Origin of the sequence: Nonomuraea soli, from assembly GCF_013761175.1 — a bacterium.
Lineage (GTDB): Bacteria > Actinomycetota > Actinomycetes > Streptosporangiales > Streptosporangiaceae > Nonomuraea > Nonomuraea soli.
The window spans coordinates 909,216-965,866 of record NZ_JACDUR010000006.1 but is presented as its reverse complement, the minus strand read 5'-3'; the positions used below and the strand labels follow the sequence as shown (position 1 = coordinate 965,866).

The following is a 56,651-nucleotide window of genomic DNA, read 5'->3' as shown; positions in this document are numbered from 1 at the left end:
ACCGCTCGTAGGTGCTGTCGACGAGGATCACCTCGTCGTCCTTGCGCGGCGTCCCGTGGAAGAAGACGGTGCGGCCGAGCCCGCCGAGCTCGACGGCATGGGTCATCGGCAGCGTGCCCAGCAGGTCGACCTGGTCGGGCCTGAGCTGCTCGCCCGCGAACTGCGAGATCGGGTAGTCGCACCGCCTGCCGCCGGCGACCTCGACCACCTCACGGTCGGCGTTGCCGTGGACCCACACCACCCGCTCGCCCAGGCTCACCAGCAGGTCGAGGGTCTCGACCGGCATCGGTCCCGCCGCGATGTCGCCGGTGAGCACGACCCTGTCGGCCGACCGCACGTCCGGCTCACCGAGGACGGCCTCGAGGGCGGGCAGGACACCGTGGATGTCGGAGAGGACGGCTATGCGCATGACATCCACTGTGGTGGGTGTTGCCGTGTATGTCGACGACGCTTCACCCCGCGTGAACACACCGAAGGCCATCGCGGGCCGACACGCCGGAGGCCCGGGGAACAAGCCCCGGGCTCCGGACTGCCTGTCGGCTAAGCCCCCCGCAGGCGGGCCCCGACCCGGTCCGCCGCCACGGCGACGGCGGCGTCGCGGGCCGCGGTGGTCTCCTCGACCGTGAGGGTGCGGTCGGGGGCGCGGAAGCGCAGCGTGTACGCCAGCGACTTGTTGCCCGCCCCCACCTGCTCCCCGCTGTAGACGTCGAACAGCCGGATCGACTCCAGCAGCTCGCCCGCACCGTCGCGCAGCGCGGCCTCCACGTCGGCGACCGGCGTGAAGTCGGGCACGATGAGCGCGACGTCCTGGGTGGCGACCGGGTAGGCCGACACCTTGGGCGCCTGCGCCGGACCGGCCAGGTGCGGCTCGAAGCGGGTGAGCTCCAGCTCCACCGCGCACGTGCGGGCGGGCAGGCCGTAGGCCTCGACCACGCGCGGGTGCAGCTCGCCGGCGTGGCCGACGAGAGTGTCGCCCACGTAGAGCGCGGCGCAGCGGCCGGGGTGCCAGGGCTCGTGCTGGTCGGCGACGACGCCGAGCGTCACGCCGGCCTCGCGGGCGACCGTGCGGGCCACCTCGACGGCGTCGGCCCAGGTCGCCTGGCGGCCCTTGCCCCACCAGCCGGAACGTTCGAACTCTCCGGTGAGGACCGCGGCGATGCGGTGCGGCTGCGGCGGCAGCGCCGAGGCGACGCTCGCCAGCTCCTCGTCGGAGGGGCGGCGGTCGACGCGCAGCACGGGGGCCTGCGCCGGGGCGTCGGCGACGGGCCGGTAGACCAGGCCGGTCTCGAACAGCGCCACGTCGTTGAAGCCCCGGCCCACGTTGCGCACCAGGGTCTTGAGCAGCCCCGGCAGGAGGGTGGTCCGCATCAGCGGCTCGTCCTCCGACAGCGGGTTGGCCAGGCGGGTGGCCACACGGCGGCCGTCGCCGGCGGGCAGCAGGAGGTTGTCGAGATCGCGCTCGCCCATGAACGGGTAGGAGAGCACCTCGACGTAGCCGGAGGCGGCCAGGGAGCGGCCGATCCGGCGGCGCAGCCGCTGGAGCTCGGTGAGCCCGGCACCCGCGGGAGCCTTGGGCAGGATCGAGGGCAGGTTGGCATACCCCTCGAGCCGGATGACCTCTTCGGCCAGGTCGTTGGGGTCGGTCAGGTCGGGACGCCACGATGGCGGCGTAACCGTGATCATGTCGTCGCCGGACACCGACAGGTCGATGTCGCCGCCGGAGACCACCCCGGTCGGGTCGACCCCGCCGCGCCGGGCGGCGGGCCTGTCGCCCTCCTCGACGACGCAGCCGACCTGCTGCAGGCGGGTGATGACGGTCTCGCGGTCGTACGGCACGCCGGCGACGGCGCCCGGGTGGCCGGTCGGGATGGCGATGCGCTGCGGCTCGACGTCGACCTCGGCGTGGGTGACGCCTGGCCGGATCTGGGCGCCGCCCAGCTCGGCCAGGAGCTGCACGGCCCGCCAGGAGGCCACCAGCGGCAGCTCGCGGTCGACGCCGCGCTCGAAACGTTTGGACGCCTCGGAGACCAGGCCGTGCTTGCGCGAGGTGCGGGCGGTGGCCGAGGCCGAGAAGTGGGCCGCCTCGATGACGATGTCGGCCGACTCGTCGCTGATCTCGGTGTTGAGGCCGCCCATGGTGCCGGCCAGCGAGATGGGCCCCGAGTCGTCGGTGATGAGGATGTCGCCCGGGTCGAGGGTGCGCACGACGTGGTCGAGGGTCTCCAGCGTCTCGCCCGCCCGCGCCCGCCGTACGACGATCTCGCCGGACAGCTTCGTGCGGTCGAAGGCGTGCAGCGGCTGGCCGAGCTCGAGCATCAGGTAGTTGGTGATGTCGACGGCCAGCGAGACCGGGCGCATGCCGGCGCGGATGAGCCGGGTGCGCATCCACTGCGGGCTGGGCGCCGCCGGGTTGAAGCCGGCGACCTCGCGCAGCACGAAGCGGTCGCACACCGTGTCGTCGCCGATCGAGGCGGGGTAGGACGGCTCGCCGGTGGCGGGCACCTCGCGCAGGGCGGGGTCGTTGAACGGCACGCCGAAGGCGGTGGCGGCCTCGCGGGCGACGCCGCGGATCGACAGGGAGTAGCCGAGGTCGGGGGTGATCTCGAGCTCGATGACCTCGTCGCGCAGCCCCAGCAGCTCGACGACGTCGGTGCCGATCGGGGTGTCGGCGGGCAGGACCATGATGCCGTTGTGGTCGTCGCCCAGGCCCAGCTCGCGCTCGGAGCAGATCATGCCCTCCGACAGGCGGCCGTAGGTCTTGCGCGCGCCCACCTCGAAGCCGCCGGGCAGCACGCCGCCGGGCAGCACGACCGCGACGATGTCGCCCTCGGCGAAGTTGGTGGCGCCGCAGACGATCTGGCGCGGCTCCGCCTCGCCCACCTCGACGATGCAGTGGCGGATGGGCTTCTTGAAGCCGGTCAGCTCCTCGATGGACAGCACCTTGCCGACCACGACGTTCTTGACGTCGTCGCCGTGGGAGGTGATGCCCTCGAGCTTCAGCCCTGCCTGGGTGAGCTTGTCGGCCAGCTCGTGCGCGGTGACGGCGGGGAGGTCGACGTACTCCCGCAGCCAGGAAAGAGGGACCTTCATCAGATCTCCGATCCGAACGGGAGGGTGAAGCGGATGTCGCCTTCGACCATGTCACGCATGTCTTCGGCGTTGTGGCGGAACATGAGCGTGCGCTCGATGCCCATGCCGAAGGCGAAGCCGGAGTAGCGCTTGGGGTCGACACCGCAGGCGATGAGCACCCGCGGGTTGACCATGCCGCAGCCGCCCCACTCGATCCAGCCCTCGGACTTGCAGGTGCGGCACGGCGGGTTGCCCGGCAGCGCGGAGGCGCCGCGGCAGACGAAGCACTTCAGGTCCATCTCCGCCGACGGCTCGGTGAAGGGGAAGTAGTTGGGACGGAAGCGCGTGGTGATGCCCTCGCCGAACATGACCTCGGCGAAGCGGTCGAGCGTGCCCTTCAGGTGCGCCATCGTCAGGCCCTCGTCGACCGCCAGGCCCTCGACCTGGTGGAAGACGGGGGTGTGGGTGGCGTCGAGCTCGTCGGTGCGGAACACCTTGCCCGGGGAGATGACGTAGCACGGCACGCCGCGCGCCAGCAGGGCGCGGATCTGCACCGGGGAGGTCTGGGTGCGCAGGACCTTGCCCGAGTCGGTCGACTCCACGAAGAAGGTGTCGTGGTCGGAGCGGGCCGGGTGGTCGGTGGCGATGTTGAGCGCGTCGAAGTTGAACCATTCGCCCTCGAGCTCGGGGCCCTCGGCCACCTCGTAGCCCATCGCGACGAAGCAGTCGGCGATGCGCTCCTGCAGGGTGGTGAGGGGGTGGCGGGCGCCCTGCGGCCGCCGGTCCCAGGGCAGCGTCACGTCGACGGCCTCTTCGACCAGCACGCGGGCGTCGCGCTCGGCCTCCAGCTCGGCCTGGCGCGCCGCGAGCGCCTCGTTGATCGCCTTGCGCGCGCCGCCGATGCGCTTGCCCGCCTCGGCGCGCGCGGCGGGCGGCAGGGCGCCGATCTCGCGGTTGGCCAGAGCGATGGGCGAACGGTCTCCCGCGTGCGCGAGCCGTACCTGCTTCAGTGCGTCGAGGCTGTCGGCCGCCTTGATCGCCGCGAGGGCGTCGGCCTCCATGCGGGACAGCTCGTCGGCATGCAACGGTGTCACCTCGACGGGGTCGTAGTCAGTCAAGACTTAGCTCCGTATCCAGGGCTTGAGCGGACCCGAGTCTAGCCGGGTCACGCCGAAGGGACTGCGCCGCACCGTGGGCGGCTGTGGAAAACCTTCACCGCGCCGCCTTCGGGGACCGCGGGCGGAGCCGCGATCCGCGGGCGGAGGCCCACGCTGGTGCGTGGAGCCTCAGGCCGGCGCGGAGGTGCGAGTCGGAGGAGCCCACCGGGCCGACTGGAAGCTCACGCGAAGTCGGGGGTGCCGGTGGGCACGGTAAATCGAAACTCGGCGCCGCCCCCGGGGGCACGCTGCACGGTGATCGTGCCGCCGTGCGCCTCGACCAGGCCCTTCACGATGAACAGGCCCAGCCCGGTGCCGCCCCTGCGGCGGCTGTTTCCGCGCCAGAACTGCCGGAACACGCGCGGAGCCAGCTCGGGCGCGATGCCCTCGCCCTGGTCTCGCACGCTCACGGCAACTCCCCAGCCGACGGATTCGATGTCTATTGTCACCGTACCGCGTCCGTGGCGCAGCGCGTTTTCGACGAGGTTGGACAGCACCTGGTCGATCTTGTCCTGGTCGAGCCACATCTCGGGCAGGTCGTCGCCGTACGTCAGGACGAAGCGGCCGGCGGGCTCGCCCGCCGCGACGCGCCCGGCGATCACCCGCTGCGTGCGCGCGACCAGGTCGACCACCTGGCGGTGCACCTCCAGCCGCCCCGACTCGATGCGCGAGACGTCGAGCAGCTCGGTGATGAGCCGGGTCACCCGGTCGGCGTCGTTGTTGACCGTCTCGAGCATGACGCGCTTCTGCTCGTCGGTGAACCGCTCCCACTTGGCCAGCAGGGTCGCGGTGAAGCCCTTGACGCTGGTCAGTGGGCTGCGCAGCTCGTGGGCGACGGTGGTGACCAGATCGGCCCTGCTGCGCTCGAGGCGGGCGCGGGTGCCGCCGTCGCGCAGGGTGACGGCCACGCGCTGGACCTCGCCGCCTCTGGACGGCTGGCGGACCAGCCGGGCGGCGACGTAGAGCTCCTGGCCGCCGGGCAGGTGCAGCGGCTTCTCCGGCGCGCGCGAGCGGGTGGGCAGACCGCTGTGGACGTCGAGGGCCTTCCACCACTCGCGGCCGTCGTGGTCACGGAAGGGGAAGGCCTCCTCCATGGTCTGGCCGACGGCGCCGCGCACTCCGGTCAGGCGCTCGGCGGCCCGGTTGACCGCCAGGACGACGCCGTCGGCGTCGGCCACGATGAGTCCGTCCGGCAGGTCGTCGATCGCGATCGTGCACGCGGGATCGACCACCCGCCCGCCGGTATCTTCACCGTGCACGACACCGCCCTCCTCGACCTACAACGCCGACAATAGCGGGTTTCCCGACCCCTCGGGGACCCTCCGGCACGCCGTGATCAGGCCGCACTCAGGCGCGGCCGGACGCCTGCCGCTGGGCGCGCGCGGAGGCGTAGAGGCACACCGCCGCGGCGGTGGCCAGGTTGAGGCTCTCGGCCTGGCCGTAGATCGGCACCCGCACGACCTCGTCGCACAACTCCAGGACCTCCTCGGGCAGCCCCCAGGCCTCGTTGCCGAAGACCCAGGCCGTCGGCCCGCCGAGCTCGACCTCGTCGAGGGTGCGCTTGCCGCTGCCGTCGGCGGCCAGCACGCGCAGCCCGCTGTCCTTCAGGTGCTGGACGGCCTGCGGCACGGGGCTGCCGATGACCACCGGCAGGTGGAACAGGCTCCCGGCGCTCGCGCGCACGCACTTGCCGTTGTAGGGGTCGACGGAGGCGTCGGTGAAGACCACGGAGTCGGCTCCCGCGGCGTCGGCCGTACGCAGGACCGTGCCGGCGTTGCCGGGGTCGCGCACGTGCGCGAGCACGGCGACCAGCCGGGCGTCGGCGGTGACCGCGTCGGTCAGGGGCACGTGCACGAACCTGCAGATCGCCACTACGCCCTGCGGGGTCACGGTCTGCGCGAGCTCGGCCATGACCTCGCCGCTGGCCCGGTGCACCGTCGCGCCCTGCAGCCGCGCCTCCTCGACGAGCTCGGCGTGCCGCACCTCGGCCTCGGCGGTGGCGAACAGCTCCACGGTCACGTCGGGCAGCCGCAGCGCCTCGCGCACGGCCTGCGGCCCCTCGGCGAGGAACCTGCGGTCCTGCTCGCGGAAGGATCGTTTGGTCAGCCGCCTGGCGGCCTTGACGCGCGGTGTGCGCACGTTGGTGAGCTCAGACATACCCGTCCCCCTCAAACGGAGAAGGGACCCACCGTGGAGGTCGGTGGGTCCCTTCTTCAGCAGCTGATTCAGCCGGCGGCCGGCGCGTTGACGTCGGCCGGCAGCGCCTTCTTGGCGGCCTCGACCAGCGTCGCGAAGGTCTGGCTGTCGTTGACCGCGAGGTCGGCGAGGATCTTGCGGTCGACCTCGACGCCCGCCAGGCGCAGACCCTGGATCAGGCGGTTGTAGGTCATGCCGTTGGCGCGGGCCGCAGCGTTGATGCGCTGGATCCACAGGCGGCGGAAGGTGCCCTTGCGGTCCTTGCGGTCACGGTAGGCGTAGGTCATCGAGTGGAGCATCTGCTCCTTGGCCTTGCGGTACAGACGCGACCGCTGGCCACGGTAGCCGCTCGCCCGCTCGAGGACGACCCTGCGCTTCTTCTTGGCGTTGAGCGCCCGCTTCACGCGTGCCATAGTTCATTCTCCCCGGGGTAGGCGCTTACTTAGCGAGCAGCTTCTTGATCTTCTTGTGGTCGTTGTCGGAGACCACGACATCGTTCTTGAGACGGCGCGTCAGCGTGGACGACTTCCACTCGTTGTAGTGCGCGCGGGCGGCGCGACGGCGCTTGATCTTGCCAGTGCCGGTCAGCTTGAACCGCTTCTTCGCACCGCTGTGCGTCTTCATCTTCGGCATAAGCCGTCTCCCTCAAATCGTCGTTCACAGAGCGGGCAGCCTGCCAGGGCGCCCTCTCCGTCCTCGTGGCCGAGACGTGGCTCGGCTCCCGCTCCGCGCCACTGACCGGGCCGGTGGTTGGGGCCGACCCGGTTGCGGCGGTTGAGCCTCTAGCAAAAGGTCTTGCGGCAGCTGGGGTGCTGTAAGGCTATCCCCAACGGAGCGTCACGACTCCTGGTCGTCGAGCTCCGAGCTGTCACGCTGCGCCTTGGCGGCGGCCTTCTCGGCCTTCGCCTCGGCCTTCTTCTTGTGCGGACCGATCAACATGATCATGTTTCGGCCGTCCTGCTTGGGCTGGGACTCCACGTAGCCGAGCTCCGTGACATCCTCCGCCAGCTTCTGCAGGAGCCGGAAGCCCAGCTCGGGACGCGACTGCTCACGTCCGCGGAACATGATCGTGACTCTGACCTTGTCCCCCGCCTTGAGGAACCGCACCACGTGACCCTTCTTGGTCTCGTAGTCGTGCGGGTCGATCTTCGGCCGGAGCTTGATCTCCTTGATGATCGTGTGCGCCTGATTCTTGCGCGCTTCGCGCGCCTTCATCGCGGACTCGTACTTGAACTTGCCGTAGTCCATGAGCTTGCACACGGGCGGTCGAGCCGTGGCCGCGACCTCGACGAGGTCGAGATCCGCCTCCTGGGCGAGCTTCAGGGCGTCGTGGATGGACACGATGCCGACCTGCTCACCGTTGGGGCCGACGAGGCGAACCTCGGGCACACGGATGCGCTCGTTGATGCGGGGCTCAGTGCTGATGGGGCCTCCTAGGTTTGCGATCCCTACGCGCTCGTCTCGTGGAGGCCTTCCGGAAAAACCGAAAAGCCCCGCACGTCGCGCATGCGGGGCCACTGAATCCATTCGCATGGATTCCCCGGAGTGAAGTCCGGCGTGATCCTGGACCCGGCCACCTCACGGCGACTCAGGTGGGAGGGAGACCTCCGCTTGCGCGTCTGGCAGGCGTGCCAGACCGATCGACGAGCTACGTTACCACAACCACGAACGCTTGCCGAATCATCCCGGACCGCGGATCGTCCGGTTGAGGCCTCAGAGCCCGGCGCGCCTGGCGATCTCGGCCTCGCCCGCCGCCCGCATGGCCTCCACCGGCACCTCGGCGTGTCCCGTCATCAGCTCCACCTGGCGCACCGCCTGGTGCAGGAGCATCTCGAACCCGCCGACCACGGTGCCGCCCGCCTGCCGTACGGCCTGCGCGGACAGGGTCGGCCACGGCGAGTAGACGACGTCGAACAGCGCGGCCACCCCCCGCAGGCTCGGGGCGAACACGTCGGCCGCCCGTCCCGGCAGGGTGGAGATCATCAGCTCGACGTCGAGCAGCGCCTCGAGCTTGTCGAACTGCTCCACGCGCAGCGCCACGCCGAGCCGCTCGGCCACGGCCACCGTCTCTCCCGCCCGCGAGCGGTCGCGCACCACCAGCGTCGCCGCCCCCAGGCCGAGGTTGCGCAGCGCGGCCAGGGCGGAGGCGGCGGTGGCCCCGCCGCCCAGCACCAGGGCGCCGGAGGGAGCGGGCACGCCCGCCTCGGCCAGGGCCCGCTCGATGCCGTAGACATCGGTGTTGTCGCCGTGGACGCCGCCGTCGCGGAAGACGACGGTGTTGGCGCCTCCCACCTCGACGGCCAGCTCGGAGACGGTGTCGGCGAGCCGCAGCACGGCCCGCTTGAGCGGCATGGTCAGCGACAGGCCCGCCCAGGGACCGCCGGGCGGCAGCCCCGGCACCGGCTCACCGGCCCTGATGGCCGCCAGCAGCGCCGGCAGCCTGGCCTCGTCGCACTCGGCCGCACCGTAGCGCCAGCCGTCGAGCCCCATCGCGGCGTAGGCCGCACGATGCAGGTAGGGCGAGAGGGAGTGCTCGATCGGCGACCCCAGAACCGCGGCCCGCTTGTCCACCAACACCCTCCCGGCACGCCCGACTCGACGCACCGAGAGTACTACTAGCTGTTGGCGTTGAGTTTGCGCTCGAGCTCCCTGAACTCCTCGATCGTCTCGGCGAACTCCGTGACGTTGCTGTTGGGGTCGGTCGCCGCGAAGTAGAGCCACTTGCCCGGCTCGGGGTTGAGCGCGGCGTGCAGGGCGTCCTCGCCCGGGTTGGAGATCGGCCCGACCGGGAGCCCGTCGACGTAGTAGGTGTTGTACTTCGAGGTCGACTTGGTGTCGGCGTGCGTGGCGCGCGTGCCGTACTTGTTGAGCCCGTACATCGTGGTGCTGTCCATCTGCAGCCGCATCGGCAGCTTCAGCCGGTTGTAGATGACGCGGGCGATCTTCGCCATGTCCTCGTGGCGGCCGGCCTCGGCCTGCACGATGCTGGCGATGATGACGATCTCGTTGGGCTTGTAGCCGAGCTTCTTCGCGCCCGCCTCGAGGTCGACCTTCTCGGCGGCCTCGTTGAAGCGGGTGACCATCTTGCCGAGCACGTCGGTCGGCGTGTCCTTGGGCTGGAACTCGTAGGTGGCGGGGAAGGCGTAGCCCTCCAGGCTCTTGGCGTAGGCGGGCAGGCCCAGCTGCTCGAGGTCCTTGGCGGCCGTCTGGAACTCCTTGGCGGGCCTTCCCGTCTCCTTCGCCAGCTCCTCGATGATCTTGCTGAGCCGCAGGCCCTCCTTGACCAGCACGGTGTCGGTCACCTTGTTGTCGGCGTCGAGCATCGCGACCGCGTCGGCGGCCGACATCTGCTTGCGCATCTTGTAGGTGCCGGGCTGCAGGGAGGCGCTCTTGCCCGCGCTCTCGATGGCGTTGGAGAAGGCGCGCGCGCTCTTGACCACGCCGAGCCGTACGAGCTCGTCGGCGACCTCGGCCGCGCTCTGGCCGTTCTCGATCTCGAGGGTCACCTCGCCGGTGCCCTGGCCGCTGTAGTCGTCGGGGACCATGGCCTCGCGGATGGCCATGTAGCCGTAGTATCCGCCGCCGCCGACGATGCCGGCCAGCACGATGAAGGCGAGCAGGGGCGCCAGGAAACGCCCGCGCCGGGTACGCCGGCGACGGCGGCGGGCGGCCCGCCTGCCGCGGGGCTCGCTGCCGAGCATCGTGTCGAAGTCGAGATCGTTCATAGGTGCGCTCGCCAATCTCCCGGTCTGTCCGGGCCGGCGTCAAGGGGATGCGCCAAACCGGTGGGGGTAACCGGGCTGAACGTGGGGGTTCGCCAGACTCGTGGAGATGACCAGCGATTATCACTCAGAGTAGCCATGTTAGGCGACGCCGGGAGTTCGCAGGCCCCGTCGGGGAATCGGGGCCAGGCGATCAACGATCCCGGTCGGCCCATCAGTCCTTCCCGAGGTTTTCGTTCAGCTCTTCCCGGTATCTCACGAACACGCTCTCTTTGTCAGTGAATTTCGTGATTCTATGCGCCGGATCCGTGGTCACAAACCAGAACCAATCCCCTTCGGCAGGGGACAGAGCGGCATTCAGCGCCTTCTCCCCCGGGTTGGAGATCGGGCCCGGCGGCAGGCCGGGGCGCAGGTAGGTGTTGTACGGCGAGCGCACCCGGGTGTCACGGTCCAGCACCCGCAGCGTGTAACGGCCCTGGGCGTAGAGCACCGTGGTGTCGAGCTGCAGCGGGGTGCCCGCGGCCAGGCGGTTGTAGATGACCCGGGCGATCTTGGGGTAGTCGGCGTCGCGTCCGCCCTCGGCCTGCACGATGCTGGCCACGGTGAGCACCTCCAGCGGTCTGAGTCCCAGAGCCGCTGCCCGCTCGTGAAGCCTCAAATCCGCCGCCGCCGTACGGAACCTGTCGACCATGGCCGTGACCAGGCCTTTGGCCGTCGTGCCCGGCTCCACGTCGTAGGTGGCGGGGAAGAGCACGCCCTCCAGCGTCTTGCCGTACGGCGGGGCCACGCCGCTCTTCTGGAAGTCCTTCAGCGGCAGACCGGTCGCCTTGGCCAGGGTGTCGAGGACCTCGGTCAGGCGCATGCCCTCGCGCACGGTGACACGCTTGACGACCTTGGCGTCCTTCGACAGCAGCAGGTCGAGCGCCGCGACCGCGGCCATGCCCTGGCGCAGCCTGTAGTGGCCGGGGTGCAGGCTCTCGGCCTTGCCCTTCTCCAGGGCCACGTCGGTGAAGGAGCGGGCGCTGGCGACCACACCGGCGTCGGCCAGCCGCTCGCCCACGTCGGACGCCGACGCGCCGGGCGGGATGTGCACGGTCACCGCGCCCTCGCCCCCGCCCTCGAAGTCGGCGGGCGAGACGTACGGCCTGGCGACCAGGAAGCCGGCGCCGCCGAGCAGGGCGACGGAGATGCCGGCGCCGATGAGGACGGCCCTGCCCTTGCCGAGCTTCGGCTTGGGCGGCGCGGGATCGGTGACGAGCAGCGTGTCGAGCGCCACGTCCTCCCCCTCGGCGGACACCGGCCCGCCGCTCGCCGCCGGCCCGGCGACGGGCACACCGCTACCGGCGGCCGCGCCCACCCGCGCGTCGACGCCCGGGTCGACATCGCCAGAGGCCGCATCATCAGAGGCGCCGCCGTCAGAGATGCCGCCATCAGAGGTTCCCTCGCCGGTGACGCCAGCGCCCGAGGCGTCCGCGGGAGAGGCGCCCGCAGGAGGGGCGTCCTCTCCCGAGGGGTCGCCGGGAGTCGGGCGCGCGGCGTTGTGGGCGCGCCCGCTTCCGTCGTCGTGGGAGGGCTCGCCCTCGGGTGTCAGGTCGTCGTCGGCGGGCCGCTCAGACACCGGGGGCACCGCCGTCCGCCCCGGAGGGCGGATCGACGGGTTTGCCTGGTGGTTGACCGGTCGCGCGCTCCCGATCGAGCGCGTCCTGCAGGATGACGACCGCGGCCGCCTGGTCGATGACCGCCCGCTGGTTCTTCGCCTTGCGCCCGCTGGCCCGCAGGCCCGCGGCCGCCGCGACGGTGCTCATGCGCTCGTCGAAGAGCCGGACGGGGACGGGTGCCAGCCGCGCCGCCAGCGCGGTGGCGAACTCGCGCGCGAGCGTGGCGGCCTGCCCCTCGCGCCCCGACAGGGACGTGGGCAGCCCTACGACGACCTCGACGGCCGACAGTTCGTCGGCGAGGGCGGCGAGCCGGTCGAGGTCGCCTCGCCCGCGTTTGACGGTCTCGACCGGGGTGGCCAGCAGTCCGGAAGGATCGCTGCGCGCCACCCCGACGCGGACCGACCCGACGTCGACGCCGAGCCTGGTGCCTTGACGCATCTCCGCAGGCTCAGCCGAGCTGTCCTGCGATGGTCTCGCCCACCTGTCGCAGAGCGTCGTCAATGGACTCGACCCGAGTCCCCCCGCCCTGCGCGACGTCGTCCTTGCCGCCACCGCCACCCCCCAGTGCCTTGGCGGCGACGCCGACCAGCTGCCCAGCCTTGAGCCCGCGTGTGCGTCCCGCCTCGTTGACCGCGGCAACCACGACCGGCCTGTCGCTGGGGGCTCCGGCGATCACGACGACCGCCGCGCGGTCGGCCGGGAACCTGCCGCGCACATCAAGCGCGAGCTTACGCAGGTCGTCGGGGCTGGTGCCATCAGGCGCGCGGTGGGTGACGACGGAGACGCCGCCGAGGTCGCGGGCGGAGGCGGCCAGCTCACCCGCGATGGCGAGCACCTGGGAGGAGCGCAGCTTCTCCAGGTCCTTCTCGGCGTTGCGCAGGCGGGTGACGATGCCCTCGATGCGCTCGGGCAGCTCCTCGCGGCGGGCCTTGAGCTGCTCGGTGAGCTGGGCGACCAGCACCGACTCCTTGGCCAGGAAGCGGAAGGCGTCGATGCCGACGAGGGCTTCGACGCGGCGCACGCCGGCGCCGACCGACTGCTCGCCGAGGATCTTGACGAGGCCGAGCTGGCCGGAGCTGTGCACGTGGGTGCCGCCGCACAGTTCGCGGGAGTAGTCGCCGATCTCGACGACGCGGACCTCGTCGCCGTACTTCTCGCCGAACATGGCCAGCGCGCCCATCGCCCGCGCCTCCGACTGGGAGGTGTAGAAGGCGTTGACCTGCAGGTCGTTGATGAGGATGGCGTTGACCTCGTCTTCGGCGTCGCGCAGCACCGACGGCGAGACGGCGCCCGCGGAGGTGAAGTCGAAGCGGAAGCGGCCGGGAGAGTTCTCCGAGCCGGCCTGCGCGGCGCTCTCGCCCAGGTAGTTCTTGAACGCGCGGTGGACCATGTGGGTGGCGCTGTGGCTGCGGGAGATCGCGCGGCGGCGCTCGACGTCGACCTCGGCCTGGACCTCGTCGCCGAGCTTGATCGAGCCGCTGGCGACCTTGCCGCGGTGCACGACCAGCCCGGACAGCGGCGACTGCACGTCGACGACCTCGACGACGCCGCCTGCCGTACGGATCACGCCCTGGTCGGCGAGCTGGCCGCCGCCCTCGGCGTAGAAGGGGGTGCGGCCCAGCACGATCTCGACGGAGGCGCCCGCGTCGGCGACCGGCACGGCGGCGCCGTCGACGAGGATGCCGATGACCGAGGACTCGGCGGTCGTGGTGTCGTAGCCGAGGAAGTCGACCTTGCCGGCCTTCTCCAGGAGCTGGCCGAAGACCGAGACGTCGGCGTTGCCGGTCTTCTTGGCCTTGGCGTCGGCCTTGGCGCGCTCGCGCTGCTCCTTCATGAGCCGGCGGAAGCCCTCTTCGTCGACCTTCAGCCCCTGCTCGGCGGCCATCTCCAGGGTGAGGTCGATGGGGAAGCCGTAGGTGTCGTGGAGCTGGAAGGCCTGGTCTCCGGACAGGATCGTGCCGGACTTGCGCTTGGTCTCCTCGACGGCGACGTCGAAGATGGCGGTCCCGGTGCGCAGGGTGCCGAGGAAGGAGGCCTCCTCCGCGTCGATGACCGCGTGGATCTGCGGGGCGTCGGTCTTCAGCTCGGGGTAGATGTCGCCCATCGCCGCGATGGTGGTGGCGGTGAGGTCGTGCATGTAGCGCTCCTCGCCCGAGCCGAGCAGGCGCAGGTTGCGGATGGAGCGGCGCAGGATGCGGCGCAGGACGTAGCCGCGGCCCTCGTTGGAGGGGGCGACGCCGTCGGCGACCAGCATGGTGCCGGTGCGCACGTGGTCGGCGATGACGCGCAGGCTGGTGTCGGCGCGCTGGTCACGGCCGTAGCGCGTCTTGGTGAGCTCGGCGGCGCGGTCGAGGACCTTGAAGGTGGTGTCGATCTCGTAGAGGTTGTCGACGCCCTGCAGGATCGTCGCCATGCGCTCGAGGCCCATGCCGGTGTCGATGTTCTTCGCCGGGAGCTCGCCCTCGACGTCGAAGTCGACCTTGGAGCGGACGGCCGACAGGGAGTACTGCATGAAGACGTTGTTCCAGACCTCGAGGTAGCGGTCCTCGTCGGCCACCGGTCCGCCGTCGCGTCCGTGCTCGGGGCCACGGTCGTAGTAGATCTCCGAGCAGGGGCCGCCGGGGCCCGGCACGCCCATGTGCCAGTAGTTGTCGGCCAGGCCGCGGCGCTGGATGCGCTCGGAGGGCACGCCGACCTTGCGCCAGATCTCGATGGCCTCGTCGTCGTTCTCGAAGACGGTGACCCAGAGCTTCTCCTCGGGGAAGCCGAAGCCGCCGTCGGACTCGGACCTCGTCAGGAGCTCCCAGGCGAAGGGGATCGCCTGCTCCTTGAAGTAGTCGCCGATGGAGAAGTTGCCGAGCATCTGGAAGAAGGTGCCGTGGCGGGTGGTCTTGCCGACCTCCTCGATGTCACCGGTGCGCACACACTTCTGCACGCTGGCCAGCCGGGACGCCGGAGGCGTGCGCTGCCCCAGGAAGTACGGCTTGAACGGGACCATGCCCGCGTTCACCAGCAGCAGCGTCGGGTCTTCGGCGATCAGGCTGGCCGAGGGCACGATCTTGTGCCCACGCTCCTCGAAGAAGCGCAGGAAGCGGCGTGCGATTTCTGCCGACTCCATGATTCGGCCATCCTTTTCGTAGTGGGTCAGTCTTCGAGCTTGAGCTGGGCCCGAAGTTCGGTCTCGCGCACGGCGGCTTCGTCGAGCGCGTACGCGGTCAAGTCTCTCACCTGGCCGGCCATGCTCGCGGCACGATCGGCCGTGCGGCGGGCGACGTGCTGGGGGTGCAGGGCCTGGAGCCTGCGCATCACCCAGATCGCCAGGCCCGCGCCCAGTGACATGTAGAAGAGTCTGCGGATCATCGCCTGGTGATCGCCTTCCGGCCCTTCAGCGCGGCCGAGATGCCGTGGAGCAGGGCCGAGAGCTTGACCAGCGGCCCGACGAGGAAGGTCTGCATGATCAGGCTCAGCTTGGCGGCCTGGCCGCTGACCTGCTTGACGTCCTTGGTGATCGCCTCGACGGCGGCCAGCTGGCGGTTGGTCTCGTTGACCGTGACAGAGGCGTCGTCGAGTAGCGGCATGACCCGGTCGCTCAGGTCGGAGACCATCTTGGTCGTCCTGGTGAGCAGCCGGGCGAGCTTGACGAGCACCATGGCAAGGAAGCAGACCAGGACAGCCCAGAACACGGCGACGACCAGGCCGGCGACCTCTCCGGCGGTAAGCATCAGCGCATCCGTCCCTGTAGGCGGCTAGGAGTTCACGACCCTATCGCGTCGCCTGCTCACGAGTTCCACTTCGAATCCCGCGTCGTTCTCCAAATACGCCGCGTGATAGTCAGGACCTCCCGCGTAGGGGTGACGGTCGGCGAACATGAGCCGCCAGCCGTGCCCGAGCGCCTCCTCGGCGAGCACCTCGGCGTCGTCGCAGTGGAAGGCCAGGTGGTTGAGGCCCGGCCGCATGCGGTCGTACGGCTCGCGGGTCATGGCGGGCGAGGTCTCGAAGACGAGGTAGGTGTCGCCGTGCAGGTAGGACACGCCGCCCTCGAAGCGCTGGTACTCGGTGTAGCCCAGGCGCGTGAGCAGCCATTCCCAGCTCGCGTCGAGCGACGGGACCCAGATCTCGACGTGGTGCAGCATCATTCGCCCCTCAGGAAGGCGCGGATCCTGGCCCAGCGCTCGGCGATCGGTTTCTCGGCCCCGTGGGTGGTCGGCTCGTAGTAGCGCCGGTCGAGCAGTTCGGCGGGCGCGTAGTCCTGCCGGACGAGGCCGTGGTCGAAGTCGTGGGGATACTTGTAGCCCTCGCCGTGGCCGAGTTTGGCGGCGCCCGGATAGTGCGCGTCGCGCAGGTGGCCGGGCACCTGGCCGATGAGGCCCTTGCGCACGTCGGACTGGGCGGCCCCGATGGCCTTGACGACGGCGTTGGACTTGGGCGCGGTGGCGCAGTGGATGACCGCGTGGGCCAGGTTGATGCCCGCCTCGGGCAGGCCGATGAGCTGGACGGCCTGGGCCGCGGCCACGGCGGTCTGGAGGCAGGTGGGGTCGGCCAGGCCGACGTCCTCGGAGGCGAAGATGACGACGCGGCGCGCGATGAAGCGGGGGTCCTCGCCGGCCTCGATCATGCGGGCCAGGTAGTGGAGCGCGGCGTCGGCGTCGGAGCCGCGCATCGACTTGATGAAGGCGCTGATGACGTCGTAGTGCTGGTCGCCCTGGCGGTCGTAGCGCACGGCCGCCTTGTCGACGGCCTTCTCGACGACCTCGACGGTGATCTCGTCGGCCAGGAGGGCGGCGGCCTCGAGGTAGGTGAGCGAGCGGCGGGCGTCGCCGCCCGCGAGCCGTACGAGATGCTCGAGGGCGTCGTCGGACAGGGTGGCGCGGCCGCCGAGGCCGCGCTCGTCGGTGACCGCGCGCTTCAGCACGCCTCTGATGTCGTCGTCGGACAGCGACTCGAGGGTCAGCAGGAGCGAGCGCGACAGCAGCGGCGAGATGACCGAGAAGAAGGGGTTCTCGGTGGTGGCGCCGATGAAGGTGACCCAGCGGTTCTCGACGGCGGGCAGCAGGGCGTCCTGCTGGGCCTTGTTGAAGCGGTGCACCTCGTCGACGAACAGCACCGTCTGGCGGCCGGACATGCCCAGCTCGCGGCGGGCGTTCTCGATGGCCGCTCGTACGTCCTTGACGCCCGCCGAGACGGCCGAGATCTCCACGAAGCGGCGCTTGGTCACCCCGGCGACGACGTAGGCGAGGGTGGTCTTGCCGGTGCCGGGCGGTCCCCACAGGAACAGCGACATCGGCGCCTCGCTCTCGACCAGCCTGCGCAGCGGGGTGCCGGGACCGAGCAGGTGGCGCTGGCCCATCACCTCGTCGAGGGAGCGGGGCCGCATGCGCACCGCCAGCGGCTGCGGAGTGGCCTCCTCAGCCGCCGAATCGAACAGACTATCCACAAGCGGAGACTACAGGCCCCAGACGGCCTGCGCCCCCGAGTCACCCGCCCGGAACACGTAGTAACCGGCCACGGCGGCCAGCACGACCGTCGTCACGGACAGGATGGTCTTCGGCACCCCCTTGGGCACGAAGACCATGGCCAGCGCCGAGACGGCCAACCCGATCGTGGAGTACAGCAGGGGGTTGGCGAAGCTCTCGTGGGCCGCGATCTTGGTCGCCAGGTCGCCCTGGACGCTCTCGAACCGGGCCTGCTTGAGCGCCAGCCCGCTCTGCCGGGCGGCGAAGACGGCGCCGGGCGCCAGCACCGCCAGCGCCACCACCGCCCAGCCGGTGGCGGGCTGGAAACGAGGCAGTACGGCGTAGACCACGCCCATGAGGGCGAGCAGGGGGGTGAAGACGACCGCTGCGTGGATGATCAGCGGGTGGGCGGGCAGACCGAGGATCTCGTCGAACATGGGCACACTCCGTTCTCACTGTGTTTACGGATGCCGTCGCGGTCCGGTTCCCGTCACAGTGTTTACATTCCGTCACTTACGTCCAGCACATATCAACTACCGGTAGCATTCGCGGAGTTGTTTGGGTCATCTCTTGGCAAACCTGGAGGAATGCGGTGAGCGGCGAGGACCGCCAGAGCCAGCTGGCGCAGGAGCACAAGGAACGGCAGCAGCAGCGTGAGGCCGCGGCCAAGGGCAACGGCAAGCGCAACGCCGTCATCGGTGCGATCGTGGCGCTGGCCGTCGTGGGTGGCGGCGTGACCGCGTACGCGCTGACCAACGACAGCAGCGGCGGCACCACGAGCGCCGTCCAGCCCCCGGTCACCATGAGTCCCGAGGCGAGCCAGTCGCTGCCCGTCGAGCCGTCGGCGTCGGCCGAGCCCTCGGCGTCGCCCTCGGCCCTGACGTGGCCGGTGTCCTGCACGTACACCAAGGACACCACCGGTGTGCCGCAGAAGTTCGTGGGCATGCCGCCCGCGAAGGCGAACGTCAAGGCGCTCGACAAGCTGACGATCACCACCAACCGGGGCGCCATCGAGATCGAGATGGATCCCGAGCTGACCCCGTGCTCGGTCAACTCCATGGCCTTCCTGGCCAAGAAGAACTTCTACGCGGGCAACAAGTGCCACCGCCTGGTCGGCCTCCAGCAGGCTGGTGTGGCGCTGCTGCAGTGCGGCGACCCGACGGCCAAGGCCGACGGCAAGAACCCCACCGACGGCACCGGCACCGCCGGCTACTTCGTGCCCGACGAGGCCGTGGACGCCATGCCGTACACCCGGGGCGTGGTCTTCCTGACCCAGCCGGAAGAGGGCACGGACATGAGCAGCAGCCAGTTCGCGATCTCGCTCGACGACGCCAACGGCGCTCTGCCCACCGGCTACACGCCGATCGGCATGGTCACCAAGGGCCTGGAGTGGATCGACGCGGCGCTCAAGGAAGGCGTCATCGAGAACCCGCAGGACATCGGCGGCGACGGCGGATCGACCGCTCCGAAGAATCCGATCGTCATCGAGAAGGTCACCGTCACGAAGTAGCGTGCACTCTTGGAGTGTGACGTTACCTTTCGAGTTCTTCCTGTCCCCGGAGTTCAGCCGTGACCCCTACGGGGCCTACGCGGGGCTCCGGGCGCGAGGCCCGGTCCACGCCGTCGACTTCCCTCCCGGCAGCTCGGCCTTCGTGGTCGTCGACTACGAGCTCGGCCGCTCGCTCCTGACCGATCCGCGGGTCTCCAAGGACCTGGCCAACGGCCCCTCGTGGTTCGCCGAGGTGGTCACCTCGGGCAACCCGGTGCTGGCGCGCAACATGCTCAGCACCGACCCGCCCGACCACACCAGGCTGCGCAAGGCGGTCGGCAACGGTTTCACCCCGCGCCGCGTCGAGCTGATGCGCCCGCGGGTCCAGCAGATCGCCGACGAGCTGGCCGCCTCGCTCCCTGACGGCAGGGCCGACCTCATCGACTCCTTCGCCTTCCCGCTGCCGATCATCGTCATCTGCGAGCTGCTGGGCGTCGCCGACGCCGACCGCGACGACTTCCGCACCTGGACGGGCGACCTGCTGGAGCCCGCGATGGACGACGAGGTCAAGGAGCGGCAGGCCGTCGCCAACGCCTCGCTGCGCGACTACTTCACCCGCACGATCGCCGAGCGTCGCGCCGATCCCGCCGACGACCTGGTCAGCGCCCTGGCCGCCGCGGGCGAGCTGACCGACCAGGAGCTGTTGTCGACGCTCGTGCTGCTGCTCATCGCCGGTCACGAGACGACGGTCAACCTCATCGGCAACGGCATGCTGGCCCTGCTGCGCAATCCCGGCCAGCTCGCCCTGCTGCGCGAACGTCCCGAGCTGATGCCCAGGGCGGTCGAGGAGTTCCTGCGCTACGACGCCCCCGTCGAGCGGGCCACCTTCCGCTTCGCCGTCGAAGACCTGGACCTGGCGGGCACGCACGTGCCCAAGGGCTCTTTCGTGCACGTCTCGCTGGGGGCCGCCGCCCGCGACCCGAAGGCCTTCCCCGAGCCCGACCGGCTCGACCTGACCCGTGAGGACAACCGGCACCTGTCGTTCGGCCACGGCGTGCACTTCTGCCTGGGCGCTCCCCTGGCCCGCCTGGAGGGTCAGATCGCCTTCGAGACCCTGCTGCGCCACCGGCCGCACATCGAGCTCGACGTGCCGGAGGAGGAGCTGTCGTGGCGCCTCAGCGGCGCCGTGGTGCGCGGCCTGGCGGGACTGCCGGTCCGTTTCACTCCCACGCCAGCCTGAGCGCCGTCGAGACGTCCAGCGGCGAGCCGCCGCCCTGCGCCAGCAGCAGGGCGGCGCCCTTGTGGTTGTCGGCGAAGAAGGCGCGGCCCGCGCTCACCCAGGTGTTCCAGGCGGTGGAGAAGACGCGGGCCAGTCCTCCGTTGGCGGCCAGCGCTTCGGGGACGGCGTGGTAGACGACGGCGTTCGGCTCCGGTTCGCCCGCCATGAGTGCCAGCGCCTGCCGTGGCCCCGGCGTGACGATGTAGCGCGGGATGAGATAGCGCGGCCGCACGGGCGGCGAGATCAGCTCGTCGAGCGATCGGCTGAACAGCGCCGACTGGGCCGGGCGCACTCCGGCGAGTGTGACCTGGTAGGAGCCGCTGCCGTCGGGCTCCACCCGCACCGCCTCCGCGCCCCGGCCGGCCAGGTCGCATCGTCGCAGCGTGTCGGCCAGGGCGTAGGCGAGCTGGGCCAGGTCGAGCCGTTCCGCCACCTCCTCCAGCGCCATCCGTCCCACGCGGGCGCGCCGCCACGAGCGCACCCGCCAGCCCGCGAGGGCGGCCAGGGGAAGGCCGGCCAGCCCCCACTCCACGCCGGCCTCGAAGAGGACCCACGACGTACTGGCCAGTGCGCCCGCTGTCGCGACGGCCACCTTCGAGGAGTTGTCATCGGGCCGTGGCTCGATGCCATGCACGGCCGGCACGAAGGTGGGCGGCGCCCATCCGTCGGTCTCCGCGGCGGTCGGGCGGGCGGGGGTGACGCGCAGCACGTGGGTCAGCATGTCCTCGTACGGCGTGCCGATGCGCCACAGCTCGCGCACCCGCCCGCGGTCGCGTGCGCGCTCCAGCATGCTGACGTTCAGCGTGTCGAAGGCCGACTGCTCGGGCGGGCCGTACGGCGAGAGCTCCGGGTGCACGTGCGCGACCCCCGCCATGATCGCCCCGCTGTCGGTGATGCCGAGATAGCCGTCGTGCTTGCGCACGAACCTGTCCCAGTCGGCCAGGCCCTTGGGGCGCGCGCGGCTGACGCAGACCACCGACCAGGTGTGCGCCACCTTGGCCGGCCAGGACGGGTCGAGGCGCAGCGCCCTGCCCCTGGTCTGCACGACCGAGGTGGCGGTGGTCGCCTCCGACAGGTCCACCAGCGTGTTCACGGAGGAGGCGTCCCAGCCCTCCCCCAGCATCGCGCGGGTGCCGATGAGCACCTGGGTGCCGCCCTCCTGCAGGAAGCGGGTGGCCAGCGCCACCCACGTGCGGCTGCTCCACGAGCCGGTGATCTCCACGACGCCCTCGCCCGCGACGGGGTGGAGCGACTCCTCGGAGCAGAAGGCCGCGAAGGCGCGGGCGGTCTCGGCGCCCGCGGCGACGGTCCTGCCGGTGACCAGCATCGGCGACAGCAGGGCCGTGCGCTTGTCGGCGACCAGGGTCTCCAGGACCAGGCGTGCGGAACCGGCCTGCTCGTGGAGCACGCCGGCCAGGCGGGCGGGCAGGGTGGCGGTGGCCCGCTCGTGGTCGCACACGACCAGGCCGCGCATCCGGTCGCCGAGGCTGTCGTGCTCGGCGGCGAGGATCTCGGCCACGGCGTGGACCTTGGCCTCGCTGCGCGCCACGACGCGGTCGATCGGCGAGCGCCCGGCCCGTACGCCGCGGGCGGTCAGCTGGTAGCCGACCGACGGCAGCGCCGCCCTGATGGCCTCCACGGCCGCCGCCTGGCCGCGCGGTCTCAGACAGCGGCGCACGTAGTCGCCGATCAGACAGATCCAGTCGTCGGCGGTGGGCGGCTGGCGGTGCTCCTCGCGGATCCTGGCGCCCTCGGGCAGCGGGAGCAGGCCCGCGCAGTGGAAACGCAGGCCCGCCCTGGCCAGCTCGGGCTCGTGGCGCTCCAGCCTGGCCCACGGCAGGGCGTCCTGCTGCCCCTCGACCTCGCGCCTGACCAGCCGCCGCTCCAGCCAGTGCAGGAACGGCACGTCGGCGAAGGCAGGGTCGAGCAGGTCGGTGGTCAGCTCGGTGAACCGCTCCGCCTCGGCGGCCAGCCAGTCCTGCTCGCGCGGCGTCGGCTCGGTCAGCCAGGCGAGCTCGGCGTAGGGGGCCAGGCGCGCGTCGCGGACCACGGCCGGGATGGAAGGCCCCTGGATCACCGGCCCGAACAGTCGTTCGACGAGCTCGGCCTGGACGGCGGTGAGCCGGTCGGGCGGGGTGGCGGTCAGCCCGATCACCCGGGCGCGCGGCAGCAGTTCGAGGACCTCGGCCAGCAGCTCGCCCCAGGTGTCGAGCAGGTGGTGGCACTCGTCGAGCAGGAGGGTGAGGTCACCGGCGGCCTGGAGCGCGGCCACCAGCTCGCGGCCGCGCGGGCGCAGCCGTACCAGGTGGGAACGCTCGCCGCCCTCCTCGGCCACCTCGGCCTCGGGGTCGAAGCTGGCCAGCGCCTGGTAGGTCAGGACCGTCAGCGGGGCGCTCAGCGCCACGTCGGAGCCCGCCGTGCCGCCGAAGCGGCTCCACTCGCGCATCCACTGGCCCTGGATCGCGGTGTTGGGGCCGAACGCCACGGCCGGCTCGCCCAGCCGCCGCGCCGCCTCCAGCCCGGTCAGCGTCTTGCCCGCGCCCGGCGGCAGCACGACCCACGCCCTGCGCCGCCCGTCCGCGAACGCGGACTCGATGGCGGAAAGGGCCCGGATCTGGTGCTTGTGAAGCTCGTACGGCGGGCGCAGCTCCGCGAACATGGGGCAGATCGTACGGCAGGCGCGAACCTGTCTCATACCATCGGGGTCATGCTCGATCGTGTAGGCGGCTACCGGCTCGAGTCCGTGCTGGGACACGGCGGTCAGGGCACCGTCTACCTGGGCCGCTCCCCTGACGGCACCCCGGTCGCGGTCAAGGTGCTGCATCCTCACCTGATCGCCGACGACGACGCGCGCGGGCGTTTCGTCCGGGAGGCGGCCGCGGCGCGGCGGGTCGAGGAGTTCTCCACCGCCCGGGTCCTGAAGGCCGGCGCCGAGGGCGGCCAGCCGTACGTGGTCAGCGAGTACGTGCCGGGCGAGTCGCTGCAGCAGCTCGTCTCGCGTGACGGGCCGCGCGACGCGGGCGCGCTGCGGCGGCTGGCGATCGGCACCGCGGCGGCGCTGGCGGCGATCCACCGCGCGGGGATCGTGCACCGCGACTTCAAGCCCTCCAACGTGCTGCTCGGCCCCGACGGTCCCCGCGTGATCGACTTCGGCATCGCCAAGGCCATCGACGCGACGGCGACCAGCGGGCTGGTGGGCACGCCCGCGTACATGGCGCCCGAGCAGGTCGCCGGCGAGGGGGCGGGCGCGCCGGCCGACGTGTTCGCGTGGGGGCTGACGATGGTGTTCGCCGCGACCGGGCGGGCGGCGTTCGGGGGTGACGGCGTGCCCGCGGTGTTCCATCGGGTGCTGCACCACCAGCCCGACCTGTCGGCGTTGCCGCCGCCGTTACGCGGCGTGGTGGGCGCGTGCCTGGCCAAGCGGCCCGAGCTGCGCCCGACCGCGCAGCAGGTGGCGCACGAGCTGCTGGGGGCCGCGGGCGCGACCGGCAGTGCTGCCGGGGCGACGATGGTGGTGAGCGAGCGGACCGCGGCCGTGGCGCGGACCGGGCTGGTGCTCGCGGCCCTGGCCCTGGCCGGGATACCGATGTTGTCGGCCGTCCTGAGCGGCGTGCCGTGGCTGAGCGGGGCGCTGATCGGCCCGGCCGTGTGGATGCTGCAGACGCTGGCCCTGATGCTGCCGCTCCTGCTGGCGGGGCTGGCCTTACGGCGGGAGAACCCGGTGCTCGCGTGGGCGGTGCTCGGCTCGCTGGCGCTGCCGGTGGCCACGGAGACGATCGGGCTGGGCTACGCCTACGCCCTCGACCAGGTCGCGCCGCTGCCGGTGCTCCAGTTCGATCTGGCGGGCAGTGCCCTGTGCTACCTGGCGGCGGGCGGGCTGTTCTGGTCGCGGTCGAGGTCCTTCGCGGCGGCGACCTGGCTCCTGGGGCTGGTCCACGCCGCCGCGGCGGCGGCCTGGCTCGCGGGGGCCATGTCGGCGTGGTACGTCTTCGGCACGCTGCTCGCGATCACGCTGTGGGCGATGTGGCTGGCCGCGCGCTTCCGCGTGGTGTTCCGGCGGGAGCCCTGAGGCCCCCGCCGGGACGACCGGCTACTCCTTGGGCCTGCCGTCGACGCCCGCCTCCTTGCGCTGCTCCACCGTGATGGGGGTGGGCGCGCCGGTGAGCGGGTCGAAGCCGGAGGCGGTCTTCGGGAAGGCGATCACGTCACGGATCGACTCGCCGTCCGACAGCAGCGCGCAGACTCGGTCGAAGCCGAAGGCGATGCCGCCGTGCGGGGGCGGGCCGTACTTGAACGCCTCGAGCAGGAAGCCGAACTTGCTCTCGGCCTCCTGCTTGGAGATGCCCAGCACGTCGAAGACCCGCTGCTGCATCTCGGCGCGGTGGATACGGATCGAGCCGCCGCCGATCTCGTTGCCGTTGCAGACCATGTCGTAGGCGTAGGCCAGAGCCTCGCCCGGGTTGTCCTGGAAGGTGTCGGACCACTCCGGCTTGGGACCGGTGAAGGGGTGGTGGACCGCGGTCCAGCCGCCCTCGCCGTCCTCCTCGAACATGGGGGCGTCGACGACCCAGAGGAACGACCACTGCGACTCGTCGATCAGGCCGCAGCGGCGGCCGATCTCGAGGCGGGCCGCGCCGAGCAGGTCGCGCGAGGCGGCCTTGGCTCCGGCGGCGAAGAAGATCGCGTCGCCGGGCCGGGCGCCGGTGCGCGCGGCGAGGCCGGACAGCTCGTTCTCGGAGAGGTTCTTGGCGACCGGCCCGCCGAGCGTGCCGTCCTCCTGGACCAGCACGTAGGCCAGGCCCTTGGCGCCGCGCGACTTGGCCCAGTCCTGCCAGCCGTCGAGCTCCTTGCGGGTCTGCGAGGCGCCGCCGGGCATGACGACCGCGCCGACGTAGTCGGCCTGGAAGACGCGGAAGGTGGTGCCGGAGAAGTAGTCGGTCATCTCGACGAGCTCCTGGCCGAAGCGCAGGTCGGGCTTGTCGGAGCCGTAGCGGGCCATCGCGTCGGCATAGGTCATGCGCGGCATCGGCGTGGGGATCCCGTAGCCGATCGTCTCCTTCCAGAGACGGCTGACGAGCTTCTCGCCGACCGCGATGACGTCGTCCTGGTCGACGAAGGACATCTCGATGTCGATCTGCGTGAACTCCGGCTGCCGGTCGGCGCGCAGGTCCTCGTCGCGGTAGCACTTGGCCAGTTGGTAGTAGCGCTCGAGGCCGGCCACCTGCAGCAGCTGCTTGAACAGCTGCGGCGACTGCGGCAGGGCGTACCAGTTGCCCGGCTGCAGGCGCACCGGCACCAGGAAGTCGCGCGCGCCCTCCGGGGTGGAACGGGTGAGGGTCGGCGTCTCGACGTAGACGAAGCCCTCCTCGTTCATGACCTCGTTGGTGAGGTAGGTGGCCTTGGAACGGGTGCGCATGGCCTTGGCGAGCTTCTCGCGGCGGATGTCGAGGTAGCGGTACTTCAGCCGCGCCTCCTCCGACACGCCTGCGCTGCCCTCGATCGGGAAGGGCAGCGGCGCCGACTCGCTGAGCACCTCGACCTCGGTGGCGACGACCTCGATCTCGCCGGTGGGCAGGTCGGGGTTGGCGTTGCCCTCGGGGCGCACGCGCACCTCGCCGACGACCTTGACGCAGTACTCCGAGCGCAGGTCGTGGGAGGAGTCCTCCTCGCGGAAGACCACCTGCGCCGAGCCGGAGGCGTCACGCAGGTCGATGAAGACCACGCCACCGTGGTCGCGGCGGCGTGCCACCCAGCCCGCGAGTGTTACCTGCTGCCCGGCGTGCTCCTTGCGGAGGCTTCCCGCCGTGTGCGTGCGGATCACTGCAACTTCCCCTTCAAGATCTCTACGACCTCGGCCAACGGCACCTCGGTCTGCTCTGCGGTGGTCAGGTCCTTCACCTGGACGGCCTGCGCCGCCAGGTCACGCTCGCCCAGGATCAGCGCGAAGCGCGCTCCCGAGCGGTCGGCGCCCTTCATGGCGCCCTTGACGCCCCGGCCGCCGAAGGCCATGTCGGTGCCGATGCCGGCGGTGCGCAGCTCCTCGACCAGCCGGAACATACGCCTGCGCGCATCGGATCCCAGCGGGACACCGTACACCTGGACGCGGGCGTCGCTCTCATCATCGAGCAGGCCCTCGGCCTCCATGGCCAGGATGGTGCGGTCGACGCCCAGAGCCCAGCCGACACTCGGGAGCGGAGGGCCGCCGAGCATCTCGCTGAGCCCGTCGTAGCGCCCGCCGCCGCCGATCGCGGCCTGCGAGCCCACGCCTCCGTGGACGAACTCGAAGGTGGTGCGGGTGTAGTAGTCGAGGCCGCGCACCAGCTTGGGGTCGTCGGTGAAGGGCACGCCCGAGTCGCTCAGCAGCAGGCGCACCTCCTCGTGGTAGGCCTTGCAGGCCTCGCACAGGTGGTCGACGACCAGCGGCGCGCCGGCGAGCTGCGCCTGGACCTCGGGACGGCCGTCGTCGAGGACGCGCAGCGGGTTGATGTCGATGCGCGCGCGGGTGGCCTCGTCGAGGTCGAGCTTGCGCAGGAACTCGACGAGGACGGCGCGGTAGGCCGGGCGGCACTCCTTGTCGCCGAGGGAGTTCAGCAGCAGCGTCACGTCGCGCAGCCCCAGGTCGGCGTAACCGCGCCAGGCCAGCACGATCAGCTCGGCGTCGAGCGCCGGGTCCTCGGCGCCCAGCGCCTCGGCGCCCACCTGCCAGAAGTGGCGGTAGCGGCCCCGCTGGGCACGCTCGTAGCGGTACTGGCTGCCGGAGTACCAGAGCTTCACCGGGAGCCTGCCGTTGTGCAGGCTGTGCTGCAGCACGGCGCGCACGACGCTGGCCGTGCCCTCGGGGCGCAGGGTCAGCGAACGGCCGCCCTTGTCCTCGAAGGTGTACATCTCCTTGGTGACGACGTCGGTCGACTCGCCCACGCCGCGCTTGAACAGCTCGGTGTCCTCGAAGGTGGGCGTCTCGACGTAGCCGTAGCCCGCCTGCCGTACCGGGGCGACCAGGGCCTCGCGCACGGCGAGCACCCGCTCGGAACGGGGAGGCAGCCAGTCGAAGGTGCCCTTTGGTGCTTGGAAAGACATTCAGATTCCCTTTTTCGGAGCCGCGCCCGGCGCCGCCTCCCTCAGGAAGGGATTCGTGGCGCGCTCGCGGCCGACCGTGGTCTGTGGTCCGTGGCCCGGCAGGACGACCGTCTCGTCCGGCAGCGGCAACACCTTGGTCGCCAGGCTGTCCAGGATCGTCGGGTAGTCGCCTCCCGGGAGGTCAGTGCGGCCGATGGAGCCGGCGAACAGCAGGTCACCCGAGAACATGATCTTCTCATCGGGCAGACGGAAGCTCACCGACCCCTTGGTATGGCCGGGGGTGTGGTCCACGACGAGCTCCAGCCCGGCCAGCTTCAGCACGGCGCCGTCGGTCAGCTCGCGCACGTCGTCGGGCTCGCTCAGGGTGAGGTCGCCGAAGATCGGCGTGCCGATGCCCTTGGTGGGGTCGCTGAGCATCTCGCGGTCGTCGGGGTGGATCCACGCCGGGATGTCGCGCGCGCCGCAGACCGGGGCGACCGACCAGACGTGATCGAGGTGACCGTGGGTGAGCACGACCGCGACCGGCTTGAGGCGATGCTCCCTCAGCAGCTCATCGACACCCTCGACGGCGTCCTGACCGGGATCGACGATGACGCACTCCTGTCCCGGTCCCGGCGCTACGAGGTAGCAATTAGTCTGAAAGGCCCCTGCGGGGAAGCCTGCGATGAGCATCTGACGTCCAAAAAGCCAATGGGAATGTAACCGAAGGGTACCGGTGCGGCTCGCCGGGCTGCGAACCATTACCCATTGGCCGATACGATTCGCCCACCTCGATTTTCTAGCTAGGAGGCACACCGGTGGCCACGGGCAAGGACCGCCAGAAGCAGCTGGCGCGCGAGCATCACGAGCGGCAGATGCGCAGGCGCATCGAGCGCGAGCAGAAGGCCAAGAAGGTCGCGGTCATCGGATCCACGGTGGGCGTGGTCGTGGTCGTGGGCGGAATCGTGGCCGCCACGGCCCTGCTGGGCGGGGGCGACAGCGCCTCCGAGGCCGCCGCCGACCCCAGCGCCAGCGCCAGCGCGATGCCGACGACGAGCGAGACGGTCGCCGCGGGGCCGAAGGCCTTCGACGCCGCGACGGGCACCTGCGACTACGTCGCCGACGAGTCGAGCCCGGCCGTGAAGGACGTGGGCATGCCTCCGGCCAAGGTCGACGTCAAGAAGCTTCCCGGCAAGATGACGATCAAGACCAACCAGGGCCCGATCGAGGTCAAGCTGGCCTCCGACAAGGCTCCGTGCACCGTCAACGCCCTGGCCTTCCTGGCCGAGAAGGGCTACTACGACGGCAGCAAGTGCCACCGGCTGGGCAGCGCCCAGTTCCCGATGCTGCAGTGCGGCGACGCGCTGGCCAAGGCCGACGGCAAGGGCGAGACCGACGGCGCGGGCAGCCCCGGCTTCCGCATGGCGGAGGAGAACCTGGAGGGCGCGACCTACAAGCGCGGCGTGCTGGCCATGGCCAAGGGCGGCCAGCCAGGCACGACGGGCAGCCAGTTCTTCTTGGTCTACGGAGACATCGGTCTTACCCCCGACTACACGGTTGTCGGTACGATCACCAAGGGCCTCGACATTCTGGACAAGGTCAACAAGGCGGGCGTCATCACACCCGGCCAGGACGGCACCGGCGCGCCCAAGGAAAGCGTCGAGTTCACAGACGTGACAACATCCTGAAGTATTAAGGGATAGGCGATGAATGTGCGGGAGGACACGGTGAGCACCGACCCGTGGGGCCGGGTAGACGAGGACGGCACCGTCTACGTGCGTACGGCTGATGGGGAGCGGGCCGTCGGCTCCTGGCAGGCCGGCGAGGCCGAGGAGGCTCTGGCGTACTTCCACCGCAAGTACGACGAGCTGGCCGGCCAGGTGCAGCTGCTCGAGCAGCGGGTCAAGGGCACCGACCTGTCCCCCGCCCAGGCCGAGTCGAGCATCGTCAAGCTGCGCGAGGCGGTCGCCGAGGCGCACGCCGTCGGCGACCTCGCCGCGCTGACCGGCCGTCTCGACGCGCTGACCGAGCTGGTCGGCAAGCGCCGCGAGGAGGTCAAGCAGGCGCGCGAGCAGGCGCGCACCGAGGCCAAGGCGGTCAAGGAGCGCATCGTCGACGAGGCCGAGCGCATCGCCGACGAGACGACCCACTGGAAGTCCGGCGGCGAGCGGCTGCGCCAGCTCGTCGAGGAGTGGAAGGCCGCCGAGCGCGCCGACCGCGTCACCGAGGCCGCCCTGTGGAAGCGCCTGTCGGCCGCCCGCACCGCGTTCGCCAAGCGGCGCAAGGCCTACTTCGCCGGGCTCGACCAGCAGCGTGAGGGCGTGCGCTCCACCAAGGAGCGCATCGTGGCCGAGGCCGAGGAGCTGGCGGCCTCGACCGACTGGGGCGCCACCGCCTCGGCCTACCGCGAGCTCATGCAGCGCTGGAAGAGCGCCGGCCGGGCCTCGCGCGAGGTCGAGGACGAGCTGTGGAACCGCTTCAAGGCGGCCCAGGACCAGTTCTTCCAGGCCCGTTCCGCGGTGTTCGCCGAGCGTGACGCCTCGCTGGCGGCCAACGCCTCGGCGAAGGAGGAGCTGCTGGCCGAGGCCGAGAAGATCGTCCCCGTCTCCGACGCGCGCGGCTCCCGTGCGGCGCTGCGCGGCATCCTGGAGCGCTGGGAGGCGGTCGGACCGGTGCCGCGCGAGCAGCGCGACCGGCTCGAGGGCGGGCTGCGCAAGATCGACGACGCCGTGCGCAAGGCCGAGGAAGCGGAGTGGAAGCGCTCCAACCCCGAGGCCCGCGCCCGCGCCCAGTCGACGGTCGACCAGCTGCGCTCGTCGATCGCCCAGCTGGAGACGCGTCTGGCCAAGGCCCAGGCGGCCGGCCGGGCGAAGGACGTCAAGGAGGCCGAGGAGGCCATCGAGGCCCGTCGTTCCTGGCTGGAGGAGGCCGAGCGCACGCTCGCCGAGTTCAGCTGAGCTCAGAGCCGAGTTCTCGTCGCGAAGCCGGGTCACCCTCAAGGGGGCCCGGCTTCGGTCATGCGCGGGAGCCTTTCCTGCGGCGGGCGGCCAGCGCGCCGATGAGGATGCCGACCACGAGCGTGATGCCGAGAGTGATCCACATCGGCGCGGTGAACGTGATGAAGACCAGGTGGACGACCGAGTCCTGCCGGTTCTGCACGATGAAGACGATGATCAGCGCCAGCAGCACCAGGGCGACCCAGACTCGCGGCGGCCAGCTCTTGATCCTCGCGACGATGCCCTCCACGACACCCACTCCCTTGATCACGTCATGTGATCACACCATAACTCACAGCCCACGCGGCCCACGCGCGCAGCCACCCGCGGGTGAGCCGGTCGCGCTCGGCCGACCACTCCCCCTCGGGCGCGGTCAGGGCCAGCAGCGGCTGGGCGGACTCGTGGGCGTGCACGGCCTCCCAGGCCTCCTGGGCCGGGCGGCTGTCGACGTCGGCGCGATGGGCCATCCACTCGACGGTCTCGCGCAGGGCCGCCGCGGCCAGGCGCTCGTCGTCGAACCAGGCCGCCTGCTCGGCGAGCCTGCGGGCCTGCTGGACCAGCGAGCGTACGGCGGCGCTGGCCTCGTCCTCGCTCTGACCGCGCAGCTGCGCCTGCGTGGAGCGCACCAGGCGCCACAGGTTGCGCCAGCCCGGTCCGGGCGGCCGGCCGCGCAGCCGCGACTCGATGCGGTGCTCGACGTGCTCCTTGGCCGTGCGTGCCCGGCGCACCGCCAGGTCGGCCAGCATGAGGTAGGCGGCCGGATAGGGGGTGGTCTTGCGGAGCTCGGCCTGCATCTGTTCCTGGACCTCGTGCCAGCGCGCGGCCCAGCGGCGGTTGCGCTCGCGGATCAGCGGCAGCGGGTCGGCCCTGGTCACCAGCTTCGGCACCTCGGGCAGCGGGCCGTACCCGGTCAGCGTCACCAGGGCGGCGGCGTCCTCGTCGTAGGCGGCCAGCAGCCGCAGCTTCCAGCTGGTGGCGCTCCTGCGCCGCACCGCCTTGACCAGGCGGCCGTCGAGCAGCGCCTCCACCTCCTCGTCCGCGCTCCAGCCCGGCCAGTCGTAGGGCGGGAAGGCGTAGACGGGCGCGTCGGGAGCCTGTTCGACGCGGATCACCGCGTCGAGCTCGCCGTACACGATCTCGAGGTGACGCAGTTGCTCGTTGAAGTACTGGCACTCGCCCAGCCACGCGGGATGGTGGGAGTCGGCGAGCACCACGATGGGCAGGGCGGCGACCATGAGCGCCACTTCCAGCCGCTGGCTTTCCAGGTGTTCGTCCGAGGCGGTCATCTCTTCAATGTGCGGTTTCGCCGATCCGCACGTCAAGCGGGTTGAAAACTCTTGCCTTACCCGTCTGGAAAGTGAAACTTTCCTTCCATGAGAGTCATGTTGCGCCTGTTATGCCTCCTGCTCCCCTTCATGATCATCCCCCACGCCTCGGCGGCCGCCGCGTGCACGGCCGACCCGGCGACCCCCAAGCGTCAGATGCGGGCCATGTGGGTGGCCAGCGTCGCCAACATCGACTGGCCCAGCCGCACCGGCCTGAGCGCCTCCGCCCAGCAGGCGGAGTTCCGCGCCTGGCTCGACGTGGCCGTGCAGCGCCGCATGAACGCGGTCGTCGTGCAGGTCCGCCCCACCGCCGACGCGTTCTGGCCCTCGCCCCACGAGCCCTGGTCGCAGTGGCTGACCGGCACCCAGGGCGGCAACCCCGGCTACGACCCCATGGCCTTCATGGTCGCCGAGGCTCACGCGCGCGGGCTGGAGTTCCACGCCTGGTTCAACCCGTACCGCATCGCCAACCACGACGACGCCTCGCAGCTGATCTCCAGCCACCCGGCACGGCGCAACCCCTCCTGGCGCTTCGCCTACGGCGGCAAGCTCTACTACAACCCGGGCATCCCGGCGGTGCGCGCCTTCATCCAGGACGCCATCATGGACGCCGTCTCGCGCTACGACGTCGACGGCGTGCACCTCGACGACTACTTCTACCCCTATCCGGTCAGCGGGCAGACGATCCCGGACTCGGCGACGTTCACGCAGTACGGCGGCGGCTTCTCCAGCATCCACGACTGGAGGCGCGACAACGTCGACAAGCTCATCCAGGAGCTCGGCGCGCGCATCCGCTCCGCCAAGGCGCACGTGCGATTCGGGGTGAGCCCCTTCGGGATCTGGCGCAACGCCTCGACCGACCCGCTCGGCTCGCAGACCTCGGGCCTGCAGTCCTACGACGCCATCTACGCCGACTCGCGGCAGTGGGTGAAGCAGAACTGGATCGACTACATCGTGCCCCAGCTCTACTGGCACATCGGCTTCGCCGCCGCCGACTACACCAAGCTGACCGCCTGGTGGGCCCAGCAGGTCTCGGGGACGGCGGTGCAGCTCTACGTCGGCCAGGCCGCCTACCGGGCGGGCGCCTCCGGCCAGGACGCCGCCTGGCAGGACCCGGCCGAGCTCAGCGACCACCTGACCGTCAACCGCGCCCATCCCCAGGTGACGGGCGACGTCTACTTCAGCGCCAAGGACGTGCGCGACGACCGCATCGGCAGCATGACCCGCGTCGTCTCCGGCCACTACAGCAGGCCGGCCCTGCTGCCCGCCTTCCGCGCCTCCTCCGGCCCCGCCGCCCCCACCATCACGGCCGCCATGCGCGGATCCAACGGCGTGAGCCTGAGCTGGCAGGGGTCCGGCACCACCTACGCCGTCTACCGGCTGAGCGCCGCCGCCGACGCGTGCTCCTTCCACGACGGGCGCAACCTCGTCGCCGTCACCTCCTCGACCTCCTACCTCGACGCCTCCGCGCCGGCCGGCGCCACCTACTACGTCTCCGCGCTCGACAGGAACGAGCACGAGAGCCCCGTGAGCGCGGGCAGGACGGCCGGCGGCGGGGCCTACAGCGCCGTCCTGGACGCTCCGGCGGCGGGCTCGGCCTGGGGCAGCTCGTCGTACTCCACGCAGCGTTACGGCGCCGACTACCGCTTCGCCGAGCCCCAGGCCGTCAGCGATCCCGCCTGGTTCCAGGCGGCCGTCCCCGCCGCCGGCAGCTACCGGGTGGAGGTCTGGTATCCGGCCAACTCCGGTTACAACAGCGCCACGCCGTACATCGTGGTCACCTCCACCGGCAACCGCACCGTCACCGTCGACCAGCGCACCGGCGGCGGTCAGTGGCGCGTGCTGGGGACCTTCACCCTCGCCGCGGGCTCCGGCAACGTCGTCGGGGTGAGCCGGTGGACCTCCACGACCGGGTACGTGATCGCCGACGCCGTACGAATCACCGCGACGGGCTAGCGTGACCTCATGGATCCGGTGACCGATGCCCGCGCGCTCGTAGCGTCGCGCTTCCCGCAGGCGCTGCAGGCCTTCCTGGCGGCCAACGAGGCCCGCACCCCCACCTCCGACCTCGACGTCGTGGTGGTGCTGCCCGACCTGGCCGTGCCGTACCGGGAGTCCCTGCGGTGGCGTGGCACGCCCGTGGAGCTGTTCGTCCACGGCGAGCTCAGCCTCCACGCCTACCTGGAGCGGGAGTTCGCGCGCAGGCGGCCCAGCCTGCCGCGGATGTGCGGGCACGGCACCGTCCTGGTCGACCGGCTCGGCACGGCCCCGTCGCTGCAGAGCGCGCTCGCCGCGCGGCTGGCGGCGGGGCCCGGCCCCTCCCCCGGCCTCGACAGGCTCAGGTACGGCCTGGCGGACCTGATCGACGACCTGGCGGGGGCGAAGGACCCCGGCGAGCTCATGATGATCCGCTCGACGGTCGTCGAGGCCGTGGCCCGGCTCAGGCTGGCCTCGCTGGGGCGCTGGGAGGGCAGGGGCAAGTGGCTGATGCGCGAGCTGCGCTCGGCCGACGACGCCCTGGCCGGGGAGCTCGTGGCGGCGCACGGCGACCCCGCCCGGTTGATGGCGGTGGCCACGCGGGTGGTGGAGGAGACGGGCGGGCGGCTCTGGGAGGGCTACCACGCCGACGGCGACCCCTTCCACCAGCGGCTGCTGCACGTCACGCCGTCGGCGCTCAGCTCGGAGACGGCCCAGAGCTCCGGCATGCACCGCCTGGCGGCGATCGCCGGGGCGGGCCACCTGTGGATGGGCCAGACCCTGGTCGCCCCCGCCACCGCCTCGGCCGACCACCATCACGGCCACTCCGAGACCGCGATCTTCGTGGTGCGCGGGAACCCGTCGTTCGTCTTCGCCGACGGGCGGATCGACACCGGTCCCGGCGACTACGTCTTCGTCCCGCCGTACGTGCCTCACCGCGAGGAGAACCCCTCGCCAGACGGCGAGGCGCTCGTCGTCATCGCGCGCAGCACGCCGGAGGCGATCGTGGTCAACCTGCCCGAGCTCCGGTTGCCGCCTCCTGGTGCGCTCCGGTCACCTCAATTTCCCGAATGACCGCAAGCCGGGCAAAGATCGTCTATGGTGCAGCCCAGGAGGAATCATGCAACCCCCCGCTGCTGTCAACACGTCGATCCCGAACGTCGCCCGGATGTACGACTACTACCTGGGCGGCAAGGATCATTTCGAAGCCGATCGGCAGGCCGCCGACCGCGCGCTGGAGCTGGTCCCCGAGATCCGCGAAGGCGCCGTGAACTCGCGCGCCTTCCTGCGCAGGGCCGTGACCGCGCTGCGTGAGCTCGGCGTGGACCAGTTCGTCGACATCGGCTCAGGGCTGCCGACGCAAGGCCACGTGCACGAGGCCGCGGGAGACGCCTCCGTGGTCTACGTCGACAACGATCCGGTGGTCCTGGCCCACGCGCGTGCGCTGCTGCAGACCCACAAGCGCGTCTGGGTGCAGCCCGGCGACCTGCGCGAGCCGGAGAAGGTGGTGGATCACGCGCTGGAGGTGCTCGATCCCACCCGTCCGGTCGCGGTGCTGGTGGTCTCGGTGCTGCACTTCATCTCCGACGAGGAGGATCCCGCCGGCATCGTCAGGCGGCTGCTGGACCGCCTGCCCGCCGGGAGCTACCTGGTGCTCACCCATGTGGCTCCCGATCTGCGCCCTTCGAGCGCGCCCGGGGTCAGCGCCGTCTACCAGCGCTCCTCCGCGCCCTTCACCGCGCGCACCAGGCCGCAGTTCGAGCGTTATGTGGCCGGGCTCGAACTGCTGGAGCCCGGCATCGTCAACAACAAGGAGTGGCGTCCCGAGTCGCCGCCCGAGCTGATGGGCGGCGATCACCACCTGGTGGCGGTCGGGCGCAAGCCTCAGGTGTGAACGATCAGCCAGGTGGCCACCGCGGTCTCGGGTGACCGGTTGCTGATCATGTGCGGGCGGTGGCAGGGGAAGGTGACCGAGTCTCCTGCCGCCAGCACCACCGTCTCGTTCTCGAACTCGATGGTGAGCTCACCCCTGCTGACCGAGCCGACCTCGTAGCCCTCGTGCCTGAGCAGTTCCCGGTGCGCCGTGGAGACGGCGCCGCTGGGATAGGTCGACTCGAAGAACTCCACGCCCGGGACCGGCACCGGCGACAACCGCCGGAAGCTCACCCCTCCGCCGAGCTCGATCGGCTCGGCCTCCCATGAGCGGCGCACCGCGAACAGCTCCGCCTTCGCGACCTCGCCGGCGTGGTCGAACACCGCCGCCAGAGGCGCCCCGATGGCTCCCACGTAGGCGATCAACCGGCTGACGGACGGGCGCATCCTGCCGCGCTCCATCTGCGAGACGGCGCTGGGCGAGATGCCCATCTCGCGCGCGACCGCCCTGAGCGAGAGCCCGGAACGCTCGCGCAGCTCGCGCAGCCGCCGCCCGAGGTCCTGCTCTTCCGCCATGTGACACAACCTTCACGCGAACGCCTCGTGTTAAGCTATCGCTTCACACCCTGGGAAGCGACATGGTTGAAACTACCCCAGCAGCCGTCCGTCCCCGGCCACGCTCGAACGACGCTCTCCAAGGATTCCCGCGTGACCCTGATCTGCGTGATCAACCCCAACACCGCCCGGAGCATGACCGAGGCCATCGGTCAGGCCGCCCGGGCGGTCGCGGCGTCCGGCACCACCGTCGTCGCCGTCAACCCCACCATGGGGCCCGCCTCGATCGAGTCCCACTACGACGAGGCGCTGGCCGTGCCCGGCCTGCTCGAACAGATCGCCCTGCACCCCGGCGCCGACGGGTTCGTCGTCGCCTGCTTCGGCGACCCGGGGCTCGACGCCGCCCGCGAACTGGCCGCCGCCCCGGTCATCGGCATCGCCGAGGCGGCCATGCACACCGCGACACTCGTCGGCCGCAGCTTCAGCGTCGTCACCACCTTGTCCCGTACGGCGGGGCGCGCGCTCGACCTGATGCACAGGTACGGCTTCTCGCAGGCCTGCCTGGGCATCCACGCCTGCGAGATCCCCGTGCTCGACCTGGAGTCGCCCGGCGCCCGCAAAGCCGTCGTGCAGGCCTGCCGCGCCACGATGGAGCGCGACGGCTGCGACTCGGTCGTGCTGGGCTGCGCGGGCATGGCCGACTTCTGCCACGAGATCTCGCTCGAGATCGGCATCCCCGTCATCGACGGCGTCACCGCCGCGGTCAAGCTCGCCGAGGGCCTCGCCGCCCTCGGGCTGCGCACCAGCAAACGGCTGGAGTACGGCACGCCTCCGGCCAAGAAGTACACCGGGCTGCTGTCGGGCTACACGCGCCCGTAGGCAGAGAGGACCGGGCCGGGCCCAGGGACGAGCCAGGACCAGGACGAGCCGCCGGGACCGGGCCGGTCCCGGGTCAGCTGCCCGCGCCGCTGACCCGGTAGACGTCGAACACGCCCTGGATGCTGCGCACCGCCTTGAGCACGTGGCCCAGGTGCTTGGGATCGCCCATCTCGAAGGTGAACTTGCTGATCGCCACCCGGTCGCGCGAGGTCGTCACCGACGCCGACAGGATGTTGACGTGCTGGTCGGACAGGGTCCTGGTCACGTCGGACAGCAGGCGGGGCCGGTCGAGCGCCTCCACCTGGATGGCCACCAGGAACACCGAGTCTTCGCTGGGCGACCAGCTGACCTCCACCAGGCGGTCGGGCTGCTCCTTCAGCTGCTGCACGTTCGTGCAGTCGGCGCGGTGCACCGACACGCCGTGGCCGCGGGTGACGAAGCCGACGATCTCGTCGCCGGGCACCGGGGTGCAGCACTTGCTCAGCCGTACCCAGACGTCGCCGTCGCCCGCCACGACGACACCCGCGCCGCCGCCCCTGGGACGGCCCTTGAGGCGCGTGGGCAGCGCGGTCTCGGACAGGTCTTCCTCGGCGCTCTCGAGGCCGCCGATGGAGGCCACGAGCTTCTGCACGACCGCCTGGGCCGAGACGTGGCCCTCGCCGACGGCGGCGTAGAGCGACGACACGTCGGGGTAGCGCAGGTCGCGGGCCAGGGCCAGCAGCGACTCGCCCGACATCAGTCGCTGCAGCGGCAGCCCCTGCTTACGCATGGCGCGGCCGATCGCTTCCTTGCCGCCCTCGATCGCGGTCTCGCGGCGCTCCTTGGAGAACCACTGCCGGATCTTGTTGCGCGCCCGGCCCGACTTGACGAACTTCAGCCAGTCGCGGCTCGGCCCGGCGTCGGGCGACTTGGAGGTGAAGATCTCGACGGTGTCGCCGTTGCCCAGACGGCTCTCCAGCGGCACCAGGCGGCCGTTGACCCGCGCGCCGATGCAGCGGTGGCCGACCTCGGTGTGGACGGCGTAGGCGAAGTCGACCGGGGTCGCGCCCTCGGGCAGGGCGATGACCGTGCCCTTCGGCGTGAAGACGTAGACCTCCGAGACCGACAGGTCGAAGCGGAGCGACTCGAGGAACTCGCCGGGGTCGGAGGTCTCCTTCTGCCAGTCGAGCAGCTGGCGCAGCCACGCCATGTCGTTGCCCTGCTTGACCTTGCCGGAGGGGCCCGCGCCGACCTCCTCCTTGTACTTCCAGTGCGCCGCCACGCCGTACTCGGCCCTGTGGTGCATGCCGTGGGTGCGGATCTGCAGCTCGACCGGCTTGCCCTCGGGACCGATCACCGTGGTGTGCAGCGACTGGTACATGTTGAACTTGGGCATCGCGATGTAGTCCTTGAACCTGCCGGGCACAGGATTCCATCGCGCGTGGATCGTTCCGAGCGCCGCATAGCAGTCGCGCACCGACTCGACCAGGACCCGGATGCCGACCAGGTCGTAGATGTCGTCGAAGGCGACGTCGCGGGCGATCATCTTCTGGTAGACGGAGTAGTAGTGCTTGGGACGTCCCTTGACCTCGGCGCGGATGCGCGCCTCGCGCAGGTCGGCGGAGACCTTCTCGATGACCTCCTGCAGGAACAGGTCGCGGCGCGGCGCCCGCTCGCTGACCATGCGGGCGATCTCGTCGTAGCGCTTGGGGTAGAGCATCGCGAAGGCGAGGTCTTCCAGCTCCCACTTGATGGTGTTCATGCCTAGGCGGTGGGCGAGCGGAGCGAAGATCTCCAGCGTCTCGCGCGACTTCTGGTGGCGCTTGTGCTCGGGCAGGTAGCGCATGGTGCGCATGTTGTGGAGCCGGTCGGCCAGCTTGATGACCAGCACGCGGATGTCGCGCGACATGGCCACGACCATCTTGCGCACCGTCTCGGCCTGGGCGGCGTCGCCGAACTTGACCTTGTCGAGCTTGGTGACGCCGTCGACCAGCAGCGCGATCTTGTCACCGAAGTCGGCGCGCAGCTCGTCGAGGCTGTAGGCGGTGTCCTCGACCGTGTCGTGCAGCAGCGCCGCGCACAGGGTCTCGTCGTCGGTGCCCAGCTCGGCCAGGATCGTCGCCACGGCCAGCGGGTGGGTGATGTAGGGATCGCCGCTCTTGCGCTTCTGGTCGCGGTGATGGTGGGCCGCGACCTCGTAGGCGCGCTGGATCAGGCGCAGGTCGGCCTTGGGATGGGTCGCCCTGACCGTGCGGAACAACGGTTCCAGCACCTGGCTCATGGCCCCACCCCCAAACCTCCGACGACGCGACGACGACGCAGGACTGCCCGCCGGCGCCGCCTGGTTGGCGGTTTCGGCATTCGCCGCGCTGTCTACGGCCACATCACGGGGCACACAGACTCCTCACGTCCGAGTCCAGATCCCCCAGTGTAGCCAGCGTCAGACAGTCACCAGGGATCGGAGGTCGACTCCGGGCAACCGCTCGCGTCCCTTGAGGAACGACAGCTCCATGAGCACGGCCACTCCGGTCACTTCGGCCCCCGCCCTTTTCACGAGTTCCACGGCCGCCGCGGCCGTTCCCCCCGTGGCCAGCACGTCATCGACGATCACCACACGATCCCCCGGTCGGAAGGCGTCGCTGTGGACCTCGATGGTCGCGGAGCCGTACTCCAGATCGTAGGACTCCTCCAGGGTTTCGGCGGGCAGTTTGCCCTTCTTTCTCACTGGCACGAATCCCGCGCCGATGTTGTAGGCGACGGGCGCGGCGAGGATGAACCCGCGCGCCTCGATGCCGACGACCTTGTCGGCCTCGTCGAACAGCGCGCCCAGCTCCTCGACCACCTCGGCGAAGGCCCCGGGATCGGCCAGCACGGGGGTGATGTCCTTGAACAGCACGCCCGGCTGCGGATAGTCCTGCACGTCCCGGATCAGGTCCTGCCAGCTCATCTACGTCTCCAAGTCTGTCGTACGGCACGCGGTCGGGCTCGTGAAACCGCAGCGCCTCCGTCCCCATGATCGGGGACGGAGGCGCGCCGGTCGAAGCGGTGTCTAGCTCTTGGCCACGGCGGCGCTCTTGCCGCCCTTGGCCTTCCCGCCGCCCTGGGTGGCGGCCAGACGGCGAGCGATCGCCTGGTACTTCGGCTCCCGCTCCTTGAGGGTGACCAGCAGCGGCGTGGCCACGCACAGCGAGGAGTAGGTGCCGACGATCATGCCCACGAACAGGGCCAGCGACAGGTCCTTCAGCGTGCCCGCACCCAGGAAGGTGGTGCCGATGAACAGGATCGCCGCGACCGGCAGGATGGCCACCAGCGAGGTGTTCAGCGACCGGATCAGCGTGTGGTTGAGGGCGTCGTTGGCGGCCTGGGTGTAGGTCTTCTTGGAGGTCGTGCCGAGCTTGGCGGTGACCTCCTTGATCATGTCGAAGACCACGACCGCGTCGTAGAGCGAATAGCCCAGGATGGTGAGGAAGCCCAGCAGGGTCGCCGGGGTGACCTCGAAGCCCGACCAGGCGTAGACGCCGGCGGTGATCACCAGGTCGTGGATGAGCGCCACGATGGCCGCCAGGGCCATCTTCGGCTCGAACGCCATGCTCAGGTAGAGGATGATCGCCAGCATGAAGACCCCGAGGCCGATCCAGGCCTTGGTGGCGACCTCGCCGCCCCAGGAGGCGCCGATCAGGTCGTTGCTGATGTCCTTCGGCGCGACCTGGTACTGCTGGACGATCGCCTGGCTGATCTGGTCGGTCTGGTTGGCGTCGAGGGTCTCGGTGGTGACCCGCCAGCCGTCACCGGCCTGCTGGACGATCGGCTGGTGCACGCCCTCCTCGCTGAAGGTGGCTCGCACCTGCTCGACCGTGGCGGGCTGCCCGGTCTTGAAGGTGAAGACGGAACCGCCCGTGAACTCGACACCCAGGTTGAGGCCGTTGAACACGATGCCCACGATCGAAATGGCGAGCAGGAAGGCCGACAGGCCGTACCAGAGCTTGCGCTTGCCGACGAAGTCGACGTCGATCTCGCCGCGGTAGAGGCGACTCGCGAGTCCCATCTCAGGCCTCCTGCGGGGTGGTCGTGGCCTTGGGCAGGTCGGCCGCCATGCGCTCGGCGTCGAGCCCGGAGAGCTTGTGCCCCTTGGCGAAGAACTTCAACCTGGCCAGCAGGGCGATGAGAGGCTTGGTGAACAGGAAGACCACGACGATGTCGATGAGCGTGGTCAGGCCCATCGCGAACGCGAAGCCGGCCACACCGCCGACGGCCAGGAAGTACAGGACAACGGCGCAGATGAACATGACCGCGTCGGCGATCAGGATCGTGCGCCGGGCACGCACCCAGGCCACCTCGACGGCGGCGCGCAGGGTGCGCCTGCCCTCCTTCATCTCGTCGCGGATTCGTTCGAAGTAGACGATGAACGAGTCGGCGGTGATGCCGATCGACACGATCAGACCGATGATGTGCGGCAGCGACAGGCGGAAGTTCACGCCCGCGCCGAGGATCACGACGGCCTGGTAGGTGACGATCGAGGCGACCACGAGGCTCAGCACCGCGACGATGCCCAGGCCCCGGTAGTACAGCAGACAGTAGACGACCACGAGGGCCAGGCCGATGAGGCCGGAGATGATGCCGCCCTCGAGCTGGTCGGCGCCGAGCGTCGAGGAGACGGTGACCGCGGAGCTCAGGTTGAACTTCAGCGGCAGCGAGCCGTACTTGAGCTGGTCGGCCAGCTCGGTGGCGCTCGCCTGGGTGAAGCCGCCGGTGATCTCGGCCTGACCGCCGGGGATCGGGTTGATGATCTGCGGCGCGGTGATCACCTGGCCGTCGAGGACGACGGCGACCTGGTTCTGCGGCTGCTGGGAGTTGTAGGCCTTGGTGGTGAGCTTGCTCCACTCGGCCGGGCCCTTGCCCTTGAACGAAAGCTGGACGATCCACTCGGTGCGGCCCTGCGGCATGCCGGCCGACGCCGTGTCGATGTCGGTGCCGACGACCTTGGCGGTGTCGAGGACGTACTTCACGCCGTCCTTGTCACAGGTGGCGAACATCTTGTTCGGGTCGTCCTGGACACCCTGGCCGTTCTTGGCGGGGTCGGCGCAGTCGAGCGCCTGGAACTGCTTCAGCACGTCGGCCGGGACACCCTCGAGGCTGCCGACCATCTGGCCCTGCTGGGGCTGCTGCGACGGCTGGGCGCTCGGGGTCGCGTTCGCGCTCGCCTTCGGCGAGGCGCTCGGCGACGCGGAAGGCGACGGCGACGGCGACGGCGACGTGGTCGTCAGCGCCGAGGAGACCGCCTTGCCCGTGGGAGAGGCGCTGGCCGAAGCCTTCGGCGCGGCGCTCTGCGACGGCTGGACACTCTGCGACGGCTGCGGGGAGCCGGAGGGGGAGGCCGACGGCGAACCGCTCGGCACCGGCGCCTCGGTCTGCATGGCCTCCGGCACCGCCGGGACCTCCATGGCGATGACCTGACGGAAGCGCAGCTCCGCGGTCTTACCGACCTTCTCGACGGTTTCCTTCTGCCCTGCGCCGGGCACCGAGATGATGATGTTGTCGCCGGTCCTGGCGACCTCGGCGTCGGACAGGCCGCTGCCGTTCACCCGGTTGCGCAGGATGTTGACGGCCTGGTCGAGGGCCTCCTGCGTGGGCGCCTTGTTGTCGAGGGTGACAGGTGTCAGCGTCACCGTCGTGCCGCCGGCGAGGTCCAGGGCGAGCTTGGGCGTCCACGCCTTGTACAGCGCCATCGCCCCGCCCATGGCGAGAATGATTGCCAGGAGTACCAGGAGCGTAACGCCCGGTTTGCTCTGGCGGCTGGTCGGTCGGGCCACTGGATCGTCTGTTCTTTCGGGTAGGGGTTTGTGCTGAGCCTAGTCAGGACTTGGGAGTGCTCTGATCCTGGTCGGTGTCGTTCTTGACGGGAACGTCGCCGTCGACGGTGGCCTTCACGTCGTCGTCCACCTCATCGGTGCTGTCGACGGGGGCGTCGACAGGAGTGACGACACGGCCGATGGCCGCCTTGACCCAGCGCGTCTCGACACCCGGAGCGATCTCCAGGATGACGTCCTCGTGGTCGATCGCGACCACGGTGGCGAACAGGCCGGTCGTGGTCATGATGCGAGTCCCGGGAGCCAGGGAGTTCTGCATCTTGACGGCTTCCTGCTGCCGCTTCTTCTGCGGGCGGATGAGCAGGAAATAGAACGCCACGACCATCAGGACCAGCATGATGATGGTCGACATACCGCTGCCTTGCATCAGGCACCTTCCATCTTCTGTACAAGATGTTGACACCGGCTTGACGCCGGAAATTCCGCTTGCCGCGCTGCTAGCACGCCGCTCAGCCCGTCAGCCTACACAGGCAGCCAAGCCACGGAGTGTAGGCGCTTGTCGTGAAACGCGGCAACGAACCAGCGGTTCGGCGCGCGGGGAAGTTCCCAATTCGCAACGTTGCAACCGTTTTGTGATTACCCGTCGGAGTCGGGATGAGCCGCTCCGAAAACGTCCGGCGGCGGGGTCATGCCCAGGTGAAGCCAGGCCCCGGCCGTCGCCACCCGCCCGCGGGGCGTCCTGGCGACCAGGCCCTGCCGTACGAGGAACGGCTCGGCCACCACCTCGACCGTCTCCGGCTCCTCTCCCACCGCGACCGCCAGCGTCGACAGGCCCACCGGGCCGCCGCCGAACTTCCGCAACAACGCGCCCAGCACCGCCCTGTCGAGCCGGTCGAGGCCCTCGGCGTCGACCTCGTAGAGGTTCAGCGCCGCCGCGGCCAGGTCGCGGGTGATCAGCCCGTCGGCTCGCACCTCGGCGAAGTCGCGCACGCGGCGCAGCAGCCGGTTGGCGATCCGGGGCGTGCCCCGCGACCTGCGCGCGATCTCGTGCGCGCCGTCGGCGGGCAGGTCGACGCCCAGCAGGCGAGAGGAGCGGGCGAGCACCCGTTCGAGCTCGTCGACCTCGTAGAAGTCCATGTGGGCGGTGAAGCCGAAACGGTCGCGCAGCGGCGCGGGCAGCAGGCCCGCCCTGGTGGTGGCGCCCACCAGCGTGAACGGCGCGATCTCCAGCGGGATCGCCGTCGCCCCCGGGCCCTTGCCCACGACGATGTCGACACGGAAGTCCTCCATCGCCAGGTACAGCATCTCCTCGGCGGGGCGGGCCATGCGGTGGATCTCGTCGATGAACAGCACCTCGCCCTCGGCGAGCGTCGACAGGATCGCGGCCAGGTCACCGGCGCGCTCCAGCGCGGGACCGCTGGTGATGCGCAGCGGGGCGCCGAGCTCGTAGGCGATGATCATCGCGAGGGTCGTCTTGCCGAGGCCGGGCGAGCCGCTCATCAGCACATGGTCGGGGGCCTTGCCGCGCTTCAGGGCGCCCTGCAGGACCAGCGAGAGCTGCTCGCGCACGCGGGACTGGCCGATGAACTCGCCGAGCGACTTGGGGCGCAGGGCCGCCTCGATCTGCAGGTCGTTGTCGTCGGCCTGGGCCGAGATCAGGTCACGGTCGAAGCTCATGCCCGCCCTCCGCCCGTCGTGCGAGCCCACGGACCACCCGCCCGCCACCCACGCTCGGCGCGGCCGCGGTCGTCGTTCGCGTGCCCGTCATCGAATGCTCATCGCCCTCAGCGCGGCCTTCAGCAGCGCCGCCACCTGGGGCTCGCGCCCGGCCTTCACGTCGGCCTCGGCCATCGGCTCCACCAGCGCCAGCGCGTCGTCGGCGTCCTTGCTCGAATATCCCAGCCCCACCAGACCGGTGTGCACCTGCTCCCGCCACACCGTGCGGCTCGCCGCGCCGTTGATGGCCGCGTTGACCGCCTCCTCCGGCGTGCCGAGCTTGTCCTTGAGCTCCAGCACGATGCGCTGCGCGCCCTTCTGGCCGATGCCGGGGATCATCGTCAGCGCCTTGAGGTCCGCCGACGCCACCGCCACGCGCAGGGTGTTCGGCGTGTGGACGGCCAGCATCGACAACGCCAGCTTCGGCCCCACCCCGCTGGCCGTCTGCACCATCTCGAAGACGGTGCGCTCGTCCTCCGTCGCGAAGCCGTACAGCGTCAGCGACTCCTCCCGCACCACCAGCGAGGTCGCCAGCCGGGCGTGCTCGCCCACCCGGAGGCCCGCGAGCGTGCCGGGCGTGCAGTGCACCAGCACGCCCACGCCGCCCACCTCCACGACGGCCCCGTCAGGACCGATCGCGGCCACCGTGCCCGCCACCGACGCGATCACACCACTCGCCCCCTTGTCGCGCGTGCGACGGCATCGGCCAGCCGTTGCTGGTTGCCGCCGCGCCAGATGTGGCAGATCGCCAGCGCGAGCGCGTCGGCGGCGTCGGCCGGTTTCGGCATCTCCTTCAGCCGCAGCACCCGGGTGACCATGCTGCCCACCTGCGCCTTGTCGGCCGTGCCGTTGCCGCTGATCGCGGCCTTGACCTCGGAAGGGGTGTACAGCGACACCGGCAGGCCCCGCCGCGCCGCGCACAGCACCGCGATGCCGGAGGCCTGGGCGGTGGCGATGACGGTCTGCGTGTTGTGCTGGCTGAAGACCCGCTCGACGGCGACCATGTCGGGTCTCACCTCGTCGAGCCACTGCTCCAGGCCCTGCTCGAGCGCTACCAGCCGGTCGGGCAGGGGGGCGTCGGAGGACGTGCGCACCACCCCGACGGCGACCAGCGACAGCGGTGCGCCCGCCCGCCCTTCGACCGAGCCGACGCCGCACCGCGTCAGACCGGGGTCCACTCCCAGCACCCGCACCCGCGCACACCCTCCGTCCGCCGAACACTTGTTCGGCGGAGGCCAGCCTAACGGGCTCGGAGGCTCGGCGCACGCACGATGGGGGATCGTGGCGGGCCCGGGAGGCGATGGGGGCGGTTGTGCACGGAGATACCCGCTGTGTCCCGGGCACGGGCAGCTGCGTGCCAGCCCGCTCTCGGCCAGCACCACTCCCGGCCAGGCGGCGCGACGGGACAGGCGGCGTCCGGCCAGGCAGCGTCCGGCCAGGTGGTGTCCGGCCAGGCGGCGTCGGGCCAGGTGGCGCGACGGGCCAAACGGCGTCGGGCCAGGTGGTGTCGGGCGCGAGGTCCCGCATCGGGCGCGCCTATGCTCGGCGGCATGAAATGGGTCACGCTGCGTGAGCTGCTCGCCTTCGACGAGGGCGGCGTGCTGCGGCTGCTCCTGGCCCCCACCGGCCAGGACGTCAGCTTCGACGGCGTGATCATCGGCGACGAGGGCCCCGCCCGCCCGTGTACGAACCGTGTCGTCCTGAGCATCGGCATCTCCGTGGAGGAGGCCGCGGAACGTGATGCCGCCGCCGTGGTGGTGAGGCCCGACGACAGCGGGCTCGACGAGGCCCTGCGCACGGCCGACCAGTACGGCATGGCGCTGCTGGCCCGCGCCGAGTGGGCCGACTGGGACGACGTGGCGACGCTCCTGCGCTCCGCGCTGGCCTACGCGGAGGCGGGGCGGGGCGATCGGATGGCTGACGCGACGGCGGGTGGCGGCCTGGCGGCGCTGGCGTCAGTGGTGGCGGAGTTCACCGGCGGCTCGATCACGATCGAGGACACCCAGTTCCGCGTGATCGCCCATTCGGCGACGGGTCCGGACGCCGACGACCTGCGGCGGGAGACGATCCTGGGCGGCCGGGTGCCCGACTGGCGGGTGGAGGAGCTGCGGCGCAGCGGGCTTCTGCGCACGTTGTGGTCGTCGGGCGAGGTGATCCATCGCCCGGCCGACGGCGGCACGCCGGAGCGGCTCATCATCGCGATCCGGAGCGGCAGGGAGATGCTGGGCTCGATCTGGGCGGCGGCCGACGGCCGGGCGCTGAGCGAGAACGCCGCCAGCGCCCTGGCCAGGGCGGCCGAGGTGGCGGTGCCGTACCTGCTGCAGCACAGGCTGCGGGAGAGCGGCGCGCGGCGCAGGGAGGAGCACGCGCTGCGCGGGCTGCTGGGCGGGGACGGCGACGTGAGCACGCACGCGTGGTCGCTGGGGTTGTCGCCGGGGATGAGGTGCGCGGTGGTCGTCGCCGAGCACGACGGCCCCGAGGGGCAGGCGGCCGATCGGGTCATGGGGGCGGTGGCGTTGCAGGCGGCGTCGTTCCGTACGGCGGCGCGGGTGTTGCGTGAGCCGGGGCGGGTGACGGTGCTGCTGCCGGTCGGCGAGGGTGAGGAGCAGGAGGTGCCCGCGCTGATGCGTGAGCTGGACCTGCTGGCGGCTTCGATGCCGGGCGCAGGTCCTGTGTGGGTGGGCGGTGGCGGGGTGGTGTCGTCGCCGCTGCGGGCGCCGGAGTCGCGCGAGGAGGCCGGGCTGGTGGTGCGTGTCCTGCGCGACCGGGCCGCGCGTGCCCCGCAGGGCGGCGCGGAGGGCCGGAGGGCGCTGGTGGGCGAGGTGGCGCCCGCCGTGGCCGTGCTGCGTGTCCTGGACGTCGTGCGGCCGGTGTGGGAGCTCGGCGGCGGTCCCGTCCACGACCTCGTCAGGACCGATCTGGCCGCGGGCGGCGAGCTGGTGCGCTCGATCGCGGTCTACCTGGAGGAGTCCGGTGACGTCCCCCGGGCCGCCAAACGTCTCGTGCTGCACCCGAACACCCTGCGCTACCGCCTGAGGCGCAGCAGGGAACGTTTCGGCGTGGACCTCGACGACCCCGACACCAGGCTCCTGGTCGCCCTGGCTGTCCGCCTGGTGGACGGCCTTTGGCCCACCGGCCAATCCTGATCAGGCTCCTTGGCCCTGCGGACGAAGACTTCCCGGCCTGTTATGCCCGAATCTCGTTATGCGGTTCTCCGAAACCTCTTCCCCCTTGGGAGCCTTGACGTGATTGAGAGCAGGGTCGCCGACGTCGTCCGCCGCGCCGTGGACACCGGAGCGCTCTCCCCCGGACAGCCCGTGGCCGGTTTCCTCGACGTGGCCGGTGTGCGCGCCTCCGTGGAACGCCTGCACGCCGCCTTCGGCCCCGGCGTGCTGCACACCTTCGCCGCCAAGGCCGCCTCGCTGGTGCCGGTGCTGCGCCTGCTGGCCGGCAGCGGCATGGGCTGCGAGGTGGCCAGCCCCGGCGAGCTGCGCATCGCCCTCGACGCGGGATTCGACCCGGCGACGATCGTGTTCGACTCCCCCGCCAAGACCCGCCACGAGCTGGCCCTGGCCCTGGAGCTCGGCGTCGCGGTCAACGCCGACAACCTCGACGAGCTGCGCCGCATCGACGCCCTGCGCCCCGAGGAGAGCGCCTCGGTCGTCGGGCTGCGGGTCAACCCGCAGGTGGGAACGGGTTCCATCGGCGCGATGAGCACCGCGACCGCGACCTCCAAGTTCGGCGTGGCCCTGCGCGACCCGGGCGCGCGCGAGGCGGTGGTCGCGGCGTTCGCCCGCCACCCGTGGCTGACCAGGCTGCACGCGCACGTCGGCTCGCAGGGCTGCCCTCTGGAGCTGATCGCCGCGGGCATCGCCGAGACGTACGAGCTGGCCGAGGAGATCAACCAGCGGCTCGGCAGGCGCCAGGTGACCGGTCTCGACATCGGCGGCGGCCTGCCGGTGAACTTCGCCTCCGACGAGGAGACGCCGACGTTCGACGACTACGTCGCCACGTTGCGTGCCGCCGTGCCCGGCCTGTTCGACGGCAGGTACGCGCTGGTCACCGAGTTCGGGCGCTCCCTGCTGGCCAAGAACGGCTTCATCGCCGCCCTCGTGGAGTACACCAAGGACGCGGGAGGCCGCCGGATAGCGATCACCCACGCGGGCGCCCAGGTCGCCACGCGTACTGTGCTGATGCCCGGGTCGTGGCCGCTGCGCGTCGGCGCCTTCGACGCCAAGGGCAGGGTCAAGCGGGGCCCGCTCCTGGAGCAGGACGTGGCGGGCCCGTGCTGCTTCGCCGGTGACGTGGTGGCGCACGCCCGCGAGCTGCCTGAGCTGGAGGAGGGCGACATCGTGGTGCTCCACGACACCGGCGCCTACTACTTCTCCACCCCCTGGGCCTACAACAGCCTGCCGTACCCGGCGGTGTACGGCTTCGCGGGCGAGGGTGACGAGGTCCGGCTGGTGACCGTACGGCAGGCGCAGACGCTCGACGAGATCGCCGCGATGAGCGGCCTGGCGCACGCGGCGGCGCTGGCCGGGGTGGCGTGATGGCGACGCGGGAGGCCCAGGAGCGCGACCGGGAGCGCGGCACGAGGGCGGTCCCCGCCCGTCAGTGGGTGCCCGCGGCGCTCGCGCTCGTCGCGAGCCTGGTCGCGGGCCTGATGACGGCGGCGCCCACGGTGTGGGGCCTGCTGCCCATCGCCTTGTACGCGGTGTTGTCGCTGACCGGGATGAACCTGGTCGTGGTCACCGCGATCGCCCTGGTCAGCGCGGTGCTGGTGGCCTTGCCGCCGGTGGGTGACATCGCGTCGACGCTGGCCGCCTCGGTGACGGATCCGGTCACCGTCATCGGCCTGATCATCGTGCTCGGCTCGGCCGCGGGCGAGGTGCTGCGCGTGACCGGGGTGGCCGACGCCATGGTCCGCGGCATCCTGCGCCTGGCGGGCGGGCGGGGCCGTACGGCTCTCATGTACGCGATCGCGCTGGCCTGCCTGGTGCTGGTGTTCAGCCTGGGAACCCTGGCAGGGGCGCTGGCCATCGCCGCGCCGCTGCTGATCCCGCTGGCGGCGCGCGCCGGTTTCACGCGCTCGGCCACGGCGGTCACGATGTTCCTCGGCGGCTGCGCGGGACTGGCGCTGGCTCCGTTCGCGGGCTCCAACGTGGCGATCATGGACGTGGCCGGGGTCGGCTACCCGGCCTACGTCGCTGTGGGCGCGGGACCGCTGGCGTTGTTGTCGCTGGCGCTGATGGCCGTCGTGGTGCCCTGGGTGCAGCGGCGCAGCGAGGCCCGCGACGACCTCTACGAGCCTTCGGACGCCGCGGTGGAGGATGAGGGCGGGGAGCCCGCTCCGGGGGCCGTGAGGGCCACCTGGGCCTTCGCCATCACCCTCGTGGCGACGGTGGTGTACGCCACGGCGACCAGGGCGGGCACGACCTTCCCGCTGGTCGCGCTGCCGCTCATGGCGGTGGTGACCGCGCTGGCCGCCCGGGTGGCGCCTGGCGTGGTCCTGCGGGCGGCGTGGGCGGGTGTGCGCCGCATGCTGCCGATGCTGGCGCTGTTCTGGATGCTGGCGGCGCTGTTCGCCTTCATCGAGCTGCTCAAGCCGTACGACGTGGTCCTGGAGACGTTCGGCCCGGCGCTGGGCGGCATGTCGCCCCTGCCTTTCGCGCTGGCGGTGGCCGCGCTGGGCTGGGTGGGCGTGCCGGGCGCGACGGCCGCGCAGGTGGTGCTCATCGGCGAGGTGTTCGGCCCGCTCGGCGACAGCCTGGGCGTCACACCCGCCGCCTGGGTGGTCATCCTGCTGTGGGCCTCCAAGGCCGACACCTACGGCCCGCTGCCCAACGCCAACATGGTCGGCGTGATGGGCCTGGCCAGGTCCTCGCGCCTGCCGTACCTGCTCGGTGCGGGCTGGGCGCTGCTGATCCCCGCGTGTCTGCTGTACACGGTGCTTCTGGTGGTGTTGTTGTGAAAGCGGAGGTGGTCGCGGCCATGGACGAGGTTCTGATCAGCGGCGGCACGCTGGTCGACGGCAGCGGCGCTGCGCCGCGCGTCGCCGACGTCCTGCTGCGCGACGGGCGGGTGGCGCACATCGGCGAGGGGGCGTCGGCCGGGCACGTGATCGACGCGTCGGGACTGGTCGTCGCGCCCGGCTTCGTCGACCTGCACTCCCACGCCGACTTCACGCTGACCGGCCAGCCGGACGCGGAGGCGTGCGTACGGCAGGGCGTCACGACGCTCGTCACCGGCAACTGCGGCCTGTCGACGTTCCCCGCCCCGGCGTTCGGCGTCGATCTCGGCTTCTTCGCCGACTCCGTCGAGGCCGCCCGTCCGGCCGTCAACGTCGCTCCCCTGGTCGGCCATGGCGCCCTGCGCGCGGCGGTGCTCGGGCAGGAGCAGCGCCAGGCCACGCCGGAGGAGCTCGCCGAGATGCGCCGCCTGCTGGCCGTGGCGGCCGGGCAGGGCGCGTTCGGCCTGACGACGGGCCTGATCTACGCTCCTGGCTCGTTCGCCGACACCGCCGAGATCGAGGCCCTGGCCACCGAGGCGGCGTCGCACGGCCTGCTCTACGCCACCCACATGCGCGACGAGGGCGACCGCCTGATCGAGGCCGTCGGCGAGGCGATCGGCGTGGCCAGGGCGTCGGGGGTGCGGCTGCAGATCTCCCATCTGAAGGCGATGGGCCCGGCCAACCACGGCAAGGTCGCCGCCGCGCTGGAGATGCTGGAGTCGGCCGTCGCGGGCGGGCTCGACGTGGCCTGCGACGTCTATCCGTACACGGCCTCCTCCACCACGCTGACCTCGCGCCTGCCCGGCTGGGCGCTCGACGGCGGCACCCCGGCCCTGCTGGAGCGCCTGGCCGACCCCGAGGCACGCGAGCGCATCCTGGAGGATCTGCGTCCCGCCGTGGGACGCACGTTCCTGCCCGAGGGCGTGATCATCGCCTCCCTCGGCCCTGGCCGTTTCGCCGACCGGGTGGGCGACTCCATCGCGTCCGTCGCCAAGGACCTGGGCGTGGAGCCCGCCGAGGCCGTGCTGGAGGTGCTGGCCGCGCACGAAGCCTCGGTGAGCATCGTCAACCACGCGATGGCCGAGGACGACGTCGACCTGGTACTGCGCCACCCTTCCAGCGCGGTGGCCAGCGACGGCTGGGTGCTGCGCGCGCCGGGCGAGGGACACCCGCACCCGCGCAGCTTCGGCACCTTCGCCCGCGTCCTGGGCCACTACACGCGCGAGCGCGGCCTGCTGGACCTGGCCGAGTCGGTGCGGAAGATGACCTCGCTGCCGGCCTCCCGGCTGGCGATGACCGAGCGCGGCACCCTCGCGCCCGGCCGGGTGGCCGACGTGGTCGTGTTCGATCCCGAGCGGGTCGAGGACCTGGCCACCTACGCCGACCCGTGGCACTACGCGGCGGGGGTGCGCGACGTGTTCGTGGCCGGGCGGGCGGTCCTGCTCGGCGGCGAGATCACCGGCGCCAGGCCGGGCAGGGTGCTGCGCGGGAGGGCGGCCTAGAAGTAGTCCAGGGAGTACGGCGTGGCGGCGAAGATCGTGTCGAGCGCCTCGTCGTGCTCGTCGTCGCCCGCCATCAGCCCGGCGCGGCGCAGCGTGGCGGCGGGCACCCCGGAGTAGAGGGCGGTCAGCGCCCCGATGCCCAGGCGGGCGCCGGATCCCTCGATCGTCGGGCCCGTGGACGTGGCCGTGCCGGAACCGCCGGAGACGTCGATCCGCCAGGTGCCGGAGTTGCCCGCCATGAGCGTGTCGTCCACCGTCACCACGGCCGACAGGGACAGGCCGGACGGATAGCCGCGCCGTTCGATCGCCCCCTGCACGTCGAGGACGCGGCCCATCCAGCGGATGGCGGTGATCTGCTCCCTGGTGCGCTCGCGGGTCAGCCAGAAGACCGGGTCGTCGGGCGCGACGTTGGCGGTGACGTTCTTGGCGACCGAGGAGCCGCTGCCGATCAGCGACCACAACGTGCGCGCGGTCTCGGCGGAGCCGGCGTGAACGCCGTCGACCTCGAGGTCGCCCTTGTCCCACCGGTAGACGGCGAACCCGTCGTCGGCCATGTAGAGGAAGTCGTCCTCCTCCCCGAGCCAGCGCCGCCAGGTGCGCTCCTCCCAGGAGGTGGGCCCGCTGGAGCGTGCGGCTCCGTGGAGGCGGCCGAGCAGCTCGATCACCTCGGGGGCGTCGGCGGGGGTCATGCGGCGCAACGTGACCTCGGACGAGGGCCTGATGGCCCGCAGCGCCTCCGCGGGCAGCGTGACGCGGTTGAGCGTGCCCGTGTGCTCGTAGCCGAGTGAGCGGTAGATCGGCGTGGTCGCGGGATACAGGCTCGACATGGCCGATCCCTGTTCGACGGCGCGCTCGAGCAGGGCGCCCATGATGGCGGTGCCCACGCCGCGACCGCGGAACTCGGGGTTGACGATGACGCCGGCGACACCGGCCAGCGCCTGCGGCCTGCCGTGCCACCACTGGGTGAGCCTGCGCAGGCGGGCGCTGGCGGCCAGCCTGCCGCCGAGGAAGGCTCCGAGGTAACGCCCCTCGGGCAGCGTGGGGGCGACCAGCGCGCGCCACCGCTCGGCGTCGGCCGCGCCGAGCGGGCCGAAACTGCGCCTGCGGGCGTCGAGCACCTGGTCGAGGTCATCGGTGGTGAGGTCGCGAATCTCCATGAAGGGAGAATCTAGCCAGCGGCGCTCGCGCCCCACCAACCGATATCCCGCGATCAGGCGTCGATCTTCTCCATGACCTCGTCGCTCACGTCGAAGTTGGCGTAGACGTTCTGCACGTCGTCTGAGTCTTCGAGGGCGTCGATGAGGCGGAAGATCTTGCGCGCGCCGTCCTCGTCGAGCGGAACGTTCATGGTGGCCATGAACGACGACTCGGCCGAGTCGTAGTCGATGCCGGCCTCCTGCAGGGCCTTGCGCACCGGCACCAGGTCGCCGGCCTCGGAGACGACCTCGAAGGACTCGCCCAGGTCGTTGACCTCCTCGGCGCCGGCCTCCAGGACGGCGTCGAGGATCTGGTCCTCGCTGTAGGCGACCGTGGTGCCCTTCTTGGCGTCGGTCACGACCTCCTTGGGCACCAGGACGACGCCCTTGCGGTTGAACATGTAGGCCACCGAGCCCGGGTCGGCGAGCGAGCCGCCGTTGCGGGTCAGCGCGACGCGTACCTCGGAGGCGGCGCGGTTGCGGTTGTCGGTGAGGCACTCGATGAGCACCGCGACGCCGTTGGGTCCGTAGCCTTCGTACATGATCGTCTGCCAGTCGGCGCCGCCGGTCTCCAGGCCGCCGCCGCGCTTGCGGGCACGCTCGATGTTGTCGATCGGGACCGAGCTCTTCTTGGCCTTGTAGATGGCGTCGAACAGCGTCGGGTTGGCATCCGGGTCAGGGCCGCCGGTCCGTGCTGCCACTTCGATGTTCTTGATCAGCTTGGCGAACAGCTTGCCACGCTTGGCGTCGAGCGCAGCCTTCTTGTGCTTCGTCGTCGCCCATTTGGAGTGGCCGGACATGACTTACAGCTCCCTCACCAGGTTTACGAAGTATTCATGCACGCGCGTGTCACCCGTCAGCTCGGGGTGGAACGATGTCGCGAGCAGCGGTCCTTGCCGGACCGCGACGATCCTATCGCCAGTCGAGGCCAGCACCTCGACATCGGGCCCGACCGATTCCACCCAGGGCGCCCTGATGAACACCGCGCGGATCGCCCGCCCGGCGAAGGTCAGGTCCTCCTCGAAGGAGTCGACCTGCCGCCCGAAGGCGTTACGGCGCACGGTCATGTCGATGCCGCCGAGCGTCTGCTGTCCCGCGATGCCGTCCTCGATGCGGTCGGCCAGCATGATCATGCCGGCGCAGGAGCCGTAGGCGGGCATGCCGTTCTTGACGCGCAGCCGCAGCGGTTCGAGCATCTCGAAGGTGTGGGCCAGCTTCCACATGGTCGTGGACTCGCCGCCGGGGATCACCAGCGCGTCGACCGTCTCGAGCTCGCCCGGCCTGCGTACGGCTACCGCCGTGGCTCCCGCGGCCTCCAGTGCGTGCGCGTGCTCGCGCACGTCGCCCTGGAGCGCCAGCACACCGATCGTGGGCACGCGTCGTCCTTCCGTCGAATGGGTTCACCCGATTCAACACCACGCGAGTCAGCGCTCTTCCTTCAGGTACAGCGGCCGGTGGTCCGAGGGTGCCTGACGCGGCCCGACGCGGCAGGAGCGCATGCTCCCGGCGAACAGGTAGTCGATCTTCCGGTCCTTGAAGGTGACGCCGTGGCAGCGCCGGAACCCGGCGGCCTGGACACCCTGGAGGTTGAGGTCGCCGCCGAACACGTTGCGGTGGCCCGGCTTGACGGCCACCTCGCGGAACCGTTCGAGCTGTTTCACCCGGTACGGCCTGCCCGGCTGGTGGTCGTCGCCCGCCATGCCGGACGACAGGTGCGTGCCGCAGGCGTGCAGCTTGACGGCCGGCACGGTGGCGCACAGAACGGCACGCTTGACGTACCACGGCGGCGAGGGCAGGTGGTGCACGCGGAAGCTCGCCTCGTGATCGGCCACGGCGACCGCGATGCCCTGCACTCCCCTGGCCCGGCCCTGGTAGTCGGGGTGGCAGGCGTGGGGCCGGCCGTCGGCGTAGGTCATCGCCCAGGCCTTCACGGTCCAGGTGCGCCCGCTGCGTTCCCGCAGCGCCTCCTCCAGCGGCTCGGCGGCGCCGGTGCAGAACTCCTGGAGGAAGATCAGGTCCTGTCCTTCGGCGTGGTGGGCGATCGTCCAGGCCTGTTCGTACACGCCCGCTCTGTACAGCGGGCAGTCGCCGTTGGTTCCTCCGCAGATGTTCCAGGTCATGACGGAGACGGGCTGGGGGGTGAGCGCCAGGAGCAGGCTCGCCAACGCGGGGATCATGTCCCCTATGCAACCACGGCGTGCTGGACGTCGACGCGTCGCAGGCCGCGCAGGTGGTGGCGCCTGCCGTACAGGATGGTCATGCCGGCCAGGCAGCAGACGGCGCCGAGCAGGTACGGCACCGCCACACCGACCTCCTCGCCCAGCTTGGTGGCCAGGTAGGGGGCCAGCGCGCCGCCCATCCACCGCACGAAGTTGTAGCCCGCCGAGGCGACCGGCCTGGGCGCGTCGGAGACCTCCATGGCCGATTCGGTGAAGACGGTGTTGCAGATGCCGATGGGGACGCCGGTCAGGATGGCGAAGACGACGACCCCGGCGCCGTGACCGGAGGCGGCGATGCCGAGCTGCAGCGCTCCCAGCAGGGCCAGGGCGACGTGGAGCACGGTGACCGAGCCGAGGCGGCGTTGCAGGAGCGGCGCCACGAAGACCGAGCAGAGTGCCACCAGCACACCCCAGCAGAAGAAGACCGCGCCGATGCCGTAGGCCGACATGCCCAGGATGAACGGGGTGAAGGCGAGCACGGTGAAGAAGGCGAAGTTGTAGAACAGCGCGGTGAAGGCCGTCGTCGACAGGCCGCCGTGGGCCAGCGCCCTGATCGGGTCGCTCAGCCGCGTCTTGACGGCCGGCCTGGGCGGCGCCTTGAGCAGGGTGGCGATGAGCAGGAAGCCGACGGCCATGAGCACGGAGGTGCCGAAGAAGGGCGCGCGCCAGTTCCAGTCGCCCAGCAGGGCGCCGACGAGCGGTCCGAGCGAGATGCCCAGGCCCAGCGCGGCCTCGTAGAGGATGATCGCGGATTCGGCGCCGCCGCTGGCCGCGCCGACGATGACGGCCAGGGCGGTGGCGACGAACAGCGCGTTGCCCAGGCCCCAGCCGGCGCGGAAGCCGACGAGCTCGGAGACGGAGCCGGAGGTGCCGGCGAGGGCCGCGAACACCACGACGAGGGCCAGGCCCAGCAGGAGGGTCTTCTTGCCGCCGATGCGGCTGGAGACCCAGCCGGTGATCAGCATGGCCACGGCCGTGACCAGGAAGTAGCTGGTGAACAGCAGGGAGACCTGGCTGGGCCCGGCGTGCAGGCCCTGGGCGATGGCGGGCAGGATCGGGTCGACGAGCCCGATGCCCATGAAGGCCACGACCGCGGCGAACGCGGTGGCCCACACGGACATCGGCTGACGGAGGATGCCGTTGCGCATGGGTGGTTCCTAACGAGGTGGATCGGCCCGGCCGAGCTTGTCGAGCAGGGGCAGCACGGTGGCCAGTTCCTCTCGCTCGTCCGGGGTGAGCGTCTCCAGCTGCGCGGCGAGGTAGGAGATGCGCGCACGGCGCACGCTCGCCAGGCGGGACCTGCCGTCCTCGGTCAGCTCGACCGTGCGCACGCGGGCGTCGGCCGGGTCGCTGCCGCGCGTCACCAGCCCGCCGTCCTCCATGCGGTTGATCGCCACCGTCATGGTGGGCAGGTGGACGGCGTGCTCCTCGGCCAGCTCGGTCATGCGGCGGGGGCCGCCTTCGAGTGAGCCGAGCACGGCGTACTGCTGCGGGGTGACCGGCTGACCGGCCACCGCGCGACGCAACAGCAGGACGATC

The 56,651-nt window shown here is 71.1% G+C and carries 52 protein-coding genes (2 of these 52 cut by a window edge); 13 read left to right on the top strand and 39 right to left on the bottom strand.

The features are described from left to right. The 18 genes from HNR30_RS32615 to HNR30_RS32530 form a co-directional block, all read right to left on the bottom strand. Positions 1-409, bottom strand: the 5' portion of a protein-coding gene (locus tag HNR30_RS32615) for a metallophosphoesterase family protein (protein ID WP_181613863.1). 332 nt of this gene lie to the left of the window's left edge; only the first 409 of its 741 coding nucleotides appear in the window; it begins with the start codon at positions 407-409; its stop codon lies beyond the left edge, outside the window. A 131-nt stretch (positions 410-540) separates the two neighbouring features. Beyond that, complete coding sequence (locus tag HNR30_RS32610; RefSeq protein WP_181613862.1) at positions 541-3,090, bottom strand: phenylalanine--tRNA ligase subunit beta; 2,550 nt, start codon at positions 3,088-3,090, stop codon at positions 541-543. Next, positions 3,090-4,130 carry a phenylalanine--tRNA ligase subunit alpha gene (gene pheS, locus HNR30_RS32605; RefSeq protein ID WP_246379865.1) on the bottom strand — a complete coding sequence of 347 codons (1,041 nt, stop codon included), beginning with the start codon at positions 4,128-4,130 and terminating at the stop codon, positions 3,090-3,092. Before pheS ends, HNR30_RS32610 begins: the two co-directional genes overlap by 1 nt. A 278-nt stretch (positions 4,131-4,408) precedes the next feature. Next, on the bottom strand, positions 4,409-5,485 hold the full coding sequence (locus tag HNR30_RS32600) for a sensor histidine kinase (protein WP_181613860.1): 1,077 nt from the start codon (positions 5,483-5,485) through the stop codon (positions 4,409-4,411). A gap of 88 nt (positions 5,486-5,573) precedes the next feature. Next, a complete protein-coding gene (locus HNR30_RS32595; RefSeq protein ID WP_181613859.1) occupies positions 5,574-6,383 on the bottom strand; it encodes a TrmH family RNA methyltransferase in 810 nt (269 codons plus the stop codon). A 68-nt stretch (positions 6,384-6,451) separates the two neighbouring features. Next, positions 6,452-6,835 carry a 50S ribosomal protein L20 gene (gene rplT / locus HNR30_RS32590; protein WP_181613858.1) on the bottom strand — a complete coding sequence of 128 codons (384 nt, stop codon included), beginning with the start codon at positions 6,833-6,835 and terminating at the stop codon, positions 6,452-6,454. A 25-nt stretch (positions 6,836-6,860) separates the two neighbouring features. Beyond that, positions 6,861-7,055, bottom strand: a complete 195-nt coding sequence (rpmI, locus tag HNR30_RS32585) for a 50S ribosomal protein L35 (RefSeq protein WP_181613857.1) — start codon at positions 7,053-7,055, stop codon at positions 6,861-6,863. 204 nt (positions 7,056-7,259) lie between these two features. Beyond that, a complete protein-coding gene (infC, locus tag HNR30_RS32580) occupies positions 7,260-7,829 on the bottom strand; it encodes a translation initiation factor IF-3 (protein WP_312894801.1) in 570 nt (189 codons plus the stop codon). Positions 7,830-8,135: 306 nt separating this feature from the next. Further along, positions 8,136-8,996 carry a shikimate dehydrogenase gene (locus tag HNR30_RS32575; protein ID WP_181613972.1) on the bottom strand — a complete coding sequence of 287 codons (861 nt, stop codon included), beginning with the start codon at positions 8,994-8,996 and terminating at the stop codon, positions 8,136-8,138. 41 nt (positions 8,997-9,037) lie between these two features. Further along, complete coding sequence (gene mltG / locus HNR30_RS32570; RefSeq protein WP_181613856.1) at positions 9,038-10,147, bottom strand: endolytic transglycosylase MltG; 1,110 nt, start codon at positions 10,145-10,147, stop codon at positions 9,038-9,040. 211 nt (positions 10,148-10,358) lie between these two features. Next, positions 10,359-11,762, bottom strand: a complete 1,404-nt coding sequence (mltG, locus tag HNR30_RS32565) for an endolytic transglycosylase MltG (protein WP_312894797.1) — start codon at positions 11,760-11,762, stop codon at positions 10,359-10,361. After that, positions 11,755-12,240 carry a Holliday junction resolvase RuvX gene (ruvX, locus tag HNR30_RS32560; protein WP_181613855.1) on the bottom strand — a complete coding sequence of 162 codons (486 nt, stop codon included), beginning with the start codon at positions 12,238-12,240 and terminating at the stop codon, positions 11,755-11,757. The genes mltG (HNR30_RS32565) and ruvX overlap by 8 nt, the downstream gene beginning before the upstream one ends. A 10-nt stretch (positions 12,241-12,250) precedes the next feature. Then, the gene (gene alaS / locus HNR30_RS32555; protein WP_181613854.1) at positions 12,251-14,920 is read right to left on the bottom strand and encodes an alanine--tRNA ligase; all 2,670 of its coding nucleotides are present in this window, start codon (positions 14,918-14,920) and stop codon (positions 12,251-12,253) included. A 26-nt stretch (positions 14,921-14,946) separates the two neighbouring features. Further along, positions 14,947-15,162, bottom strand: coding sequence for a hypothetical protein (locus tag HNR30_RS32550; RefSeq protein ID WP_181613853.1), 216 nt, complete (start codon positions 15,160-15,162; stop codon positions 14,947-14,949). After that, a complete protein-coding gene (locus HNR30_RS32545; protein ID WP_181613852.1) occupies positions 15,159-15,524 on the bottom strand; it encodes a DUF948 domain-containing protein in 366 nt (121 codons plus the stop codon). The genes HNR30_RS32550 and HNR30_RS32545 overlap by 4 nt, the downstream gene beginning before the upstream one ends. Positions 15,525-15,548: 24 nt before the next feature. Continuing rightward, positions 15,549-15,935 carry a VOC family protein gene (locus HNR30_RS32540; RefSeq protein WP_181613851.1) on the bottom strand — a complete coding sequence of 129 codons (387 nt, stop codon included), beginning with the start codon at positions 15,933-15,935 and terminating at the stop codon, positions 15,549-15,551. Next, positions 15,935-17,176: a replication-associated recombination protein A gene (locus HNR30_RS32535; protein ID WP_246379853.1), complete on the bottom strand. Its 1,242-nt coding sequence runs from the start codon at positions 17,174-17,176 to the stop codon at positions 15,935-15,937. Before HNR30_RS32535 ends, HNR30_RS32540 begins: the two co-directional genes overlap by 1 nt. Before the next feature lie 69 nt (positions 17,177-17,245). After that, entirely contained in the window at positions 17,246-17,692 is a 447-nt protein-coding gene (locus tag HNR30_RS32530) for a DUF2231 domain-containing protein (protein ID WP_181613849.1), read from the bottom strand. Positions 17,693-17,847: 155 nt separating this feature from the next. On the opposite strand from HNR30_RS32530, the gene HNR30_RS32525 reads away from it, so the two are divergent. Continuing rightward, the gene (locus tag HNR30_RS32525) at positions 17,848-18,765 is read left to right on the top strand and encodes a peptidylprolyl isomerase (RefSeq protein WP_181613848.1); all 918 of its coding nucleotides are present in this window, start codon (positions 17,848-17,850) and stop codon (positions 18,763-18,765) included. A 16-nt stretch (positions 18,766-18,781) separates the two neighbouring features. Further along, complete coding sequence (locus HNR30_RS32520; RefSeq protein WP_181613847.1) at positions 18,782-19,984, top strand: cytochrome P450 family protein; 1,203 nt, start codon at positions 18,782-18,784, stop codon at positions 19,982-19,984. Here the strand turns inward: HNR30_RS32520 and HNR30_RS32515 are convergent. After that, on the bottom strand, positions 19,965-22,682 hold the full coding sequence (locus tag HNR30_RS32515) for a DEAD/DEAH box helicase family protein (protein ID WP_181613846.1): 2,718 nt from the start codon (positions 22,680-22,682) through the stop codon (positions 19,965-19,967). The two genes, HNR30_RS32520 and HNR30_RS32515, sit on opposite strands and share 20 nt — an antisense overlap. 48 nt (positions 22,683-22,730) lie before the next feature. Here HNR30_RS32515 and HNR30_RS32510 point away from each other — a divergent pair, with 48 nt between their 5' ends. Next, positions 22,731-24,092, top strand: coding sequence for a serine/threonine-protein kinase (locus HNR30_RS32510; RefSeq protein ID WP_181613845.1), 1,362 nt, complete (start codon positions 22,731-22,733; stop codon positions 24,090-24,092). A gap of 21 nt (positions 24,093-24,113) precedes the next feature. Here HNR30_RS32510 and aspS read toward each other — a convergent pair whose 3' ends face one another. The 3 genes from aspS to HNR30_RS32495 are packed head-to-tail and all read right to left on the bottom strand — an operon-like array spanning position 24,114 to position 27,772. Next, a complete protein-coding gene (gene aspS, locus HNR30_RS32505) occupies positions 24,114-25,844 on the bottom strand; it encodes an aspartate--tRNA ligase (RefSeq protein WP_181613844.1) in 1,731 nt (576 codons plus the stop codon). Then, entirely contained in the window at positions 25,841-27,100 is a 1,260-nt protein-coding gene (gene hisS, locus HNR30_RS32500) for a histidine--tRNA ligase (RefSeq protein WP_181613843.1), read from the bottom strand. Before hisS ends, aspS begins: the two co-directional genes overlap by 4 nt. Continuing rightward, on the bottom strand, positions 27,101-27,772 hold the full coding sequence (locus HNR30_RS32495; RefSeq protein WP_181613842.1) for an MBL fold metallo-hydrolase: 672 nt from the start codon (positions 27,770-27,772) through the stop codon (positions 27,101-27,103). 125 nt (positions 27,773-27,897) lie between these two features. Between HNR30_RS32495 and HNR30_RS32490 the strand changes: the two genes are divergently transcribed. Further along, on the top strand, positions 27,898-28,767 hold the full coding sequence (locus HNR30_RS32490; protein ID WP_312894795.1) for a peptidylprolyl isomerase: 870 nt from the start codon (positions 27,898-27,900) through the stop codon (positions 28,765-28,767). 18 nt (positions 28,768-28,785) lie between these two features. Continuing rightward, the gene (locus tag HNR30_RS32485; RefSeq protein ID WP_181613841.1) at positions 28,786-30,036 is read left to right on the top strand and encodes a DUF349 domain-containing protein; all 1,251 of its coding nucleotides are present in this window, start codon (positions 28,786-28,788) and stop codon (positions 30,034-30,036) included. A gap of 58 nt (positions 30,037-30,094) precedes the next feature. On the opposite strand, the gene HNR30_RS32480 is transcribed toward HNR30_RS32485, so the two are convergent. Both HNR30_RS32480 and HNR30_RS32475 read right to left on the bottom strand, forming a co-directional pair. Beyond that, complete coding sequence (locus HNR30_RS32480; protein ID WP_220134179.1) at positions 30,095-30,346, bottom strand: LapA family protein; 252 nt, start codon at positions 30,344-30,346, stop codon at positions 30,095-30,097. 1 nt (position 30,347) lies between these two features. Next, positions 30,348-31,361: a hypothetical protein gene (locus tag HNR30_RS32475; RefSeq protein WP_181613840.1), complete on the bottom strand. Its 1,014-nt coding sequence runs from the start codon at positions 31,359-31,361 to the stop codon at positions 30,348-30,350. Between the two features lie 96 nt (positions 31,362-31,457). On the opposite strand from HNR30_RS32475, the gene HNR30_RS32470 reads away from it, so the two are divergent. The 3 genes from HNR30_RS32470 to HNR30_RS32460 are packed head-to-tail and all read left to right on the top strand — an operon-like array spanning position 31,458 to position 35,271. Then, positions 31,458-33,356: a family 10 glycosylhydrolase gene (locus HNR30_RS32470; protein ID WP_246379631.1), complete on the top strand. Its 1,899-nt coding sequence runs from the start codon at positions 31,458-31,460 to the stop codon at positions 33,354-33,356. A gap of 9 nt (positions 33,357-33,365) precedes the next feature. Beyond that, on the top strand, positions 33,366-34,451 hold the full coding sequence (locus HNR30_RS48420) for a cupin domain-containing protein (RefSeq protein ID WP_246379630.1): 1,086 nt from the start codon (positions 33,366-33,368) through the stop codon (positions 34,449-34,451). A 46-nt stretch (positions 34,452-34,497) separates the two neighbouring features. Then, complete coding sequence (locus HNR30_RS32460) at positions 34,498-35,271, top strand: SAM-dependent methyltransferase (RefSeq protein WP_181613839.1); 774 nt, start codon at positions 34,498-34,500, stop codon at positions 35,269-35,271. Here HNR30_RS32460 and HNR30_RS32455 read toward each other — a convergent pair. Further along, positions 35,262-35,825 carry an XRE family transcriptional regulator gene (locus HNR30_RS32455; RefSeq protein WP_181613838.1) on the bottom strand — a complete coding sequence of 188 codons (564 nt, stop codon included), beginning with the start codon at positions 35,823-35,825 and terminating at the stop codon, positions 35,262-35,264. The genes HNR30_RS32460 and HNR30_RS32455 overlap by 10 nt on opposite strands. Positions 35,826-35,957: 132 nt before the next feature. On the opposite strand from HNR30_RS32455, the gene HNR30_RS32450 reads away from it, so the two are divergent. Further along, a complete protein-coding gene (locus HNR30_RS32450; protein ID WP_220134177.1) occupies positions 35,958-36,683 on the top strand; it encodes an aspartate/glutamate racemase family protein in 726 nt (241 codons plus the stop codon). A 73-nt stretch (positions 36,684-36,756) separates the two neighbouring features. Here HNR30_RS32450 and HNR30_RS32445 read toward each other — a convergent pair whose 3' ends face one another. From HNR30_RS32445 to ruvC, 8 genes are all read right to left on the bottom strand, one after another. Next, positions 36,757-38,943: a RelA/SpoT family protein gene (locus HNR30_RS32445; RefSeq protein WP_181613837.1), complete on the bottom strand. Its 2,187-nt coding sequence runs from the start codon at positions 38,941-38,943 to the stop codon at positions 36,757-36,759. A gap of 159 nt (positions 38,944-39,102) precedes the next feature. Next, positions 39,103-39,609 carry an adenine phosphoribosyltransferase gene (locus tag HNR30_RS32440; RefSeq protein WP_181613836.1) on the bottom strand — a complete coding sequence of 169 codons (507 nt, stop codon included), beginning with the start codon at positions 39,607-39,609 and terminating at the stop codon, positions 39,103-39,105. Positions 39,610-39,711: 102 nt separating this feature from the next. Further along, complete coding sequence (gene secF, locus HNR30_RS32435) at positions 39,712-40,707, bottom strand: protein translocase subunit SecF (protein ID WP_181613835.1); 996 nt, start codon at positions 40,705-40,707, stop codon at positions 39,712-39,714. A gap of 1 nt (position 40,708) precedes the next feature. Further along, on the bottom strand, positions 40,709-42,400 hold the full coding sequence (secD, locus tag HNR30_RS32430; RefSeq protein WP_181613834.1) for a protein translocase subunit SecD: 1,692 nt from the start codon (positions 42,398-42,400) through the stop codon (positions 40,709-40,711). A 115-nt stretch (positions 42,401-42,515) separates the two neighbouring features. Further along, positions 42,516-42,881, bottom strand: coding sequence for a preprotein translocase subunit YajC (yajC, locus tag HNR30_RS32425; RefSeq protein WP_246379624.1), 366 nt, complete (start codon positions 42,879-42,881; stop codon positions 42,516-42,518). 224 nt (positions 42,882-43,105) lie between these two features. Then, complete coding sequence (ruvB, locus tag HNR30_RS32420) at positions 43,106-44,146, bottom strand: Holliday junction branch migration DNA helicase RuvB (protein ID WP_181613832.1); 1,041 nt, start codon at positions 44,144-44,146, stop codon at positions 43,106-43,108. Positions 44,147-44,233: 87 nt separating this feature from the next. Beyond that, positions 44,234-44,854, bottom strand: coding sequence for a Holliday junction branch migration protein RuvA (gene ruvA, locus HNR30_RS32415; protein ID WP_181613831.1), 621 nt, complete (start codon positions 44,852-44,854; stop codon positions 44,234-44,236). Continuing rightward, complete coding sequence (gene ruvC, locus HNR30_RS32410; protein WP_181613830.1) at positions 44,851-45,378, bottom strand: crossover junction endodeoxyribonuclease RuvC; 528 nt, start codon at positions 45,376-45,378, stop codon at positions 44,851-44,853. The genes ruvA and ruvC overlap by 4 nt, the downstream gene beginning before the upstream one ends. A gap of 357 nt (positions 45,379-45,735) precedes the next feature. Here ruvC and HNR30_RS32405 point away from each other — a divergent pair, with 357 nt between their 5' ends. From HNR30_RS32405 to HNR30_RS32390, 4 genes are all read left to right on the top strand, one after another. Beyond that, positions 45,736-47,331 carry a helix-turn-helix domain-containing protein gene (locus HNR30_RS32405; RefSeq protein WP_246379622.1) on the top strand — a complete coding sequence of 532 codons (1,596 nt, stop codon included), beginning with the start codon at positions 45,736-45,738 and terminating at the stop codon, positions 47,329-47,331. A 99-nt stretch (positions 47,332-47,430) separates the two neighbouring features. Next, positions 47,431-48,735: a type III PLP-dependent enzyme domain-containing protein gene (locus tag HNR30_RS32400; RefSeq protein WP_312894794.1), complete on the top strand. Its 1,305-nt coding sequence runs from the start codon at positions 47,431-47,433 to the stop codon at positions 48,733-48,735. Then, on the top strand, positions 48,735-50,156 hold the full coding sequence (locus tag HNR30_RS32395) for a Na+/H+ antiporter NhaC family protein (protein WP_181613827.1): 1,422 nt from the start codon (positions 48,735-48,737) through the stop codon (positions 50,154-50,156). The genes HNR30_RS32400 and HNR30_RS32395 overlap by 1 nt, the downstream gene beginning before the upstream one ends. Positions 50,157-50,176: 20 nt before the next feature. Then, positions 50,177-51,697, top strand: coding sequence for an N-acyl-D-amino-acid deacylase family protein (locus tag HNR30_RS32390; RefSeq protein WP_181613965.1), 1,521 nt, complete (start codon positions 50,177-50,179; stop codon positions 51,695-51,697). On the opposite strand, the gene HNR30_RS32385 is transcribed toward HNR30_RS32390, so the two are convergent. The 6 genes in view from HNR30_RS32385 to HNR30_RS32360 are tightly spaced (at most 53 nt apart) and all read right to left on the bottom strand, a layout consistent with a single transcriptional unit that may run on beyond the window. Beyond that, positions 51,694-52,854: a GNAT family N-acetyltransferase gene (locus tag HNR30_RS32385; protein ID WP_181613826.1), complete on the bottom strand. Its 1,161-nt coding sequence runs from the start codon at positions 52,852-52,854 to the stop codon at positions 51,694-51,696. The genes HNR30_RS32390 and HNR30_RS32385 overlap by 4 nt on opposite strands. 53 nt (positions 52,855-52,907) lie before the next feature. Further along, positions 52,908-53,693 (bottom strand): YebC/PmpR family DNA-binding transcriptional regulator, encoded by a 786-nt coding sequence (locus tag HNR30_RS32380; RefSeq protein WP_181613825.1) that lies wholly within the window; start codon positions 53,691-53,693, stop codon positions 52,908-52,910. 3 nt (positions 53,694-53,696) lie between these two features. Further along, entirely contained in the window at positions 53,697-54,269 is a 573-nt protein-coding gene (gene pdxT / locus HNR30_RS32375; protein ID WP_181613824.1) for a pyridoxal 5'-phosphate synthase glutaminase subunit PdxT, read from the bottom strand. Between the two features lie 48 nt (positions 54,270-54,317). After that, positions 54,318-55,070 (bottom strand): endonuclease/exonuclease/phosphatase family protein, encoded by a 753-nt coding sequence (locus HNR30_RS32370; RefSeq protein WP_181613823.1) that lies wholly within the window; start codon positions 55,068-55,070, stop codon positions 54,318-54,320. A gap of 5 nt (positions 55,071-55,075) precedes the next feature. Next, a complete protein-coding gene (locus HNR30_RS32365; protein ID WP_181613822.1) occupies positions 55,076-56,260 on the bottom strand; it encodes an MFS transporter in 1,185 nt (394 codons plus the stop codon). 9 nt (positions 56,261-56,269) lie between these two features. Further along, on the bottom strand, positions 56,270-56,651 hold the 3' portion of the coding sequence (locus HNR30_RS32360; RefSeq protein ID WP_181613821.1) for a MarR family winged helix-turn-helix transcriptional regulator. It continues 50 nt past the right edge of the window; only the last 382 of its 432 coding nucleotides appear in the window; its start codon lies off the right edge, out of view; it ends in the stop codon at positions 56,270-56,272.

Bases quoted from the DNA above. Each gene is read 5' to 3' on its own strand.
- HNR30_RS32610 (WP_181613862.1), bottom strand. From the start codon at position 3,090: ATGAAGGTCCCTCTTTCCTGGCTGCGGGAGTACGTCGACCTCCCCGCC.
- pheS (WP_246379865.1), bottom strand. From the start codon at position 4,130: ATGGAGGCCGACGCCCTCGCGGCGATCAAGGCGGCCGACAGCCTCGAC.
- HNR30_RS32595 (WP_181613859.1), bottom strand. From the start codon at position 6,383: ATGTCTGAGCTCACCAACGTGCGCACACCGCGCGTCAAGGCCGCCAGG.
- rplT (WP_181613858.1), bottom strand. From the start codon at position 6,835: ATGGCACGCGTGAAGCGGGCGCTCAACGCCAAGAAGAAGCGCAGGGTC.
- rpmI (WP_181613857.1), bottom strand. From the start codon at position 7,055: ATGCCGAAGATGAAGACGCACAGCGGTGCGAAGAAGCGGTTCAAGCTG.
- mltG (WP_181613856.1), bottom strand. From the start codon at position 10,147: ATGAACGATCTCGACTTCGACACGATGCTCGGCAGCGAGCCCCGCGGC.
- ruvX (WP_181613855.1), bottom strand. From the start codon at position 12,240: ATGCGTCAAGGCACCAGGCTCGGCGTCGACGTCGGGTCGGTCCGCGTC.
- alaS (WP_181613854.1), bottom strand. From the start codon at position 14,920: ATGGAGTCGGCAGAAATCGCACGCCGCTTCCTGCGCTTCTTCGAGGAG.
- HNR30_RS32550 (WP_181613853.1), bottom strand. From the start codon at position 15,162: ATGATCCGCAGACTCTTCTACATGTCACTGGGCGCGGGCCTGGCGATC.
- HNR30_RS32545 (WP_181613852.1), bottom strand. From the start codon at position 15,524: ATGCTTACCGCCGGAGAGGTCGCCGGCCTGGTCGTCGCCGTGTTCTGG.
- HNR30_RS32540 (WP_181613851.1), bottom strand. From the start codon at position 15,935: ATGCTGCACCACGTCGAGATCTGGGTCCCGTCGCTCGACGCGAGCTGG.
- HNR30_RS32535 (WP_246379853.1), bottom strand. From the start codon at position 17,176: ATGCGGCCCCGCTCCCTCGACGAGGTGATGGGCCAGCGCCACCTGCTC.
- HNR30_RS32530 (WP_181613849.1), bottom strand. From the start codon at position 17,692: ATGTTCGACGAGATCCTCGGTCTGCCCGCCCACCCGCTGATCATCCAC.
- HNR30_RS32515 (WP_181613846.1), bottom strand. From the start codon at position 22,682: ATGTTCGCGGAGCTGCGCCCGCCGTACGAGCTTCACAAGCACCAGATC.
- HNR30_RS32510 (WP_181613845.1), top strand. From the start codon at position 22,731: ATGCTCGATCGTGTAGGCGGCTACCGGCTCGAGTCCGTGCTGGGACAC.
- hisS (WP_181613843.1), bottom strand. From the start codon at position 27,100: ATGTCTTTCCAAGCACCAAAGGGCACCTTCGACTGGCTGCCTCCCCGT.
- HNR30_RS32495 (WP_181613842.1), bottom strand. From the start codon at position 27,772: ATGCTCATCGCAGGCTTCCCCGCAGGGGCCTTTCAGACTAATTGCTAC.
- HNR30_RS32485 (WP_181613841.1), top strand. From the start codon at position 28,786: ATGAATGTGCGGGAGGACACGGTGAGCACCGACCCGTGGGGCCGGGTA.
- HNR30_RS32475 (WP_181613840.1), bottom strand. From the start codon at position 31,361: ATGACCGCCTCGGACGAACACCTGGAAAGCCAGCGGCTGGAAGTGGCG.
- HNR30_RS32470 (WP_246379631.1), top strand. From the start codon at position 31,458: ATGTTGCGCCTGTTATGCCTCCTGCTCCCCTTCATGATCATCCCCCAC.
- HNR30_RS48420 (WP_246379630.1), top strand. From the start codon at position 33,366: ATGGATCCGGTGACCGATGCCCGCGCGCTCGTAGCGTCGCGCTTCCCG.
- HNR30_RS32460 (WP_181613839.1), top strand. From the start codon at position 34,498: ATGCAACCCCCCGCTGCTGTCAACACGTCGATCCCGAACGTCGCCCGG.
- HNR30_RS32455 (WP_181613838.1), bottom strand. From the start codon at position 35,825: ATGGCGGAAGAGCAGGACCTCGGGCGGCGGCTGCGCGAGCTGCGCGAG.
- HNR30_RS32445 (WP_181613837.1), bottom strand. From the start codon at position 38,943: ATGAGCCAGGTGCTGGAACCGTTGTTCCGCACGGTCAGGGCGACCCAT.
- HNR30_RS32440 (WP_181613836.1), bottom strand. From the start codon at position 39,609: ATGAGCTGGCAGGACCTGATCCGGGACGTGCAGGACTATCCGCAGCCG.
- secF (WP_181613835.1), bottom strand. From the start codon at position 40,707: ATGGGACTCGCGAGTCGCCTCTACCGCGGCGAGATCGACGTCGACTTC.
- secD (WP_181613834.1), bottom strand. From the start codon at position 42,400: ATGGGCGGGGCGATGGCGCTGTACAAGGCGTGGACGCCCAAGCTCGCC.
- yajC (WP_246379624.1), bottom strand. From the start codon at position 42,881: ATGTCGACCATCATCATGCTGGTCCTGATGGTCGTGGCGTTCTATTTC.
- ruvB (WP_181613832.1), bottom strand. From the start codon at position 44,146: ATGAGCTTCGACCGTGACCTGATCTCGGCCCAGGCCGACGACAACGAC.
- HNR30_RS32405 (WP_246379622.1), top strand. From the start codon at position 45,736: ATGAAATGGGTCACGCTGCGTGAGCTGCTCGCCTTCGACGAGGGCGGC.
- HNR30_RS32395 (WP_181613827.1), top strand. From the start codon at position 48,735: ATGGCGACGCGGGAGGCCCAGGAGCGCGACCGGGAGCGCGGCACGAGG.
- HNR30_RS32390 (WP_181613965.1), top strand. From the start codon at position 50,177: ATGGACGAGGTTCTGATCAGCGGCGGCACGCTGGTCGACGGCAGCGGC.
- HNR30_RS32385 (WP_181613826.1), bottom strand. From the start codon at position 52,854: ATGGAGATTCGCGACCTCACCACCGATGACCTCGACCAGGTGCTCGAC.
- HNR30_RS32380 (WP_181613825.1), bottom strand. From the start codon at position 53,693: ATGTCCGGCCACTCCAAATGGGCGACGACGAAGCACAAGAAGGCTGCG.
- HNR30_RS32370 (WP_181613823.1), bottom strand. From the start codon at position 55,070: ATGATCCCCGCGTTGGCGAGCCTGCTCCTGGCGCTCACCCCCCAGCCC.
- HNR30_RS32365 (WP_181613822.1), bottom strand. From the start codon at position 56,260: ATGCGCAACGGCATCCTCCGTCAGCCGATGTCCGTGTGGGCCACCGCG.